The organism is Terrabacter lapilli, assembly GCF_039531305.1.
Taxonomy (GTDB): domain Bacteria; phylum Actinomycetota; class Actinomycetes; order Actinomycetales; family Dermatophilaceae; genus Terrabacter; species Terrabacter lapilli.
In genome coordinates, this window is record NZ_BAAAPU010000009.1 from 1 (window position 1) to 45,556 (window position 45,556).

Sequence of the window (45,556 nt, forward strand, 5' to 3'; positions counted from 1 at the left end):
CAACCAAAGGATAATTCGTCCAAGACCAGCAAAGACCCACCGAACAGTGAGACCACACCAGCCCCGGAACGAGGTAATTGGCATCGATTTTTGACACGCTGTTGAGTTCTCAAGCATCGGACACACACCATCAACCACACCCACCAACGCGGGCCCGGCCTCCGGGGCAACCCTTCAAACTTACCCGCCGGACCCTGCCGAGTCAAACCCGCGAAACGTCCTTCAGGACGACCAGATCCGACCCGCTGCGTCCAGCGGTTCCTGCGAGGCTCAAGCGTACCCGATCACTCGGACCGCCTCAGCCACTCCACTCGAAGTCTCGACACGTCGAGAGCCATGTGGTGCAGCTCGCGAGGACACCGGACAAGCCGGCCACTCTCGAACCACGGGCGCCAACCCCGGGACCGGCCAACTTCGCTCTCGACCGTGTCGATCGCGGTGGCGTCCGTTCCTCCCTGTCGGGCTGACGAAGAGAACAGTAGCCCGGGCCGCCGGGCGAAGACAAATCCGCAGCGTCCCGCTGCTCCCAGGCACGGCAAAGGGCCGAAACCCCTTCTCTGACAAGGAGTTCCGGCCCAGTGAGAGACCTTCAGGCGCGCCGAGCCGCCGCCAGGCTGCGCCGGCCACGCTTGATCACGGCCACTGTTCCGTGCAGGAAGTCACCCTCGTCGAGCACACGCTCGAGGTCCGTGACCTTGACGTTGTTGACCGAGGCGCCGCCCTCCCCGATCGCTCGCCTCGCACCGTTGCGGGAGTCCACGAGCCCGACGGCGACGAGGGCGTCGACGACCGAGGTGCCGATGGGGACGTCCGCACCCGGGAGCTCCGCAGTGGCGTCGCCCAGGGTGCGCGCATCGAGACCCGCGAGGTCGCCCTTGCCGAAGAGAGCCTCCGACGCGGCCTGGACGGCTGCCGTCGCCTCGGCCCCGTGGACCAGCGTCGTCACGTCCGCCGCGAGGGTGCGCTGCGCCGTGCGGCGGAACGGCTCGGTGGACACCTGCTCCTCGAGCTCGGCGATCTCCTCGCGCGAACGGTCCGTGAGCGCCTTGAGCATCGCGACGACCGACGCGTCCTCGACGTTGAGGAAGTACTGGTAGAACGCGTACGGGCTCGTCATGTCGGCGCTGAGCCAGACGGCGTTCCCCTCGGACTTCCCGAACTTTCGCCCCGTCGAGTCGACGAGCAGAGGCGTCGCGAGGGCGTGCACCGTGGCGCCCTCGGCGCGGTGCACCAGGTCGACGCCGGCGGTGATGTTGCCCCACTGGTCGCTGCCACCGATCTGGAGGCTGCACCCCCGGCTGCGGTAGAGCTCGAGGAAGTCGAGCGCCTGCAGCATCTGGTAGCTGAACTCCGTGTAGGAGATGCCGTGCTCGCTCTCCAGGCGACGCGCCACCGCCTCCTTGCGGATCATCTGGTTGACCCGGAAGTGGCGACCGACGTCACGCAGGAAGTCGATCGCGCTGAGCGGCGCGGTCCAGTCGAGGTTGTTGACCAGCAGCGCCGGGTTGTCCCCGTCGAAGTCGAGCAGGGGCCCGACGAGCTGCTGGATGCGCTCCACGGAGGCCGCGATGGTCTCCTTGTCCTGCAGCACGCGCTCGGAGTCGGGCTTGGGGTCGCCGATGAGCCCGGTGGAGCCGCCGACGAGGCAGATGACCCGGTGACCCGCCGCCTGCATCCGGCGTAGCACCGAGAGCTGCACGAAGTTGCCGAAGTGCAGCGACGGAGCGCTCGGGTCGAAGCCGCAATACACGGTGACCGGTCCGTCGGCGAGGGCCTCGCGCAGCGCCGCCTCGTCGGTGGACTGTGCCACCAGGCCGCGCCACTGCAGCTCGTCGAAGATGTCGGTCACGGGTATCGGTGTCCTCTCTGTCCGGCGGGCCCGGTGCCCACCTCGGACACAGCCTGCCGTATGCCGTCCGGGCCGGGCCAGCGAGTACCCCGCGGTCCCGAATGCCGGGCCGCCTGCTGCCGGTCCATCGCCCCGGGCCGTGACCCGGCGCCGCCGGACGACACCCGGTCGGTAGTCGGAGACGAACCGGTCCCCCGCGAGGAAGAACCGCCACGGGTAGGCCGTCCCGTCACCCCCGGGGCCGCTGACGCCGACGCGCGGACCCGTGGCCACCGCCGCCGCGGGCACGGGCTGCGCCGGAGCACTGACGACCAGGTCGATGGGCTCGCCGAGCGTGGGCCGGCAGAAGTCCCGGCCGCTCAGCTCGCCTCCCATGGCGAGCGCCTGTCCCAACCGGCCCGGTCCCCGCGCCCAGTCGCGTTCCGGCACGCTGCCTCGACGTTCGCGGACGATGTCGTGGCCCTCGACCACCTCCCCCGCTCGGACCAGGACGGCCTCGGCCGTCCCCTCGTGTCCCGCGACGAGGTTGAGGCACCAGTGGTGGCCGTAGGTGAAGTAGACGTAGGTGAACCCGGCCGGCCCGAACATGGGGCGGGTGCGAGGGGTGACGCCACGGAACGCGTGGGATCCGGGGTCGCGCTCACCGGCATACGCCTCGAGCTCGGTCAGGCGCAGCGTCACGCCGCCGACGCTCAGGCGACAGCCCAGGAGGTCGCGGGCGACCTCCTGGGAGGAGCGCGCGAAGAAGTCCCGCGGGAGACGGGTGTCGTCGGTGCTCACGGACGACACGCTAGCCGCCCCCTCAGACGGCCTCCGACACCCACCCGCGTGCGCCGGCTAGGCGCTCCCGTGCCGCGGCGAGCTGCTCCGTCACCCGCGCGGGCGCGGTCCCGCCCACCGCGTCACGCGAGGCGAGGGACCCGGCGACGGACAGGACCGAGCGCACCTCCGGCGTGAGGTGCTCGCTGATCCGGGTGAAGTCGTCGTCGGTCAGGTCCCACAGCTCGATGTCGCGCGACTCGCACTCGCGGACGCAGGCGCCGGCGACCTCGTGGGCCACCCGGAAGGGGACGCCCTGCCGCACCAGCCACTCGGCGATGTCGGTGGCGAGCGCGAAACCCTGTGGCGCCAGGGACTCGAGGCGGTCGGTGTTGAACGACAGGGTCGCGACCATGCCGGAGAAGGCCGGGAGGAGGACCTCGAGCGTGTCGACGGCATCGAAAACCGGCTCCTTGTCCTCCTGCAGGTCGCGGTTGTAGGCCAGCGGCAGCGCCTTGAGCGTGGTCAGCAGCCCGGCCAGGTCACCGACGAGCCGGCCGGCCTTGCCCCGAGCGAGCTCTGCGACGTCGGGGTTCTTCTTCTGCGGCATGATGCTCGACCCCGTGGAGTAGGAGTCGTGCAGCGTGACGAAGCTGAACTCCTTCGTCGCCCACAGCACGACCTCCTCGGCGATGCGCGAGACGTCGACGGCGGTCATGGCACACACGAACGCGAACTCGGCGGCGAAGTCGCGCGAGGCGGTGCCGTCGATCGAGTTCTCGACGGCGCGGGCAAAGCCCAGGTCGCGGGCGACGGCCTCGGGGTCGAGACCGAGCGACGACCCGGCGAGCGCGCCCGAGCCGTACGGGGACGCGTCGGCCCGGACGTCCCAGTCCCGCAGCCGGTCGACGTCGCGCAGCAGCGCCCACGCGTGCGCGAGCAGGTGGTGCGAGAGCAGGACGGGCTGGGCGTGCTGCAGGTGCGTGCGACCGGGCATCGCGACGCCGAGGTGCTGATCCGCCTGGGCGACGAGGGCCTCGACGACGTCGAGGACGAGCCCGCCGACGACGCGGGCGTGCTCGCGCAGGTACCTGCGGAAGAGGGTGGCGACCTGGTCGTTCCGGGAGCGCCCGGCTCGCAGTCGTCCGCCGAGGTCGGTGCCCACCCGCTCGATGAGCCCCCGCTCCAGAGCGGTGTGGACGTCCTCGTCGTCCTCAGCGGGGACGAAGGCGCCGGACACCACGTCGGCCTCGAGCCGGTCGATGCCGTCGAGCATGCCGGCGAGGTGCTCGTCGGAGAGCAGCCCCGCAGCGTGCAGCACGCGCGCGTGGGCACGCGAGCCGGCGAGGTCGTGCGGTGCGAGCCGCCAGTCGAAGTGCGTGCTCTTCGACAGGGCCGCGAGCGCCTGGTCGGGGCCGCCGGCGAAGCGGCCGCCCCACAGGCTCACCCGCGCGGCTGGGGCGCCCGCCTCGGCCTCGCTTCCGTCGTCCGAGGTCGTGCCGGTGGCGTCGGTCATGCGAGTCTCCTCGGGGGTGGGGTGTGGGTCATCGGGTGCGTTCGTCGACGCCGTCGCGCAAGAGTCTGCCGGTTCGACGGGGCGGCTCCCGCGCGGGGGTGCAGCTCAGTCGCGGCTTCCGGCAAGCGCGTGGAGCCGCTCGGCGACCGCGCCGGCCTGCTTCGCGCCGGCGGTCACGAGCAGGATCGTGTCGTCGCCGGCGATGGTGCCGACGACGTCGGGGTCGCGCGCCTGGTCGATCGCGGACGCCAGGTAGTTGGCGGCACCGGGCGGGGTGCGCAGCACGACGAGGTTGTCGGCGGCGACCGCGGAGACGAGGAGCTCCTCGCAGGTGCGGCGGAGCCGGGCCGAGGCGGCGTCGCCGATCGAGCCGACGGCGGTCACCTCGCCGCCCTCCCCCGGGACGGCATACACCAGGGCGCGTCCGCGCCTGACCTTGACGGCGCCGAGCTCGACGAGGTCACGCGACAGCGTCGCCTGGGTCACCTCGGTGCCCTCGGCGACGAGCAGGTCGGACAGCTCGCCCTGGCTGTGCACCTCGTGGGCGCCGAGCAGCTCGACGATGCGCCGCTGGCGCTGGGTGCGGCTCACGACGCCGCCCCCGCTGCGGTCCGTGCCGCGTCGAGGATCGCCGGGAGGGCGTCGAGGAAGCCCTGCAGCTCCTCCTCGGAGATCACGAGCGGCGGGGCCAGCCGCAGCGCGGTCGGGGTGACGGCGTTGACGATGAAGCCCGCCTCGCGGGCCGCCGCCATGACGGCCGAGGAGGGTATGCCGTCGAGCTCGACCGCGCGCAGGAGCCCGCGGCCACGGGTGCCGGCCACCCCGGCGACGTGCACGCCGTCGAGGAGCGCGCCGACGCGGCGCACGTGCTCCAGCAGGCGGTCTCGCTCGATGGTGTCGAGGACTGCGAGCCCGGCCGCGCAGGCCAGCGGGTTGCCGCCGAAGGTGGTGCCGTGCTGGCCGGCCGTGAGCAGGGCGGTCGCCTCCGGGCCGAAGGTCACGAGGGCTCCGACGGGCACGCCGCCGCCGAGCCCCTTGGCCAGGGTCATGGCGTCGGGCACGATCCCCGAGGCCTGGTGCGCGAACCAGTCGCCGGTGCGGCCGATGCCGGTCTGGATCTCGTCGACGACGAGCAGGGCACCGTGGGCGGTCGTGAGTCGGCGGGCGAGCCGCAGGTAGTCGGCGGTGAGCTCGCGCACGCCGGCCTCGCCCTGGATCGGCTCGACGAACAGCGCCGCGGTGGTGTCGTCGACGGCAGCCTGCAGGGCGTCGGCGTCGTTCGGCGGGACGAAGACGACCTCGGGGATCAGCGGCTCGAACGGCTCCCGGTAGGCGGCCTTGTGCGTCAGGGCCAGGGCCCCGGTGGTCCGGCCGTGGAAGGAGCCCTCGAGCGCGACGATGCGGGTGCGCCCGGTGCGCCTCGACAGCTTGATCGCGGCCTCGGTGGCCTCGGTGCCGGAGTTGGCGAAGAAGACGCCGGAGCCGGCCGGAGCCGCCGAGATGGCGAGGATCCGCTCTGCGAGGGCGATCGCCGGCTCGGAGGTGAAGAAGTTCGAGACGTGGATCGCCGACTCCGCCTGCTTGGCGACGGCCTGCACGAGCGCCGGGTGGCCGTGGCCGAGGGCGTTGACGGCGATGCCGGAGAGCAGGTCGAGGTAGCGCCTGCCGTCGACGTCGGTGACCCAGCATCCTTGCCCGGAGGCGAGGACGAGCTGCGGCGTGCCGAAGACCTGCACCATGGCTCCGGCGTACCGGCCGAGCAGGTCGCTGCCCGTCGTCATGAGGCCTCCTCCGACGTGGCGGTGGACGGGGACGGCGGGCACGACGGTGCGTCGCCGGACCGAGATGCGGGGGGAGCCGAGCCGGTGATCTCGGGCAGCACCATGGTGCCGATCCCCTCGTCGGTGAAGATCTCGAGCAGGATCGAGTGCGCCTTGCGGCCGTCGACGACGTGCGTCTGCGGCACGCCCCCCTCGACGGCTCGGATGCACGCCTCGAGCTTGGGCACCATGCCGTGGTCGACGCGCGAGAGCAGCTCGCGGGCTGCGCCGACGGTGATCGTCGACAGCAGCGAGCCACGGTCGGGCCAGTCGGCGTAGATGCCCTCGACGTCGGTGAGCACGACGAGCTTCTCGGCCTCGAGCGCGACGGCGATCGCGGCCGCGGCGGTGTCGGCGTTGACGTTGAGCACCTGGCCCTCGACGTCGAGGTCGGGGGCCACGGTGGAGACGACCGGCACGCGTCCGGCGTCGAGGATGTCGAGGATCGCCGACGGGTTGACGCTTTCGACGTCACCGACGAGGCCGAGGTCGACCTCCTCGCCGTCGACGACGGTGCCGCGCCGACGAGCGCCGAGCAGGGCCGCGTCCTCGCCGGAGAGGCCGACGGCGATCGGGCCGTGCTGGTTGAGCAGGCCCACCAGCTCGCGGCCGACCTGCCCGGTCAGCACCATCCGCACCACGTCCATGACCTCGGGCGTGGTGACGCGCAGGCCGCCTCTGAACTCGCTCTCGAGCCCGACCCGCTCGAGCATCGCCTTGATCTGCGGGCCGCCGCCGTGCACGACGACGGGGCGCAGGCCGGCATACCGCAAAAAGGCGATGTCCTGGGCGAAGGCGGCCTTGAGCTCGTCGTCGACCATGGCGTTGCCGCCGTACTTGACGACGACGAGCGCGCCGCGGAAGCGCTCGAGCCACGGCAGCGCCTCGACGAGGGTCGCGGCCTTGCCTGCGGCGACGCGGATCGCGGCGGCGTCGATGAGGCCGCGCACGCTGGTGAGCTGCTCGCCGCCGCCGGTGCCGGCCTTGCCGGCGGTGCCAGCGGTGCCGGCGCCGCTGGTGCTGCTGGTGCTCCGGTGGGCGTTCATGTGCTGTAGGCCGAGTTCTCGTGGACGTAGTCGTGCGTCAGGTCGTTGGTCCAGATCGTGGCGCTCTCGTGGCCGGCGTGCAGGTCGACGAGGACGTGCACCTGCCGCGGGGCGAGGTCGACCAGGCCGCGGTCCTCGCCCGCGCCGCCGGAGCGGCAGACCTGGACGCCGTTCATCGCCACGTCGAGGACGCTCGGGTCGAAGGCCGCCCGGGTCGTGCCCACGGCGGCCAGCACCCGCCCCCAGTTGGGATCGTTGCCGAAGACGGCGCACTTGAAGAGGTTGTTGCGGGCCACGGCGCGGGCCACCTCCAAGGCGTCGTCGACGCTCGCGGCGCCCACCACCTCGATGGCGATGTCGTGGGCCGCGCCCTCGGCGTCCGCGACGAGCTGACGCGCGAGGGACGCGCACACCGCGGTCAGTGCCTCGGAGAGCTGTGCCCGCTCGACGCGGACCCCCGAGGCCCCGGAGGCCAGCACGACGACGGTGTCGTTGGTCGACATGCACGCGTCGGAGTCGATGCGGTCGAACGAGACGGCGGTGGCCGATCGGAGGGCCTCGTCGAGCTCTGCCGGCTCGACGACGGCGTCGGTCGTCAGCACGACGAGCATCGTCGCCAGTGCGGGTGCGAGCATCCCCGCGCCCTTGGCCATGCCGGACACCGACCAGCCCTTCCCCGTGTGGGCCGCGACCTTGTGCACGGTGTCCGTGGTCTTGATGGCGACAGCCGCGTCCTCGTGGCCGGACCGCGAGAGCGCCGCGGCTGCCGCGTCGACGCCCGCCGTGACCTTGTCCATCGGGAGCAGCTCGCCGATGAGCCCCGTGGAGCACACGACGACGTCTCCGGCGGAGATGCCGAGGACCTCCGCGACGTGCTCGGCGGTGCGGTGGGTGTCGAGGAACCCCTGCGCACCAGTGCAGGCGTTGGCGCCGCCGGAGTTGAGCACCACGGCGTCGGCCCTGCGGTCCGCGACCACCTGGCGGGACCACGTCACCGGGGCCGCTTCCACCCGGTTGGTCGTGAAGACGGCAGCGGCGTGGTGGTCGGGGCCGTCGTTGACGACGAGCGCGAGGTCCGGGCTGCCGCTGGCCTTGAGCCCGGCCGTGACGCCGGCTGCCCGGAAGCCCGCCGGCAGCTCGACCCGCGGCACACCGTGACCGGGGCTGGCGGGAGCATTCACGGTGCGACTCCCGCGATCGGCAGGCCGAGGGTCTCGTCGAGGCCCAGGGCGAGGTTGGCGCACTGCACGGCGGCGCCGGCGGTGCCCTTGGTCAGGTTGTCGACGGCCGACACGACCACGACCCGGCGCAGCCGCTCGTCGACGGCGACCTGCAGCAGCACGTGGTTGCTCCCCACCACGGACGCCGTTGCCGGCCAGGAGCCCTCGGGCAGCACGTGGACGAACGGCTCGTCGGCGTAGGCCTTCTCCCACGCCGCGCGCACGGCAGCGGGGTCGGCGCCCTCCCGGAGCCGCGCGGTGGACGTCGCGAGGATGCCGCGCGGCATGGGCGCGAGGGTCGGCGTGAACGACACGGAGACCGGCTCGCCGGCGGCGCGTGAGAGGTTCTGCTCGATCTCGGGCGTGTGCCGGTGCACCCCGCCGACACCGTACGGCGACATCGACCCCATCACCTCGCTGCCGAGCAGGTGCGGCTTGAGCGACCTGCCCGCGCCGGAGGTGCCGGACGCCGCGACCACCACGACGTCGTCGGTCTCGAGCAGGCCCGCGGCGAACCCGGGCGCGAGCGCCAGGGAGATGCCGGTCGGGTAGCAGCCGGGCACGGCAATGCGCCGAGCACCTGCGAGCCGCTCCCGCTGCACCGACCCGGCCGCGCCGGGGAGCTCGGGAAGGCCGTACGGCCAGGACCCGGCATACGCCGTGTCGTAGAAGGACGTCCAGGCATCCTCGGACTCGAGGCGGAAGTCCGCGCCGCAGTCGATGACGACCACCGAGTCGGGCAGCTGCGCCGCGATGCCACCGGAGTGGCCGTGCGGCAGGGCCAGGAAGACGACGTCGTGCCCGGCGAGCGTCTCGGGCGTGGTCGCCTCGAGCACCCGGTCAGCGAGGGGCACGAGGTGCGGGTGGACGCCCCCGAGCCGTTCACCCGCACTGCTGGCCGCCGTCACGGCGCCGACCTCGAACCGCGGGTGGGCGAGCAGCAGCCGGAGGATCTCTCCTCCGGCGTAGCCGCTCGCCCCCGCAACTGCTGCCCTGATCACGATGCATGACTATACACGCGCGTGCATATTCGTGCATCAGCGGATCAGCGCTGGACGGCTCCCGTCGCCTCGGCGGCCGCCGCGACCGCCGCGTCGCGGAAGCCGTTGACCTCGTCGGTGGTCAGTGTCCGGTCCGGCGCCCGGAAGGTGAGGCGGTAGGCGAGGGAACGGTGGCCCGCCTCGATCCGCTCGCCCTCGTAGACGTCGAAGAGCGTCACGGACTCGAGCGACGCCCCTGCACCGCGCCGGAGCGCCGCCTCGACGTCGGCTGCGGGGACCGTCGAGTCGACGAGCAGCGCGATGTCGGTCATGGCCGGTGGGAACGTCGAGAACGGACGCGCCTGCACGGGCTCGGCGCTCGCCGCCACCAGCACGTCGACGTCGAACTCGGCCGCGACGGTGCGTGCCGGCAGGTCGAGCGCCGCGAGCACCTTCGGGTGCAGCTCACCCGCGTGGCCGACGAGTGTGCCGTCGGTCAGCGTGATCCGTGCGCAGCGGCCCGGGTGCCACGGCGCGTGCCCGGAGTCGGCGGCCACGACGACCTGGACCGCGAGCGCCGTGGCGACGGTCTCGACGGCGGCGACGGCGTCGCTCCAGTCCGCGGCCCGGCCCGGGCCCCACCAGCCGGCCGGCTCGACCTGGCCGGTCATGAGCAGAGCGGCGTGGCGCGGCTGGGCGGGCACGGCGGCATACAGCTGCTCGAGCGTCTCGTCGTCGGGACGGCTCAGCACGCTGGGGATCGGCGCCTTCGCGAGGGGACCGCCGGGGCGGAAGACGAGCCCCAGCTCGTAGACCGACACGTCCTTGTGGCCGCGGGCCACGTTGCGGCGCAGCGCGTCGACGAGGCTCGCGAGCACGGAGGTGCGCAGCAGCGGACGCTCCTCGCTGAGCGGGTTGGCGATCCGCACAGCGTGACGACGGTCGTCGTCGGCCGGGAGCATCAGGTCGTCGGCGACCGACTCGGCGACGAACGGGTAGGTGAGCACCTCGGTCAGGCCCGCGCCCGCGAGCGCGTTGGCAACGACCCGGCGGGTCTTCTGGCCGTGGGTCAGGCCCTGGCCCCCCACGGGCGTCGGGGTGATCGACGGGATGTTGTTGTAGCCGTCGATCCGCGCGACCTCCTCCGCGTAGTCGGGGCCGTCCACGAGGTCGGGGCGCCACGACGGCGGCGTCACCAGCACGTGGGTGTCGTCGGTGCCCTCGCCCGTCTCGTCGACCGTGCAGCCGAGGTCGCGCAGGATCTGCACGACGCGCTCCCGCGGGTAGTCGAGACCGACGATGCGGCCGGGCTCCGTGACGTCGAGGAGGTATGCCGACGGCTCGGTCGTGTGGTCGACGTCGGTCACGCCCTCGTCGACGGTGCCGCCCCCGTGCTCGACCAGGAGGTCGACGGCGAGCTGGGCGGCTGCCGGGGCGAGCCTCGGGTCGACCCCGCGCTCGTAGCGCTTGGAGGCCTCCGTCACGAGCTTGTGGCGGCGGGACGTCCGTGCCACCGACGTCGGGTCGAAGTGCGCCGACTCGATGAGGATGTCGGTGGTCGAGTCGTCGACCTCCGAGGACGCACCGCCCATGACGCCGGCGATCGCCAGGACGCGCTCGCCGCCGTCGGTGACGAGCAGGTCCTCGGGCGAGAGCTTGCGCGAGACGTCGTCGAGGGTGGTGAGGCTCTCCCCTGCCCGGGCGCGCCGCACGACGACAGAGCCGGAGAGCTTGTCGAGGTCGAAGGCGTGCAGCGGCTGCCCGACGGCCAGCATGACGTAGTTCGTGACGTCGACGGCCAGCGAGATGGGGCGCATCCCCATGGCCGTGAGCCGCTGCTGCATCCACGCCGGGCTCGGCCGCGTCGGGTCGATGCCGCGGATGACGCGGGCGACGTAGCGGTCACAGCCCGTCATCCCGTCGATGGGCGCGGCGTCGTCGACCCGCACGGGGTAGCCGGAGTCGTTGGCGGCCGGCGTCTCGACCAAGGCCGGGTCGCGGTAGCCGCCGGCGGGGCTGCCCTGCGCGTGCCAGTACTCGCGGGCGAGGCCGCGCACCGAGAAGCAGTAGCCGCGGTCGGGCGTGACGTTGGCCTCGATGGTCTCCTCGCCCAGCCCGAGCAGGGCGATGGCGTCGTCACCGGGCTTGAGACCGGCCGCCGCCTCCTCGCCGAGCAGGCGGGAGAGCACGATGATGCCCTCGTGGTCGCTGCCGAGGCCGATCTCGTCCTCGGCGCAGATCATGCCGTTGGAGACGTGGCCGTACGTCTTGCGCGCGCTGATGTGGAAGCCGCCCGGCAGCGTGGCCCCGGGCAGCACGACGACGACGAGGTCTCCGACCTCGAAGTTCAGGGCGCCGCAGACGATCTCCTGGTGCTTGCCCTCGGTCAGCATCTGGCCGTTCTCGCCGACATCGACGGTGCACCAGCGGATGGTCTTGCCGTTCTTCTGGGGCTCCTCGACGAAGTCGAGGACCCTGCCCACGACGAGAGGACCGGTGATGTCGCCACCGTGGAGGTCCTCCTCCTCGATGCCGACGGAGACGAGCGCGGCGGCGACGTCGGCCCCGGTCGTGCCCGGGGCGACGTCGGCGTACTCGGCGAGCCAGCGCAGCGGCATACGCATGTCAGACCTCCATCCCGAACTGCTGCGAGAAGCGCACGTCGCCCTCGACCATCTCGTGCATGCCCTGCACGCCGTGACGCAGCATGAGCGCCCTTTCGATGCCGAGCCCGAAGGCGAACCCGGAGTAGACGTCGGGGTCGATGCCGCAGGCGCGCAGCACCTTGCGGTTGACCATGCCGGAGCCGCCGAGCTCGATCCAGCCGGAGCCGCCGCAGCTGCGGCACTGGCCGCCGCTGTCGTCGTGGCCCTCGCCGTGGCAGGCGAAGCAGACGAAGTCGGTCTCCATCGACGGCTCGGTGAACGGGAAGTAGGAGGCACGCACGCGGGTGCGGGTGTCCTCGCCGAACATGATGCGCACGAACGCGTCGAGCGCCCCGCGCAGGTGGGCCATCGTGAGGCCCTTGTCGATGGCCAGGCACTCGATCTGGTGGAAGACCGGCGTGTGCGTCGCGTCGAGGTCGTCGGTGCGGAAGACCTTGCCCGGGGCGACGACGTAGATCGGGGGCTCCTTCTCGAGCATGGTCCGGATCTGCACCGGCGAGGTCTGCGTGCGCAGCACGAGGCCGGAGTCGACCGGGTCGAGGAAGAAGGTGTCCTGCATCTGCCGCGCCGGGTGGTCGGGGCCGAGGTTCAGGGCATCGAAGTTGAGCCACTCGCTCTCGAGCTCGGGGCCCTCGGCGACCTCCCAGCCCATGCCGACGAAGGCGTCGGCCAGGCGCTGGGCGACCAGCTCGATGGGGTGCCGGGCGCCCGGCTGCCGACGCAGCGCCGGGAGGGTGACGTCGACGCGCTCCTCGACGAGGATGCGCTCGTCGCGCTCGGCCTCGAGCTCGGCCTGCCGGGACGCGATGGCCTGTCCCACCCGCCCGCGGGCCTGGCCGACCCGCTTGCCGGCCTCGGCCTTGGCGCTGGGCGGCAGGGCGCCGATCTCGCGGTTGGCGAGGGCCAGCGGGCTCTTCTCGCCCTGGTGGGCGATGCGGGCGGCCTTGAGGTCGTCGAGGGACGCTGCGGCTGCGATCGCGGCCAGGGCCTGCTCCACGGCGGCGTCGACGTTGGCCGGGTCGAGCGCGGAGACCTCGACGGGGTCGTAGTTCGTGTTGGGTCCGGACATCGGCGTGCGTTCGCTGCTCTCGCTGGGGTTCACGGGGTCGGCCGCGCGTCGGCGCCGGGTCGCGTCAAGCCGACCTCGTGCCGACGACCCGTCCACACGAGGCGGGCGGGTGCGTGCGTGCGCACCAGTCTAGGGGCGCCGTCGAACGGGTTGTCCGGCCGCCCGCGCGCCGTCAGCCACCCAGGACCGCCGGCAGGCCGGCCGGGAGACGGACGACGAAACGCGCTCCGCCGGCGCTGTTGTCGGTGACCGTCACCGTGCCGCCGTGGGCCTCGACGAGACCCCGCACGACGTAGAGCCCGAGCCCCGTGCTCGCGTTGGAGGGACCGTGCCAGAAGCGCCCGAAGATCTTCTCGCGGTCGCCTGCGGGTATGCCGTCCCCCTCGTCGTCGACGAACACGACGACCGACTCGGGTGAGCCGTCGAGCGCGTCCCCGCGGTCGAGGGTGACCGTGACGCCGCCGCCGCCGTGCGTCAGGGCGTTCTCGATGAGGTTGAAGAAGATCTGCTCCAGGCGGTCGGTGTCGGCCCACATCTGCGGCAGCCCGTCACGAGTCGCTGACTCGCCGAGGCGCAGCTGGACGGCGCCGGCGGTGCGCCCGAGCTCGTAGCGCACCATGTGGGTGCGCAGCAGACCGTGCAGGTCGACGGGACCAAGGCGCAGGTTGAGGCTGTCGGAGTCGAGCCGGGAGATGTCGAGCAGCTCGGTGATCAGGCGCGTGAGCCGCGTCGCGTCGGCCTCGATGGTCTCGATCATCAGTCGCTTCTGCTCGTCGCTGAAGCGGTCCCACCGCCGCAGCAGGCTGCTCGTGAAGCCGGTCACGGAGGTGAGCGGCGCCCGCAGCTCGTGCGCCACCGTCGACAGGACGCTCGCCTGGTCCCGCTCCGCGCGCTGGCGGGCCTCGGCATCGCGCAGGCCGACGAGGACCTGCTCGACGGTGCCGGTCTCGGCAGAGCGCAGGTAGCGGGCGGTGACGAGCACCTCGTGACCCCTGGGTGCCACGAGCAGCGTCTCGAGGTGACCGGTGCGGGTGCGCGGGCCCGTCCACGGGTCGCTGTGCGCCCACCAGTCCCGTCCGTACTTGTCGGTGAGCGGCAGCCCCTCGGCCAGGCTGCGCCCGACGAGGTCCTCGGCCTCGCAGCCCAGGACGCGAAGGGCCTCGGCGTTGGCGAGCGTGACCCGGTGATCGGCGTCGACGACGACCAGGCCGTCGGGCAGCAGCTCGGCCAGGCGGGCCAGCTCCGCGGGGTCGACCGGCTCTGCCACCTGGAGCGTCGCCGGTCCGGAGGGTGCCGCACCGGACGCGTCGACGGAGGTCATGTGCCGACAATAGTCACGAGGCTGCGAGAAGGGGACGGTCAGCGGGCGCTGCGATGCGCCTCGGCCGAGGTGTAGAGGCAGATCGTCGCCGCCATCGCCAGGTTGAGCGACTCGGCGTGGCCGTGGATCGGGACCCGCACGACGTCGTCGCAGGCGTCGCGCACCTCCTGCGGGAGGCCCCAGGCCTCGTTGCCCATGACCCAGGCGTGCGCCCCGGAGAGGTCCGCGTCGTGGAGCAGGGTGGTCCCCGCCCCGTCGGCGGCGAGCAGCCTCACTCCCCGCTCCCTCAGGGCCGCGAGGATCTCGGGGACCGGCGCCCCCACGCTCAGCGGCAGGTGCCACAGCGAGCCGACCGTGGACCGCACGACCTTGCTGTTGTAGACGTCGACGCTCGCGTCGCTGACGAGAACGGCATCCGCGCCGGCCGCGTCGGCGCCCCGGATCACCGTGCCGGCGTTGCCGGGGTCGCGCACGTTGGTCAGGACGCACACGAGGGCGTCGGGCGGCAGGTCCGCGAGGGCCTCGTGCAGGGGGACGTCGAGCACCCGGCATACGGCAGCGATCCCCTGTGGGGACTCCGTGTCGCACATCGCGGCGAGCACGTCCGGGCTCACGTCGTGGACACGGAGGCCGGCCGCCTGAGCGGCCTCGACGATGGCGGTGTGCCGCTGCGCGGCCTCGGGTGTGACGTAGACGTCGCGGACCAGGTCCGGGCGGAAGGCGACCGCCTCACGGACCGCCTGCGGACCCTCGGCGAGGAACTCGCCGGTGCGGGAACGCACCGAGCGCCGGGACAGCGCCCGCACTGCCTTGACCCGATCGGATCGGGGGTTGGTCAGCACGGGGCGTCCCGGCGCTTCGGTGGTCTGTGCGTCGTGTCGGACAGCGCTCAGGCGGCGTCGCCGGCGGCCTTGGCCTCTGCCTGGGCAGGGACGTTGGCGCGCGAGAGCTCCACGAGCGAGGCGAAGGCCGGCGCGTCGTTGACGGCGAGGTCGGCGAGGATCTTGCGGTCGACCTCGACACCGGCGGCCTTGAGGCCCTGCATGAACCGGTTGTAGGTCATGCCGTTGGCGCGGGCGGCGGCGTTGATGCGCTGGATCCAGAGACGACGGAAGTCGCCCTTCTTGGCGCGACGGTCACGGTAGGCGTAGCCCAGCGAGTGGGTGACCTGCTCCTTGGCCTTGCGGTAGAGACGCGACCGCTGACCGCGGTAACCGCTGGCGCGCTCGAGAACGACGCGACGCTTCTTCTGGGCGTTGACCGCCCGCTTCACGCGTGCCACGTGAATACTCCTTCTCTGCTTGACGCAGTGCTTGCTGCTGCTGGCCTACCGGGGACCCGGCTGCTCAGCGAAGTGCTGATGGGTGGGGGTCCCGGCTCACTTGCCGAGGAGCTTCTTGGCCTTCTTGGCGTCCGGCTTGGCGAGCTCGACGTCGTTCGCGATGGAACGCATCTTCTTGCTCGACTTGTGCTCGAGCAGGTGACGGCCGCCGGCCTGCTCGCGCATGACCTTGCCGGTACCGGTCAGGCGGAAACGCTTCTTCGCACCGCTGTGCGTCTTCATCTTCGGCATGGGGGCCGATCTCCTTCGTGTTGCGTGCGTCAGTGGACGCACGTGGTCTGTCGTGCCGGCAGCTCGCGCCACCGGCCGGTCACCGACCGCCGGTCACTCGGCGGCTGCGGTGGCCTCGTCGGTCTGCGGGGCCTGGGCCGCCGGCTGCTCGCCGGGCGTGACCTGCTCGCCGGTCTGCTCGCCGGTCTGCTCGCCGGCAGGTCGCTGCTCGTGCTGCTCACGTGAGCGACGCTGCTCGGCCTTGGCCTCGGCCTTCTTCTTGGTCGGGCCGATCACCATGATCATGTTGCGGCCGTCCTGCTTCGGGGCCGACTCGACGAAGCCGAGCTCGGCGATGTCCTCGGCGAGGCGCTCGAGCAGGCGGCGCCCCAGCTCGGGGCGGCTCTGCTCGCGACCACGGAACATGATCGTCACCTTGACCTTGTCGCCGGCCTTGAGGAACCGCTCGACGTGGCCCTTCTTGGTGCCGTAGTCGTGCGGGTCGATCTTCGGACGGAGCTTGATCTCCTTGATGACGGTGTTGACCTGGTTCTTGCGCGCTTCCCGTGCCTTCATGGCGGCTTCGTACTTGAACTTGCCGAAGTCCATGAGCTTGGCGACCGGCGGCTTGGCCATGGGGGCCACCTCGACGAGGTCGAGGTTCGCCTCCTCGGCCAGACGCAGCGCGTCCTCGACGCGGACGATGCCGACCTGCTCGCCGTTGGGGCCAACCAAGCGCACTTCCGGGACCCGGATGCGCTCGTTGATGCGAGGCTCGCTGATGTGGTGCTCCTTAGATCGTGAAACGTGGTGACCAGACGGGTGTGGTGCCAGTCCTTGCCGCGACCACAACGAGAAAAAGGCTCCCCGTGTGTGCACGAGGAGCCCAAGGGTCGCGTATGCCGGACGAACGACGTCACGTCACACGGCTCGACTCGTGCGCCCCGAGGGACATCCGGTCGAGCAGACCTTGACCCGGCAACCGTGAGGTCGACGCGGGTGGAAGCGAGCTTCTCTTGCACGTCGTCACACGCGCCCGCCGGAGCGGATGCACATGTGACGGCTGGTCAGTCACCCATGCTAGCAGCCGGGAGGCCACGCTCCGAATCGGTCGGCGCAACCCCGACTGGTGGAGCTGCTGGTGCGGCTCCTGGTCCCGGAGCCGTTCGGCTCGCTGCGACGCGGCCCCCGCGGCGCGAGGCGAGCCAGCCGGTCGCCGCGATGAGCACGCCGAGGCCCGAGACGACGGCGAAGCCCCACGGCCACCCGCCGTGGTCGATGGCGAAGCCGGCGACCGGCGCGCCCACGGCCGAGCCGGCCGTCATGGCGGAGCCGTGCCAGCCCATCATCTCGCCGCGGAACCGCTCGGGCACCAGGCGGCTCAGCTGCTCGACCGTGGCCGTGATCGTCGGGGCGCAGAGGAAGCCGGAGACCGTGATGAGCACTGCGAAGCTCGGCACGCCGAGGGCCAGGGCGACCGGCGCGGTGGTGGCGGCCAGGCCGCCGAGCAGCCAGAACACCGACAGGGACCGGTGCCAGGCGCCGTAGACGAGGCCGCCGACGAGGGAGCCGGCGCCCCACAGCGCGAGCACCCAGCCGATGGAGCCGGTGGCGCCGAAGGACCTCAGGGCGGCGACGATCGAGACGTCGGTGCCGCTCAGCACCAGCGTGGAGCAGGCGGCCGCCAGCAGGACGGCCGCGACCGGCACGGTGACCAACCCCCGGACGGACCTTGGTGCCCGTTCCCCGGCGGGGACCGTCGGCGCCGCGACGGCCTCGCCCCGGGCGCCCTCGCCCTGCTCGTCGTGGGGACCTCGCTCGGGCGACGCGTCGGCGGACCCGGAGGTGAGCGGCGGGTTGACGAGCCACAGCACGAACCCCGCGGCCACCGACGTGAGCTCGCAGACGAGCAGCGCCCACCCGGTCTGCCACGACGTCGCGAGCCAGACGCCGATGGCCGGGCCCGCCATGAACGACAGCTCGGTGGCGGAGGAGTCGAGCGACAGGGCCGTGCGCCGCTGCTCGCTCGGGACGGAACGGATGATGACCTGGCGCAGGATCGAGAAGGTCGGGACGACGAAGAGCCCGGCCAGCGCGGCGAAGGCGACGAGCGGGAGGTAGCCCACCCACGGCGCGACCGACCAGCACACGACCTGCACGACGAGCGAGGGCCCCACGGTGCGGCGCAGGCCGATCCGGTCGAGGAGACGTCCGCGCCACGGACCCGAGACCGCCACGGCGACCGTCGAGGCGGCCGTGACGAGGCCCGCCTCGCCGTAGCTGCGCCCGAGGGAGGTCACGACGTGCAGGGTGAGGATGACCGCGCCGGCCCACATCGGCACGCGGATGAGGAAGCCGAGCAGCAGCGCGTTTCGGGTGTCGCGGTCGGCGAGCACCGGCCGGTAGGCCCCGAGGTTCATGCAGCCCAGCCTGTCACTGCCCACCGACGGTGCGCACGCGGGTTTGCGGCGCCGACGGGGACACAGAGAAAGCCGGCGTGACGGACGCGGCAGGGCGGCATACGCGAAAGTCCTTGTGAGGGGTGCGTGAGAGGAGAAAGGTGGTGGTATGGCGCGAGCAACCGGCAGACCAGACCTTCCTGCGGCCCCCAACCCCGCCTCGCCGCAGGACATCCGCAACGTCGTGCTGGTCGGACCCGGCGGGGCCGGCAAGACGGCACTCTTCGAGGCACTCGTCGCGGCGCGGGTGTCCGGTCAGCGCACCGGCACGACGGAGCACGTGCGCACGACCAACCTGACGGTCGCCTCCTTCGAGTCGGGCGGCGTCACCGTCAACCTCCTCGACACCCCCGGCTACCCAGACTTCATCGGTGACCTGCGGGCCGGGCTCCGAGCTGCCGACGCCGCGGTGTTCGTCGTCTCGGGCGCCGACGGCATCGACCGTCCGGTCTCGCTGCTGTGGCGCGAGTGCGCCGCCGTCGGCATGCCCCGCGCCGTGGTGGTGACGCACCTGGACCAGCCGCGGGCCGACTTCGCCGCGACGGTCGAGACCTGCCGGCGCACGTTCGGTGACGCCCGGGCCACGCTGTGGCCGGTCATCGAGGGCGGCGCGGTGACCGACGTCGTCGGTCTGCTCACGGGCGAGACCTCGTCCGAGCACGAGGAGGCCCGCGCGGCCCTCATCGAGTCGGTGATCGAGGAGTCCGAGGACGCGACCCTGCTCGACCGGTACCTCGAAGGGGAGCCGCTCGACACGAACGCCCTGCTCGCCGACCTGCGCACGGCCATCTGCCACGGCACCTTCTTCCCGATCGTGCCGGTCGCCCCCCTCACCGGGGTCGGGGTCGAGGCCCTGCTCGGGATCATCGAGCGCGCGTTCCCCGACCCGACGGTGCACCCGCTGCCGGCGGTCGCCTCGCCGGTCGGCGGCGCCGTCAAGGACGTCACGTGCGACCCGTCGCAGCCGCTCGTCGCGGAGGTCGTGCGCACGACGACCGATCCCTACGTCGGACGACTCTCGCTCGTGCGCGTCTTCTCCGGGACCCTGCGGGTCGACGAGACGGTGCACGTCTCCGGGCACCTCGGCGACTTCGTCGGGCACGAGGTCGCGGGCCACCCTGCCCACGACGACGACGAGCGTGTGGGCCCGCTGGCCTCGCCGTTCCTCGACCAGCACCGGCCGCGGGGCACGGCCGTCGCGGGCGACATCGCGCTCGTCTCGAAGCTGACCCGCGCCGAGACCTCCGACACCCTCTCCTCGCCGGAGCGGCCGGCGGTGGTCGCACCCTGGCTGCTGCCCGAGCCCCAGCTGCCCGTGGCGATCCGCGCCGCGACGAAGTCCGACGAGGACAAGCTGGCCGGCGCCCTGCAGCGCCTCGTGGCCGAGGACGTCACGATGCGGATGGAGCACTCGGGTGAGACCGACCAGGTCGTGCTCTGGGCGATGGGCCAGGCACACGTCGAGCACCTGATCGGCCAGCTGGCAGACCGCTTCGGCGTGACCGTGACGGCCGAGCCCTACCGCACGGCGCTGCGCGAGACGTTCGTGCGCCGCTGCTCGGCGCAGGGCCGGCACGTCAAGCAGTCGGGCGGCCACGGGCAGTACGCCGTCTGCTCGATCGAGATCGAGCCGCTCCCCCGCGGGGCCGGCTTCGAGTTCGTCGACAAGGTGGTCGGCGGGGCGGTGCCGCGACAGTTCATCCCGTCGGTGGAGAAGGGCGCGCGGCTGCAGCTCGAGAAGGGCCTGCTGACCGGGCACCCCGTCGTCGACGTCCGGGTGACGCTGACCGACGGCAAGGCGCACTCGGTCGACTCCTCGGACGTCGCGTTCCAGACGGCGGCCGCCCTCGCCCTCAAGGAGGCGGCCAACGAGACGACGATGGCGCTGCTCGAGCCGATCGACCGCGTCGACATCACGGTGGCCGACGACTACCTCGGCGCCGTCATGTCGGACCTGCGCGGGCGGCGGGGGCAGGTGCTCGGCACCGAGCCCGCCGACGGCATGGGACCGGAGGGCGGCTGGACCGTGGTGCACGCGGAGGTGCCGCAGGTGGAGCTGTCGCGCTACCCCATCGACCTGCGTTCGGTGTCGCACGGCACGGGGTCGTTCGTGCGCGAGCCGCTGCGGCACGACCTCCTGCCTGCGGACAAGGCGAAGGAGCTGCTCCGCAGCTGAGTCGGGCCCCGGACGACGACAGGGCCCGGGACGACGAAGGGGCGGGTGCCGTGGCACCCGCCCCTCCCTGCCCTCTCGCGATGGCGCGACGGCTCAGAGCCGGACGACCATCTTGCCGACGTTCTCGCCACGCAGGACCCCGAGGAAGGCGTCGACCGCGTGGTCGATGCCGTCCGCGAACGTCTCGCGGGAGGTCAGCGTGCCGTCGGCGATCCAGCCGGCCGCGCGCCAGGCGTACTCCCCCGCGAGGTCCCAGTGGTCGCCGACGAGGAAGCCGGTGATGGTGCCGCGCGTCTGGATGAGGCGGGCGAGGTTGCGTGGCCCGGGCGCCGGCTCGGTGTTGTTGTAGACCGAGATGGCCCCGCAGATCGCGATGCGGCCGCCGAGGCGCAGGGAGCCGATGGCGGCCTCGAGGTGGTCGCCGCCGACGTTGTCGAAGTAGACGTCGATGCCGTCGGGCGCGGCCTCGCGCAGCAGGTCGGACACCCGGCCTTCCTTGTAGTTGAAGGCGGCGTCGAAGCCGAGGTCGTTCAGGAGGTGGTCGACCTTCTCCTGCGAGCCGGCGCTGCCGATGACCCGGCTCGCGCCGAGCGCCTTGGCGACCTGGCCGACGACGCTGCCCACCGCGCCGGCCGCTCCGGAGACGAACACGACGTCGCCCTCCTTGAGCCCCGCGACGCGGGTCAGGCCGGCGTATGCCGTCAGCCCGGTCATGCCGAGCACGCCGAGGTAGGCGGAGGCGGGGGCCACCGACGTGTCGACGACGCGCACGCCGGTGGCGTCCAGGACCGCCTCCTCGCGCCAACCGAGGCCGTGGAGCACGTGGGCGCCGACCTCGATGCCGTCGGCTCGCGACTCGGTGACGACGCCGACCGCACCGCCGTTCATGGCCTCGCCGAGCGCGTACGGCTCGGCGTAGGACTTGGCGTCGCTCATGCGCCCGCGCATGTAGGGGTCGACCGACATGACCTCGTTGCGGACGCGGACCTGGCCGTCGGCGAGGTCGACGTGGGCGCTCTCGACGATCTCGAAGTCGTCGTGGGTGGGCCAGCCGACGGGGCGGCTCTTGAGCTGGACCTCACGGGGGTTGGTCATGGTTCTCCTTGTCGTTCTGGGGGGTGCTCGTTCTCAGGGGGTGCCGGGGTCGGCGACGGGCGGCGTCAGTCGACGACGATCTCGACGGGGATGTTGCCGCGGGTCGCGTTGGAGTACGGGCACACCTGGTGCGCGGTGTCGACGAGCTCGCGACCGAGCTCGGGGTCGATGCCGTCGGGGAGCTCGACGTGCAGGACGACACCGAGGCCGAAGCCGCTGCTCGAGGAGCCGGAGAGGCTGACGTCGGCGGTCACGGCCACGTCGAAGTCCTCGACCCGGCGCTTGCGGGCGACGAGGCCCAGGGCGCTCGCGAAGCACGCGGCATACCCGGCGGCGAAGAGCTGCTCGGGGTTGGTGCCCTCGCCGGTGCCGCCGAGCTCGCGCGGGGCGGCCAGCGTGACGTCGAGGCGGCCGTCGGAGGTGACGGCGCGTCCTTCGCGGCCCGACGCGGTCGCGGAGGCGACGTACGAGGCGGTCTGGGTGGCGGTGCTCAAGGGAACTCCTTAGGTTGGCAACAATTCAATTGCGCGCAATTTGATAGTACGCTGGAGCCATGAGCCCGTCCAATGCGCCCTCCGTAGGCACGTCCGCGTCTCCGGCAGACCTGAGCCTCGAGCGCCAGATCTGCTACGCGATGCACACGACGGTGCGGGCGTTCGACGGTGTCTACCGCGAGCTGCTGGCGGAGCACGGGCTCTCCTACCCGCAGTACATCGCCCTCATGACGATCGGCGAGCACGGCCCTGTCACGGTGGGACGGCTCGGCGAGCTCATGCACCTCGACTCCGGCACCCTGTCCCCGCTGCTCAAGCGCATGGAGGCCGCGGGCCTCGTCGGCCGCGCCCGCGACCCCGAGGACGAGCGCCGCGTCGTCGTCTCCCTGACGCCCGTGGGCAGGGAGCGGCTCGGCCAGCTCGGCGACGTCCCGGGGCGCATCGCCGAGCGCAGCGGCCTGTCGCGGCAGCAGCTCGTCGACCTGCACCGAACCCTTCGCGCGATCACCGAGAACCTCGGCGCCCAGGCCTGACCTCAGGGCTCGCGGACAGGGCGGCCGACGGAGCTGCCGACGCCCGCTCGGGCGCCACATCGCCGGCTCCGGTCGGCGGAAGGCTCAGGACGGCAGCAGGATCGAGACGGCGTGGATGAGCATGCCGATCAGGCCGCCGACCAGCGTGCCGTTGATGCGGATGAACTGCAGGTCGCGGCCCACCTGCAGCTCCACGCGCTCGGCGGTCTCCTTGCCGTCCCAGCGGTCGACGGTGTCGCTGATGATGCGGGTCAGCTCGGTGCCGTAGCGCTCCACGGCGTAGACCGTGGCGTCGCAGATGCGGTGGTCGATGCGTTCGCGCAGCGCGGCGTCGGCCAGGAGCCGCTCGGCGAGGGCCGTCACCTCCTTGACCGCACGGGCGCGGACCGGCCCGTGCTCGTCCTCGAGCGCGGAGATGACGACCGCGCGCAACGACGCCCACAGGGACATGGCGGTGTCGGCCACCTGGGGGTGGGATAGGAGCCGCTCCTTGAGGCGCTCGGCCTTGGCCTGGGTGACCGGGTCGTGCTGCAGGTCGTCGGCGAGGTCGACGAGCAGCTTGTCGAGCGCCTGGCGCACGTCGTGGTGCGGGTCGTTGCGGACGTCGGCGAGCCACTTGAGCGCCTCGACGTGGATCTTGCGGGCGACGAGGTCGTTGACGGCGTCGGGCACCCAGGCGGGTGCGCGCTGGGTGATCAGCGACTCGAACAGGTCCTCGTTGTCCACGAGCCAGACGCGCATCTCGTCCAGGGCCAGGTCCACGAGGCCCACGTGCGCCTTGTCGCGCACCACCTGGTCGAGCAGGCCGCCGGCCAGCGAGCTCACCGGCTCCTGGGCCAGTCGGGGCAGGAGGGCGTGCTCGATGACGGCGCGGACGTCCTCGTCGGGGATGCGGTGCAGGGCGTGGACTGTCACCGTGGCGACCTCGTCGACGAGGCGTTTGGCGTGCCCGGGGACGAGGGCCCACTCGGAGGCGCGCCGGGTGGGCTCCGCGTCGAGCACACGCTCACGGATGATGTCCTCGCGCATGAAGTTCTCGCTGACGAACTCCTCGAGGCTGCGCCCGATCATCTCCTTCTTGCGCGGGATCAGCGCGGTGTGCGGGATCGGCAGACCGAGAGGGTGGCGGAAGAGCGCGGTCACGGCGAACCAGTCGGCGCAGGCACCGACCATGGAGGCCTCGGCACCGGCGTTGACGAAGCCGAGCAGGCCGTCGTCGTGCCCGCGGGTCAGGATGTAGACGACGGCGGCGAACACGAGCAGCCCGGTCGCGACCATCCGCATCCGGCGCAGGTCGCGGCGGCGCCGGGCGTCGACGGCGGGGTCGACGATGAACCCGAGCGGACCACTGCCGCGGTTGCCGCGGCCGGTCCTGCCTCCTGCGGAGCCGTCGGGGCCGGACGAGCCCGAGGACCCGGGTGGCAGGGAGGATCCCGAGGGAGCCGAGGGCAACGCCGGCGGGCCGGAGGGACCGGGCGGCGGCGGCTCGGGGTCGCGCTCCTGCGTCGTCGGTGGTGTGGTGTCCACGTGCGGCACCTCCGCGGGTGGTGTGCTCAGCGCGCCGCTTCGAGCGCGAACGTCAGAGCATCGATCCTCGCACGGGTCTCGCCGTCAGTCGCGATCCGCTCGCCGATCCGGGTGGCGATCGCGCCCAGCTGCTCGGCGTCGAGGCCCGGATGGAGCTCCAGGACGACGCGCAGGACGCCCGCGCCGGCCGGCTCCCCCGCCTCGAGACGGTGGGCCGACACCTGGGGCTCCGGCTCGACGGCGCGACGCACGGCGGCCGCCACGTGGGCGTCACGATGGCTGGGCTCCCAGGCGCGCTCCTGCGCGAGCGCCCACAGCATGCTGGGCCGCAGGACGACCGCGTGCGGGGAGGCGACGTCGACGAGGAGCACCTGGCACTCCTCGCTGATCGCGGCCTGGGCGGCGGATGCCGCTGCGACAGGGACGGGCCGCGCGGTCGGGTCCCAGGCGGCCAGGCTCTCGAGCGAGGTGAACATCGGCAGCGCGCGGGAGCCGTCCGGTGAGGTCAGCGTGACGGCTGCCATGTCGCTGCGGGTGTCCACAGCGTGCGCGCCCGAGTCGTCGACCTCGGCCGCCACGGCGACGACCGGCACGAGCCACCGGGCCCTCGCGACCTTCTCCATCACGGCCAGCTCCGCCTCATCCCCCGGCGCCTCGTTCGCGGCGACGAGCGCGCGCACGAGGGTCTGGTCGGCCTCCCCCGTGTCCCCGGAGAACCCGTGGGATGGGATCGACTTGCCCTCCCAGGCCTGACCGGCCGAGTCGGCCGGACGGCCGGACTCGTCGTGGTGGGCGGGTGTCGCGGGCGTCATGCGCCCGGCCGCCCGGCGACGTCGAGGGCCTCCGGAAGCGTGAAGGCGCCCCGGTAGAGGGCCGAGCCGACGATCGCGCCCTCGACGCCCTCGCCGACCAGCTCGCGGATCGTCGCGATGTCGTCCAGCGTCGACACCCCGCCGCTCGCGACCACCGGGCGGTCGGTGCGGGCACAGACCTCGCGCAGCAGCCCGACGTTGGGCCCCTGCAGCATGCCGTCCTTGTTGACGTCGGTCACGACGTAGCGGGCGCACCCCTCCGCGTCGAGCCGCGCGAGGGTCTCCCAGAGGTCGCCGCCCTCCCGGGTCCAGCCACGCGCCGCGAGCGTCGTGCCGCGGACGTCCAGGCCGATCGCGACCCGGTCGCCGTGCGCCGCGACGATCGAGGCCGTCCACTCGGGGTCCTCGAGGGCGGCCGTGCCGATGTTGACCCGGCGGCAGCCCGTGGCGAGCGCCGCCTCGAGGGACTCGGTGTCGCGGATGCCGCCGGAGAGCTCCACCTGCAGGTCGAGCCGACCGACGATCGTGGCGATGAGCTCGCGGTTGCTGCCGCGGCCGAAGGCGGCGTCGAGGTCGACGAGGTGGATCCACTCCGCGCCCTGCTCCTGCCAGCGAGACGCCGCCTCCCACGGGTCGCCGAACTCGCCGCCGCTGCCGGCCACGCCCTGAACCAGCTGGACGGCGCGACCGCCCGAGATGTCGACGGCGGGAAGCAGCTCGAGGCGGGGCTGGTCGGTCGGTGCGGTCATCGCGGGGCGTGCTCCTCGGTGGGGTGGACTGGCCTCCCGAGTATGCCGTGGGCCGCATCCCCGGGTCGGCGCGGGCCCACGGGATGGGCGGCACGACGTGGCCTCTCGACGGGTTCGAGCGGCCGGACGTGGCCTCTCGACGGGTTCGAGCGGCCGGTCGTGGCCTCTCGACGGGATCGCAGGGGTCAGAGGCTGCGGACCCAGTTCTCGAGCAGGTGCAGACCTGCCTCGCCCGACTTCTCGGGGTGGAACTGGGTCGCGGTGAGCGGACCGTTCTCGACCGCTGCGACGAAGTCGGCGCCGTGATGTGCCCACGTGACCCGGGGTGCCACCCGCGCGAACGCGCCGGTGGCCTCGAGCGTCCAGTCCTGGACGGCATACGAGTGGACGAAGTAGAAGCGCTCGTGCTCGACGCCCGCGAAGAGGGTGGACCCCTCGGCCGCGCGCACCTCGGACCAGCCCATGTGGGGCACGACGTCGGCGGGCAGCCGCTCGACGGTGCCCGGCCACTCGGCGAGCCCCTCCAAGGGGTGCTCGGAGGGCTCGGTGGAGCCGTCGAAGAGCACCTGCATCCCGACGCAGATCCCGAGTACCGCACGACCGCCGCTGATGCGCCGGCCGATGATGCGGGGCCCATGGGCGGCGGCGAGCCCGGCCATGCAGGCGTGGAAGTTGCCCACGCCGGGCACGAAGAGGCCCTCGCACTCCAGCGCGCGCACCGGGTCGGAGGTCAGCGTGACACTGGCGCCGACGCGCTCGAGCGCGCGCACGGCCGAGCGGACGTTGCCGCTGCCGTAGTCGAGGACGACGACGTCAGCGCTCATCGGCACACCTGCACGGTCACAGGGCGCCCTTGGCGCTGGGGATGCCCACGACGCGCGGGTCGGGGGCGACGGCGGCGCGCAGCGCCCGCGCGACGGCCTTGAACTGCGCCTCGACGATGTGGTGCGGGTCGCGGCCGGCGAGCACCCGCACGTGCAGGCACAGGCCCGCGTTGTAGGCGAAGGACTCGAGGACGTGGCGGGTCATGGAGCCGGTGAAGTGTCCGCCGATGAGGGCGTACTGCTGCCCCTCCGGCTCCCCCTCGTGCACGACGTAGGGGCGACCGGCGACGTCGACGACGGCGTGGCACAGCGCCTCGTCGAGCGGCACCGTGGCGTCGCCGAAGCGGGAGATGCCGGACTTGTCACCGAGCGCCTCGCGCAGGGCCTGGCCGAGGACGATCGCAGTGTCCTCGACCGTGTGGTGCACGTCGACGTCGACGTCGCCGGTGGCCTTGACGGTGAGGTCGATGAGCGAGTGCTTGCTCAGCGAGTGGAGCATGTGGTCGTAGAACGGCACGCCCGTGGAGATCTCGGACCTGCCGGTGCCGTCGAGGTCGAGCCACAGCTCGACGGACGACTCGGAGGTCGTCCGGGTGATCTTCGCGGTGCGGCTCCGGCCGGTCGGCGTGCCGGCGGGGGTGGTCTGGCTCATGCCTGGTGTTCCTCACGCTCGACGTGGGTGGGGGCGAGGCGCGTCATGGCCTCGAGGAAGGCGGTCGTCTCGTCGGGGTCCCCGGCCGTGACGCGCAGGTGGTGGGCGATGCCCATGTCGCGCACGAGGACGCCCTCGTCGAGCAGCGCCTCCCAGGTGGCCTTCTCGTCACGCAGACCACCGAAGAGCACGAAGTTGCTGTCGCTCGCCACCGGTCGCGCACCGAGCTCGGCCAGGCGCTCGACGATGCGGTCGCGCTGGTGCTTGATGACCTCGACGGTGCCGAGCATGACGTCGGCGTGCTCGAGGGCGACCCGGGCGATCGTCTGGGTCGGGCTGCTCAGGTGGTAGGGCAGACGGACCAGCCGAAGGGCGTCGACGAGCTCCGGCGCGGCCACGAGGTAGCCGAGGCGTCCGCCGGCGAAGGCGAAAGCCTTGCTCATCGTCCGGGTCACCACGAGCCGCGGGTGCCCGGCGAGGAGGGTCAGCGCGGATCGCGTTCCGGGACGGGCGAACTCGGCATACGCCTCGTCGACGACGACGATCGCGTCGGGCGACGCCTCGAGCACCGCACCGATCACCTCGAACGGCAGCGCCGTGCCGGTCGGGTTGTTGGGCGAGCAGAGGAAGACGACCGAGGGGTTGTGCTCGCGGGCCTGCGCGGCAGCCGACTCCGGCGTCAGGTCGAAGGCGTCGGGCTCGGTTGCGGCAGAGCGCAGCCCGTCCACCCACGTCATGCCGTGCGTCTCGCTGATGATCGGGTGCATCGAGTAGCTCGGCGTGAACCCGAGCGCCGTGCGGCCGTGGCCGCCGAACGCCTGGACGACGTGCGAGAGCACCTCGTTGGAGCCGTTGCCCGCCCACACCTGCTCGGGCGTCACCGACACGCCCGACTGCTTCTCGAGGTATGCCGTCAGCGCCTTGCGCAGGTCGGTGAACTCGCGGTCGGGGTAGCGGTTGAGGGAGGCGATGTCCTCGGCAAGGGCCGTGAGGACGGCGTCCACGACCACCTGCGGCACCGGGTAGGAGTTCTCGTTGGTGTTGAGGCGGACGGGGACGTCGAGCTGCGGGGCGCCGTAGGGCGTGCGGCCGCGCAGGTCAGGGCGCAGCAGCCGCTGCACCTCCTGCCCTGCCGACGTCTCCCGGTCGGCCCCGCTCACCGGGGGACCTCGTCGCCGAAGCGCGCCGTCACGGCCTCGCCGTGGGCCGGGAGGTCCTCGGCCTGGGCGAGGGTCACGACGTGACGGGCGATCTCGCGCAGCGCGGGCTCGTCGTAGGTGACGACGTGGATGCCACGCAGGAACGACTGCACCGACAGGCCGCTCGAGTGGGAGGCGCAGCCGGCGGTCGGGAGCACGTGGTTGGAGCCAGCCGCGTAGTCGCCGAGGCTGACCGGGCTGTGCGGGCCGACGAAGACGGCACCGGCGTTGCGCACCCGGGCCGCCACCTCGGCGGCGTCCCTTGTCTGGATCTCGAGGTGCTCGGCGGCATACGCGTTCACGACGTCGAGGCCGGCGTCGACGTCGTCGACGAGGACGATGCGCGACTGCGTGCCCTCGAGCGCCTCGGTGACGCGCTCGGCGTGCTTCGTGGCCGCCACGCGGCGGGCGAGCGCCTGACGGGTGCGCTCGGCGAGCTCCTCGCTGTCGGTGACGAGGACCGACGCGGCCAGCGGGTCGTGCTCGGCCTGGCTGACGAGGTCGGCCGCGACGTGGTCGGGGTCGGCCGAGTCGTCGGCGAGGACGGCGATCTCGGTGGGGCCGGCCTCGGCGTCGATGCCGATGAGCCCCTTGAGCAGGCGCTTGGCGGCGACGACCCAGATGTTGCCCGGGCCCGTCACGAGCGACACGGGGTCGCAGACGACACGCTCGCCGTCGACCTCGCCCCACTGGGGGTCGTCGTCGACGAAGCCGTGCGCGAACATGGCGACCGCCTGGGCGCCGCCGACGGCATACACCTCGTCGACACCGAGCAGCTCGCACGCGGCGAGGATGGTCGGGTTGGGGTAGCCGGCGAACTCGCCGACGTTCTCGCGCTGCGGCGGCGAGGCGACGGCCAGCGAGCCGACCTCGGCCAGCTGGGCCGGGACGACGTTCATGACGACGCTGCTCGGGTAGACGGCCAGACCCCCCGGGACGTAGAGGCCGACGCGGTCGACGGGCACCCAGCGCTCGACGACGGTGCCACCGGGCACGACCTCGGTGGTCGTGTCGGTGCGGCGCTGGTCGGCGTGCACGAGGCGGGCGCGGCGGATCGACTCCTCCAGCGCGGTGCGCAGGTCGGGGTCGAGCTGCTCGAGAGCCGAGCGGAGCACGGCGCGCGGCACCCGCAGGTGCGTGGGCCGGACACCGTCGAAGCGCTCACCGAGGTCGCGCAGCGCCGCGGCACCGCGATGCTCGACGTCCTCGCAGATCGGCCGCACCTGCTCGAGGGCGGCCGTGACGTCGAACTCGGCTCGGGGCAGTTCCCGGCGCAGGAAGCGCACGTCGAGCGTGCGGCCGCGCAGGTCGAGGGAGGACATCATGGGTCACAAGTCTAAGAGGCGCTCGACCTGCCGAGGACCGCGGTCTCAGCCGGCGGAGGCCCGGGCGCGCAGGCTGCCGAATCCTGAACCGGCCGAGACGAAGGTCAGACCAACGACTGACCCGGTGTGCACACGCCGTCCGCCACGCTCGGAGCGCCGCCCGACACACCGGGCGCCGAGCGTCCGGTAACCACCGGACATCCCTTCCGGACAGAAGAACCCGTGCCCGTCGTCATCGCCAGGCGTCGTCTCGCCGCCGTCGTCACCGGACTCACCGTCGCGCTCGTGCCCCCGAGCGTCGCGCTCACCGCAGCCGCCGGCACGCCCGCGTCCGGGCCGCCGCTCCCCCGCGCCGCCGCGCCCGCCCTCGTGGCCGCGGCTCCTCTCACCGTCTCGCAGGCGATCGGCTCGCAGGACGGCCAGAGCGCCACCGTGCGCGGCTACGTCGTCGGCCAGCCCACCGGGACCAGCACCGTCGTGCGGTCGGGCTTCCCCAACGACTACGCCCTCGCCATCGCCGACTCGGCGTCCGAGACGTCGACGAGCCGCATGCTCTACGTCCAGGTCCCGTCGGCCTTCCGGTCGTCATGGGGGCTGCAGAGCAACCCGTCGCTGATGGGCCGGCAGCTCGACGTCACGGGCGCGCTGTCGGCGTACTTCTCGCACCCCGGCATGACCTCCACCACTGCTTTCGCGTTCAGCGGCAGCTCCACCAGCACGAGCCCCACGAGCACGACCAGCCCGACCAGCGCGACGAGCACGACGGCCCCGGCGCCTACGGGCACGACGAGCCCCTATGACTCCACCTACTACGCCTCCGCCATCGGCAAGACCGGCTCCGCCCTGCACACCGAGCTGCACCGGATCATCTCGAGCGGTGCCACGACCCTGACCTACGACCAGGTCTGGACCGCCCTGAAGGACACCGACCAGGACCCGAACAACCCGAACGACGTCATCGAGGTCTACTCGGGCCGCTCGATCGCCAAGTCGGACAACGGCGGCGGTGTCGACCAGTGGAACCGCGAGCACGTCTGGGCCAAGAGCCACGGCGACTTCGGCACCGTCAACGGCCCCGGCACGGACGTGCACCACCTGCGGCCCGAGGACGTGACGGTCAACAGCACCCGCGGGAACCTCGACTTCGACAACGGCGGCTCCGCGGTCGCCCAGTGCACCGGCTGCCGGAGCGACGGCGACTCGTTCGAGCCGCGTGACGCCGTCAAGGGCGACGTGGCGCGGATGATCTTCTACATGGCGGTGCGCTGGGACGGCGGCGACGGCTTCGCCGACCTCGAGCCCGACAACCTCGTCGGCAACGGCACCGCCCCCTACATCGGCAGGATCTCGGTGCTCAAGGCGTGGAACCTGCAGGACCCGCCGGACGCGTTCGAGAAGCGGCGCAACCAGGTCATCTACGACACCTGGCAGCACAACCGGAACCCGTTCATCGACCACCCCGAGTGGGTCACCGCGATCTACGGGTCCTGACCCGCGGACGGCGCCGGGAGGCGGCCGTGCTCACGACGTCTGGTCGATGAGCACGGCCGTCTCCCAGGCCCACTGGCGCCACAGGTCGTAGCGGCCGGACCGCCCGCCGTGGCCGGCGGCCATCTCCGTGCGGAAGAGGATCTGGGCGGGGTCCTCGACCTGCTGGTCGGCGTGCCGCAGTGCGGCGACCCACTTGGCCGGCTCCGTGACGTAGACGCGGGTGTCGTCCAGGCCCGCGGTCACCAGCAGGCTCGGGTGTCGGGCCGGACGCACGTTCTCGTAGGGCGTGTAGGACTTCATGAGGGCGTATGCCGTCGGGTCCTCGAGCGGGTTGCCCCACTCCTCCCACTCGACCACCGTGAGCGGAAGGCTCGGGTCGAGGACGGTCGTGAGGGCGTCGACGAAGGGGACCTGCGCGTGCACGAAGCGGAAGCGCTCCGGGGCGAGGTTGACGACGGCGCCCATGAGCAGGCCACCGGCCGAGCCGCCTTCTGCCGCAAGGCGGTCGGGGGCGACGATCCCGCTGTCGACGAGGTGGTCGGCGGAGGCGACGAAGTCGGTGAAGGTGTTGGGCTTGGCCTCGAGCTTGCCGTCGTCGTACCAGGACCGTCCCATCTCCGAGCCGCCGCGCACGTGGGCGATGGCGAAGACCCAGCCGCGGTCGAGCAGCGAGAGGCGCAGGACCGAGAACCAGGGGTCGCTCGAGATGCCGTACGCACCGTAGGCGTGGAGCAGTCCCGGCGCCGTCCCGTCGGCCTCGACGTCGTGCCGGTGGACGACGGAGATGGGGATGCGCGTGCCGTCGGGGGCGGTGGCCCACTCGCGGCGCTGCCGGTAGCGTCGCACGTCGACGTCGCCGCGCACCGTTTGCTGCTTGAGCAGGGTGAAGGTGCGTGACCGGACGTCGTAGTCCTCGACCGTGCGCGGCGTGACGAGCGACTCGTGCACGACCTGCAGCGTCGGCGTGCTCGCCTCGGGGTTGACGCCGACGTGGAGGGTGCCGATCGGCTCCCCCACCGCTATGTCGTGCGCCTCGCCCAGGCCGTTGGCGGCTGCGGTGTCGCGCAGGATGACGCGGATCCCCGTGCCCCCCTCGCGGCGCAGTGAGACGGCGATGAAGTCGTCGAATCCCTCTGCCCCTGTGACGTACTCGTCCTCGCTCGTGACGTCGAGCGGCACCCAGTCGTCGGCCGAGGTGCTCGTCACCGGCGCGAGCGCCAGCTCGAAGTTGACGCGGCCCGCGTTGTGGGTGACGAGGAGCTGGTCGCCGAAGGGCTCGATGTCGTACTCGACACCGTGGCGCCGCTCGGCCACGATCCGGGGCGTCCCCAGCGGGTCGTCCGCGTCGAGCACGCGGAACTCGCTCGTGGTCTTCGAGCCGATCGCGATGAGGACGAGCCGGTCGTCGCGGGACGTGCCGACGCCGACGAAGAAGCGCTCGTCCGCCTCCTCGTGCACGAGGACGTCGCCCTCCACCGGTGTGCCGACCTCGTGCCGCCACACCTGGAAGGGGCGCCACGCCTCGTCGACGCGGGTGTAGAAGAAGTACCGGGCGTCGAGCGACCAGGCGAGCGAGCCACCGGTGCGCCGGACCACGTCGTCCAGCACGACGCCGTCGTCGATCCGGCGGACACGCACGTCGTAGCGTTCGTCGCCCACGACGTCGACGGCATACGCCAGCAGGTCGCCGGCCGGCGACACCTCGCTCGCGCCGACGGCGAAGAACTCGTGGTCGCGGCCCTCCTCGTTCTGGTCGAGCAGGACCTGCTCGCCGGCCGGAGGACGGCCGGCGTCCAGAGCGGGCCGCTCCGGGTGGTCGGCGACGGCGACCCGGGCCTCGACGGCGTACTGCTCGCCCTCGACGGTGCGGGAGTAGTACCACCACCGGTCGTGGCGCACGGGAACCGACAGGTCGGTCTCCTCGATGCGCGAGCGGAACTCCTCGAACACCTGCTCGGCGAGCGGACGCAGGTGCTCGGTGCGCTCAGTGGCGTAGGCGTTCTCGGCGACGAGCAGCTCACGCAGCTCGGAGGACTCACGGTCGGCCATCCAGGCGTAGGGGTCGTCGAAGCGGTCACCGTGGTGCTCGCGGGCGACAGGGTCGCGCCGGGCGGTCGGGGGTTGCTGCATTCCGCTCACTCTACGGACCCTGAGGCACGACGCGACGGTGCCCGGCGGGGAGATGACCCCGCCGGGCGCCGTTCGTCAGCACTGGCCTGCAAGGTCAGTGCAGCTTGACCTGGCCCTGGACCCGCTGGCTGCCGCTGTCGTAGACGACGGCACCGGAGGCGTCACGGACGACGACGCTCAGCGTGTCGGTCGCCGCGTCGGTGGCTGTCGCCTCGAAGCGGTAGCCGGGCGCGCCGTCGACCGTCGCCGGGCCCGCGAGGCGGGCGGTGTTGCCGGTGACGACGAGCCAGTCGAGCCCCGTCGAGGCGAGCGCCAGGCCCGGCGTCACCAGCGTCAGGGAGCCGTCCGGACGGGCGGCAGCCGTGGCATACCTGGCCGACACGGAGAACTCCGCCTTGCCGCTCGCCGACGGGGACCCAGCCACGGCGCCCTGGGGCGAGGTGAACCAGCCTCCACCGGTGAGGAACCCGGCGGCGGGGTCGTAGACCACGACGGTCGTCGTGCCGGTGCCGGCGTGGCCCCACTGGTCGGTGACGGTCACTGTGACGGTGTAGACACCCGCCGCCGAGTAGACGTGGCGGCCGCTCACGGCGTCACCGCTGACGGTGCCGACCGACGTGGACCCGTCACCCCACTGGACCGAGGCCGTGTGGCTGTCGAGCCGGTCGGCGTCGGCGAAGGTCGCGTCGACGTTCACCGGGGCGCCTACCGACACGGCCGAGGACGGTCCCGTCACCGAACCGATGGTCGGCGCGGCGTTGGTCAGGTCCAGGCCCACGACCACGGGGTCGTGGTCGGAGATGCGGAACTGGTCGGGCGCGTAGAGGCTCGTCACCTGGCCGGGCGTCTTGAACTCGGTGTTGTAGTCGAGGATCGCGGGCTCGTCGGCGTTGACGTGCCAGTCGCCGACCCCGGTGACCTGGCTGCTGAGCGAGGCCGAGCCGAGGGCGTGGTCGAGGTAGCCCCACTGCCCGTCGAAGGCGTAGGAGTACGCCTCCCGACCGTTGCGCTGCTCGATGAGGTTGGCGTAGCCGGCCTTCCCGAGGGTGGTGATCGGGTCCTCCTTGGCGTAGGAGTTCATGTCGCCGAGGATGAGGACGTCGGGGTCACCGGTGCCGGTCGGGTCGCCGGCCAGCCAGTCGGCGAGCAGCTGCGCGGAGCGCACCCGGACGGCGTTGCAGTTGCCCTGGCCGTCGCCGGCGTCGGGAACGCTGCACGCGCTGCCCTTGCTCTTGAGGTGGTCGGCGACCGCCACGAACGTGCCGCCGGTGGTGTTGTCGCGGAACGCCTGCGCGAGCGACGGGCGGTTGCGCGGCGCGGGGTCGCCCCCACCCACGAACTCCACGGAGTTGAGCGCCGCCGTGGTGCCCACCGGGGTCACTGCGGCCGGCTTGTAGAGCATGCCCACCTTGATCGCGTCGTTGCCGAGGGCGTCGGTCTGCCCGGTGCGCGCGTCGGCATCGATGAACGACCAGGTGCCGGCGCCGTCGACGGCGTTGAGCTTGTCGACGAGGAGCTGCTCGGCGCTGTCGGGCCCGTAGCCGTCGTTCTCCATCTCCATGAAGGCGACGACGTCGGCCCCGGTGCCCGAGACGGCGGCGACCGTCTTGTGCCACTGGCGGTCGAACTCGGTGTCGGTGTTGGCGCCGCGGCAGTCCATGACCTCACCGGTGAGGCCGCCCTTGCAGTTGTTGCCGGTGGTGTCGAGCGTGTTGAAGAAGTTGAGCAGGTTCATCCCGACGACACGGACGTGTCCGCCCACTGCCGGCGGGGTCGCCGGCCGCGGGTTGGCCGGCCGGAAGTCCACCGTGGCGGCGGCGCTCGTCGGACGGATGCGGTAGGCGTTGCCGCTCGCCGCGTTGCCACCCCAGGTGTAGGTCAGCACTCCGGTGAGGTCGGTGACGATGTCACCGCCGCGCAGGGTGTTGGCCGCCGAGAGCGGCTGCCCTCCGCGCCCGAAGGCGATGGGGTCGACGTTCTGGGCCTGTGACGTGTCGTCGAGGATGATCTTGCGCAGGTCGTTGGCGGCCTGGAGCGCGGCGGCCGGGGCGCCCGGCGCGACGACGTTGGTCGGCTGCTCGAGGCGGCCACCCTGGGCGAGCGTGACCTGGCCGAAGCGGCCGAGCTGGTAGTGCTCGGTCACGCTCAGGTCCTGCGGCAGCGTGACGAACATGCCCTCGTAGCGCTCGAGCACGGTCGGCGAGGCGACGGGGAAGCGGACCTCCGTCGGGGTGACCGTGCCCTTGCCGCACACCGTGATGGTGGCCGCGCTGACCTGCGTCTGACCCTGGTTCTCGCCGGCGGTGCCCTTGACGGTGACGAGGTCGCCGAGCTGGACGGTGTCGGCGTTGCTGCCCTCGAAGACGAAGATGCCGTCGGAGGTGGCGGGGTCGCCGTCACCCGTGGGGTCCTGGATGAAGAACCCGCGCAGGGCCGGCGACGGGCCTTCGTAGTCACCGACGACGACGCCACGGGTCGTGACGGAGCCGGTGACCGCCGCGGTGGCGCCGCTGCCCTGGATTGCCGGAACCGGCGTCGCACTGGCCTCGCACGGGTTGGCGGCCGGCACCGAGAACCGCACGACGACGTCCGCCGGGAGGGTGTCGGGCGGGTCGATCGCGTCCTGGTCGGTCACCGCGGACGCCGACACGGTCAGGGTGCACGCGTCACCGCGGGCGAAGTCGCTGGAGGGGTCGAGGGTGAAGGTCGTGGGACCGCCGGCGACGGCGAGGGTCTTGGCGCCCGAGAGCGAGCAGGACACCGTGAACGCCCCAGCCGCGGCCGTCACCGGCTCGGAGAAGGTGACCGTCGGACTCGCGTCGACGGCGACGGTCGACGAGCCGTCAGCCGGGGTCGTCGAGGCGACCGAGGGCGCGACGTCGGCGGCAGGACCGCCGTCGACGGCGTGGCTGCCGAGACCGTCGAAGGTGTTGGTGGCGAACCCGTCCCACTGCACGGCCGGGTCGAAGGCGTCGGAGCCGTCGGGGTCGCCGGCGGTGACGGAGGCCTTGCGACGGATCGTGTTGTCGGTCGTGTTGGCGGGGTCGGTCCCCCACCCGGCGGCGCCCGGGTCGTTGCCGATCTGCCCGATGACGTCGATCACGGTGGTGCCCTTGCGCAGCGCCACGGCGTCGTTGCCGTTGTAGGTCACCGAACCGCTCAGCTGGTCGGCCGCCGCCCGCAGCAGCGGGTCGTTGGTGCTGGAGCTGTTGGCCAGGACGAACGCGTCGCCGTTCGCGACGGAGCCGGTCAGGGCGATGGGCGACCCTCCGGTCGTGCTGCCGTTGGTGAAGACCTGCACGTTGTAGCCGGCGGCGCCCAGGTCGACGGGCGCGCCTGTGCCGTTGTAGATCTCGAGCGCCTTGTTGTTGCTCGAGCCCTCGACGTACTCGCTGATGAACAGCTCCGTCGGGGCCGCCGCCGAGGCCGGTGCGGCCAGGGCGAACGGGGTGATGCCCACGGCGAGTGCAGCGGTGGTGACCGCGGCGACCCGGCGCAGGGCAGGACGAGTGTGACGCATGTGCTTCCTCCCTGTGACCGGCTCCTCCGCTCGGTCTGCGCGTCACCCTAGACCGGAGCCCCGACGTCCGCGCGTCGAGACAGGCACGGGGCGCTGAACGCCGCATGAACGCGACCTGGGTGTCGCCGGGGAGGTCAGGAGAGGGGCCACTCCCCCGGCCACGCCGAGAGCCGACGCCTGCTGACGAACCTGCGGGGCGTCCCGTCGACGGGGTCGTCGAAGGCGAGGACGGCCGCCAGCAGCTGCAGCGGAGTGCCGAAGTCGTCGAGGGGCACGTCTCGCTCGACCGGGTAGAGCGGGTCGTCGACGATGGGGATGCCCAGGCCGTACAGCTGGCACCGCAGCTGGTGCGTACGGCCCGTGCGTGGGCTGAGCCGGTAGAGGCCGAGGTCCTCGCCCCCGGCTCCCCGGGCCGTCGCGAGCAGCTCCACGAGCGTCTCGGCGTTGGGCACCGCTCCGTCGACCTCGCGGGCCTGGTGTGTGCCGTGCTCCTTGACGATGTGGGTGCGGCGCACGAGAGGTAGCGCCAGGCCGCGGCGGACCGGCGCCACGGCGAGGTACTCCTTGTGCGCCCGGCCCTCGGCGAAGATGCGCTGGTAGGCCCCGCGCCACCGTTGCTCGGTCGTGAACATCAGCACCCCCGCCGTCGGGCGGTCGAGGCGGTGCGCCGGAGCCAGGCGGGGCTCACCGGTCAGGACCCGGGTGCGGGCCAAGGCGCTCTGCACGACATGTCGCCCGCGGGGCATCGTGGCCATGTCGTGGGGCTTGTCGACGACGACGAGGCGCTCGTCGCCGTGCAGCACGACCGGCTGGTCCGGGTGCGTGACCTCGTCGGGCAGGTCACGGTGCGCCCAGACGGCCGCCTGCGGCACGAACGGCGCCTCCGGAGCCACCGGGACCCCTGACGCGTCGACGAACTCGCCCGCCTCGAGCATGCGGTCGACCTCGTCCGCTGCCAGCCCTGGCGAGAGCCGCTCCACGAGGTGGTCGCGCAGGGTCGGCCACGGCCCGCCCTGCGGCATACGGAAGCGCTGGGCGTCCACGCCGTGACGGGGTGGCAGTGGCGACGGCGGGATCGCCCCCCGGGCCACTCAGCCGCTCCCGGTCCGCGCCGCAGCGTCCGACGAGACCTGCGGTGGTGCCGGCAGTCCCGGCCCGACGCGTACGACCTCGGCCTCGGTCCCGAGGAAGACGCCGTATGCCGCCGCGGCGCGGTCGACCTCGCGCCACCGTCGGGCGGACAGCTGGGTGAAGGGCTGCACCTCCACCCGGACGCGGTCTCGCCTCTGCTCCCGTCGCCAGGTGCCGGCGACCTCTCCGTCGACGACCAGGGTCGGCTTGAACACCATGTTTCGCCCGGGCACGACCTTGGCGAAGTGCTCGGACGGCAGGGTCACGTCGCGTGACTTGTAGCCGAGCAGGAACTCGTCCCACTGGGGCAGCAGGTGCACGCCACCGGGGCCCTCGGGGACGGGGCGAGCGTCGACGTGCGTGAGCCACACCTGCCCGTCGAGGTCCTCGCGCACGAGCCGGTCCTGCACGAGCGCCAGGGCCTCCCGTGTGAACGACAAGGGCTTGAGGAGCCAGCCGGCGAGGTCCTTCTCGGTGACGGGGCCGTGGCCGCGGACGTAGCGCTCCGCCATGATGGCCAGCGCCTCTTCGCGGGATGGCTTGCGCGAGTGGGGGACCCAGGCGTCGATGAGCACGAAGCTCGGCTGCTTGCCGATCAGGGGACCCTGACAGATCAGGCCGGTCATGCAGTGGTAGCCGATGAGGTGGTAGTTGCGCTGGTCGGTCGGGTCGATGCCGTGCTCGACGAGCAGGGCCGCGACGTCGGGCCGGCTCATCGGCCGGCCGAGGTGCTCCTCGAACGCGGCGCCGGACCGCTCCACATCCGCCCGGGTGATCCCGAGCTGCGCGAACCGGGTGGCCAGGCTGGTGCTGCGGGGCGCCGCGAGAAGCTCGCACATCCATCGCGCGTCCTCGGCTGGCACCCAGTGGATGGTCCCGCGCATGGGCCAGGTGCGCACGACCTGACGGTCGACGACCGCCTGCTCGACCTGCCGGAGCGTCAGGCCGGTGCGCACCCCGAGGGACCACGCGCCGCTGGCGTAGTCCTGGGCCTGGAGGGCCCCGAGCTCGCGAGCGACCTCGAGCGCCGACACCGGCACGCCCGGCGAGGTGGTGCCGAGCGGCGGGGTGAGCCCGAGGGCTGCCATCCGCGCCCGGCGCAGGCGCCGGCGGTCGGTCTCGCGCATCGCCGGCCCGTCAGCTGAGGCAGGCCGGACCCAGCAGGGCCTTGAGGTCACCGAACAGGGCCGAGGTCGCGTTGACGCGGAGGGAGTCGTCGAGCGACATCAGCACCGACCGGCCGGGCTGGGTGAGCTTGACCTGCACCTCGGTGGCCCCCGGGTGCTCGCCCAGGACCCGCTTGAGGCTTTCGGCGATGGCCGGGGTGGCCCGCCCGAGGGGCAGCGTCAGCACGACCGGGCCTCGCGGCCCCTCCTTGATGTCGGGGATGGTCAGCTCCTGGGCGAAGATCGAGATCGAGTCGTCACGGGCGCTGACCCGGCCCTTGACCGCGCACACGGTGTCCTGGGCCAGCATCGTGGAGTACGTCATGTAGGCCGACGGGAAGAAGAGGCACTCGACGGCGCCGTCGAGGTCCTCGACCGTCGCGATCGCCCAGAGGTCGCCCTTCTTGGTGCGCTTGAGCTGCAGGCTCGTGATGAGGCCGGCCACGGTGACGGGGGTGCCGTCGGGCTTGGGGTCATCGCCCATGAGTGCGGCGATGGAGGTGTCGGCGTGCGTGGCGAGGATGTGCTCGATGCCGAAGAGCGGGTGGTCGCTGACGTAGAGCCCGAGCATCTCGCGCTCGAAGGAGAGCAGGGTCGCCTTGTCCCACTCGAGGGTCGGCACCGGGGGCAGGCCGTCGAAGGCGCCCGGGCCCGGCTGCCCGTCGGCGGCGCTGTCGTCACCGAAGCTGCCGAAGAGGCTGTCCTGGCCGATCGCCTCCTGCTTCTTGACCTCGATGAGGGCGTCGATGTAGCGCTCGTGGACCTCGACCATGCCGCGGCGGGACTCACCGAGCGAGTCGAAGGCGCCGCCCTTGATGAGGGACTCGATCGTGCGCTTGTTGCACACGACGGCAGGCACCTTGGAGAGGAAGTCCTTGAACGAGGCGAACGCGCCCTTCTCCTCGCGCGCCTTGATGATCGCCTGGACCACCGGGAGGCCGACGTTGCGGATGGCGGCGAGGCCGAAGCGGATGTCGGTGCCCACGGCCGCGAAGTTGGCGATCGACTCGTTGACGTCGGGCGGCAGCACCTTGATGCCCATGTGCCGGCACTCGTTGAGGTAGAGCGCCGACTTGTCCTTGTCGTCGCGCACGCTCGTCAGCAGCGCCGCCATGTACTCGGCCGGGTAGTTGGCCTTGAGGTAGGCGGTCCAGTACGAGACGAGGCCGTATGCCGCCGTGTGCGCCTTGTTGAACGCGTAGTCCGAGAACGGGACGAGGACACCCCAGAGGGCGGCGATCGAGGCCTCGTTGAAGCCGTTGGCCTTCATGCCCTCGGAGAAGGGGACGTACTCGGCGTCGAGCACCTCCTTCTTCTTCTTGCCCATGGCGCGGCGGAGCAGGTCGGCGTTGCCGAGGGTGTAGCCGGCCAGCTTCTGGGCGATCTCCATGACCTGCTCCTGGTAGATGACCAGGCCGTAGGTCATCTTCAGGATCGGGTCGAGGGCCTCGACCATCTCGGGCTGCAGCTTGCCCTTCAGCTGCGGGTCGAGCGGGATGACCTCCTGCTTGCCGTTCTTGCGCAGGGCGAAGTTGGTGTGCGCGTTGACGCCCATCGGCCCCGGTCGGTAGAGCGCGAGAGCAGCGGAGATGTCCTCGAAGTTGTCGGGCTGCATGAGGCGCAGCAGCGCGCGCATGCCGCCGCCGTCGAGCTGGAAGACGCCGAGCGTGTCGCCACGGCCGAGCAGCTCGTAGGTGGCCTTGTCGGTCATGTCCTTGGACAGGGCGTCGAGGTCGATGTCCTCGTCGCGGTTGAGCTTGATGTTCTCGATGGCGTCGTCGAGGATCGTGAGGTTGCGCAGCCCCAGGAAGTCCATCTTGACCAGGCCCAGGTTCTCGCAGCTGGGGTAGTCGAACTGCGTGATGATCTGGCCGTCCTGCAGGCGGCGCATGATCGGGATGACGTCGACGAGCGGCTCGCTGCTCATGATGACGCCGGCCGCGTGGACCCCCCACTGGCGCTTCAGGCCCTCGAGGCCGAGGGCGGTCGCCACGACCTCCTGCGCCTGCGGGTCCTCGTCGTGGACGGCCCGGAAGTCGACCGCCTCGTTGTAGCGCTTGGAGTCGGGCTTGAAGACGTCGGCGAGCGGCATGCCCTTGCCCATGACGTCGGGCGGCATGGCCTTGGTGAGCTTCTCGCCCATCGAGAAGGGGTGGCCGAGCACGCGGCTCGCGTCCTTGAGGGCCTGCTTGGCCTTGATGGTGCCGTAGGTGACGATCTGGGCGACGCGCTCCTCGCCGTACTTCTCCGTCACGTAGCGGATGACCTCACCGCGCCGGCGCTCGTCGAAGTCGACGTCGAAGTCGGGCATCGACATGCGCTCGGGGTTGAGGAAGCGCTCGAAGATCAGGCCGTGCGGGATGGGGTCGAGGTCGGTGATGCCCATCGCGTAGGCGCACATGGACCCGGCACCCGAGCCACGGCCCGGCCCGACGCGGATGCCGTTGCGCTTGGCCCAGTTGATGAAGTCCGCGACGACGAGGAAGTAGCCGGGGTAGCCCTTGGAGACGATGACGTCCTCCTCGAAGGCCGCCTGCTTGCGGGCGTAGTCGGGCACCCCCTCGGGGAAGCGGCGCTGCAGGCCGGTCTCGACCTCCTTGATGAACCACGACGTCTCGTCCTCCCCCGGCGGGCAGGGGAAGCGCGGCATGTAGCGCCCTTCCCCCTCCTCGAAGGAGACCTCGCAGCGCTCGGCGATCAGCAGCGTGTTGTCGCACGCCTCGGGCAGCTCGCGCCACAGGTGTCGCATCTCCTGCGCGGACTTGAGGTAGAAGTCGTCGGCGTCGAACTTGAACCGGTTGGGGTCCATCAGGGTCGAGCCGGACTGCACGCAGAGCAGGGCCGCGTGCGCCTTGGCGTCCTCGGCCCGGGTGTAGTGCAGGTCGTTGGTGGCCACGAGCGGCAGCTTGAGGTCGCGGGCCAGGCGGATGAGGTCCTTCTGGGTGCGCCGCTCGATGTCGAGGCCGTGGTCCATCAGCTCGACGAAGACGTTCTCGTTGCCGAAGATGTCGCGAAGCTCGGCGGCCACCTCACGCGCCTCGTCGTACATCCCGAAGCGCAGCTTGGTCTGGATCTCGCTCGAGGGGCACCCGGTGGTGACGATCAGGCCCTTGCCGTAGGTCGACAGCAGGTCGCGGTCGATGCGCGGCCACTTCGTGTAGACCTGGTCGAGGCTCGCGATGGAGCTCATCCGGAACAGGTTGTGCATGCCCTCGTTGTTGCTCGCGAGCATCGTCATGTGCGTGTAGGCGCCGCTGCCCGAGACGTCGTCGCGGCCGCCGTCGCCCCAGCTGACCTTGGTGCGGTCGCTGCGGTGGGTGCCGGGCGTGATGTAGGCCTCCACGCCGATGATCGGCTTGACGCCGGTGCCCTGCGCCTTCTTCCAGAACTCGTAGGCGCCGAACACGTAGCCGTGGTCGGTGGTGGCCAGGGCCGGCATCCCCATGCGGGCCGCCTCGCTGAAGAGGTCGCCGATGCGGGCCGCCCCGTCGAGCATGGAGTACTCCGTGTGCACGTGGAGGTGCACGAAGTTCTGGTCGTTTCTCGGGGCGGCTTCGGTCGACATCGTGGATGAGTCTAAGCCTCGCCGGGGACACTCCTGGCGTGTCGCAGTCGGTGTCGGAGCCGGTGTCGCAGTCGGTGTCGCCGCGGGTGTCGCGGCGGGGGTCTCGGGCCCGTCGTCGGCCCGGGCACGACGAGACCGTCCGGGCCCACGGACGGGGCCCGGACGGCATACCGAGCGTCTCTCGACCTCAGCTGGAGGGTGAGGGTCCTAGAACGTCGCGACGACGTCCAGGGCCCGCTGCAGGTCCTCGGGGTACGGGCTCTCGAAGTGGACGTAGTCGCCCGTGCCCGGGTGCTCGAAGCCGAGCCCGACGGCGTGCAGCCACTGGCGCTCGAGGCCGAGGCGGGCGGCCAGCTTCGGGTCCGCGCCGTAGGTGAGGTCGCCGCAGCACGGGTGGTGCAGGGCCGCGAAGTGCACGCGGATCTGGTGCGTGCGGCCCGTCTCGAGGTGGATGTCGAGCAGGCTGGCGTGCCGGAAGGCCTCGATGACCTCGTAGTGGGTCACCGACGGCTTGCCGCTCCTCATCACCGCGAACTTGTAGTCGTGGCCCGGGTGCCGCCCGATCGGTGCGTCGACGGTGCCGACCACCGGGTCGGGCAGGCCCTGCACGAGCGCGTGGTACGTCTTGTCGACCGTGCGGCTGCGGAAGGCGTGCTTGAGCCGGGAGTACGCGTACTCGCTCTTCGCGACGACCATGAGTCCGGAGGTGCCCACGTCGAGCCGGCTGACGATCCCCTGGCGCTCTGGCGCTCCCGAGGTGGAGATGCGGTAGCCCGCGGCGGCGAGTCCCGAGACGACGTCCGGACCCGTCCATCCGACGCTCGGGTGGGCGGCGACCCCCACCGGCTTGTCGACCACGACGATGTCGTCGTCGTCGTGGATGATCTTCATGCCGGGCACCGGCTGGGCGATGACCTGCAGGCTGGGGCTCTCCTGGGCGCTGGGCAGTGACACCTCGAGCATCGAGCCTGCCGAGAGCCGCTCGGACTTGGCCACGGCCTTGCCGTCGAGCACGACGTGGCCGTCGGCGGCCAGGTCGGCGGCCTTGGTGCGGGAGACGCCGAAGAGCCTGGCGACCCCGGCATCGACGCGTTCGCCCTCCAGGCCGTCGGGCACGAGGACGGTGCGCAGCTCAGGCATCGTCGTCGCCCCCGCGGCTGCGGTGGTCGCGTCGGCCGTCGACGCCGATGCCGAGCATCGCCAGGAGGACGATGAGGACCGCGGCCGAGACGATCCAGATGTCGGCCACGTTGCCGATGAACCACCGGTTGTAGTCGATGAAGTCGACGACGTGTCCCTGGCCACCGCCGGGTGGCCGGACGAAGCGGTCGGTGAGGTTGCCCAGCGCGGCCCCGAGCAGCATGCCGAGGGCGATGGCCCAGGCGCGCGAGCCCAGCTGGCGGGCGACCACGACGATCGCCACGAGGACGGCGATGGCGATACCGGTCATGACCCAGGTGTTGCCGGCGCCGAGCGAGAGCGCCGCGCCGGGGTTGCCGATGAGCTTGAAGCGGATGAGCTGCCCGAAGAAGGGGCGGGGCTCCCCGTCGGCGAGCACGTCGAGCGCGACCACCTTGCTGAGCTGGTCGGTGACGTAGGCGACGACCGCTACGACCCCGAGCACCACGAAGAGCCGCTTGCGCCGGCCGGGTGCGGGGCGACTGTCGTCAGCGGGGTCGGGTGAGGTCACGGTCGGGGCGTGGGGTGAGGCGTTGGTCGAGGCGTCGGTCGGTCTCTCACGCGAGGTCTCCGTCGAGGTCTCGGTGTCGGCCGGGTCGGTCGTCGGGGCGGCGGACACGCCGTCGACCCCCGCTCGGGGGGTCGACGTGGCGTGCTCGGGGGTCAGTGGCGGTCCTGCTTCTCCTGGCATGTCATGCACAGGGTCGCACGAGGACGGGCCTGAAGTCGAAGCTTGCCGATGGGGTTGCCGCACTCCTCGCACATTCCGTAGGTGCCGGCGTCGAGCTGCTCGAGCGCGTGCTCCGCCTGGCGCAGGCTGGCTCGGGCGTTCGCCGCCACGGAGATCTCGTGCTCCCGCTCGGCGGTCTTGGCGCCGGCGTCGGCCTGGTCGTCGCCCGCGCCGTCGCCGGAGGCGCGCATCATCTGGTCGAGCTCCTCCTCGGCGAGCCGCAGCTCGACCCGGTGCTGTTCGATCTCCTCGAGCAGGATCCCGCGGACCTCGGTGATCTCCTCCTCGCTCCAGGGGCTCTCGTCCTCCTTGACCTGCAGCTGCTCGGTGAGCTTCGCAGCGTCGACGGAGGGGCGGGTGGTCTTGGCTGCGCTCTTCGCAGCGGACTTCTTGGCTGTCGCCCTCGGGGCGGTTGAACTCGTCGTCACTGCTGCCTTCTTGGTTCGGGGTGCAGGAGCCGTCGCGGCGGTCTTCGCGCCGGCGGCACCTGCTCGGGATGAGGGTGTGGCGGTCGGCTTCTTCGCCGCCGTGGACCGGCTGGTGGCCGAGCTGGCCGCCGTGCCGGTGCGGTTGTGCGTCGCGCTGTCCTTCGCGCTGGTCCTCGGGGTCGTCTTCGCGGTGCTCTTGGGGGCGGTCTTCGTGGCGGCCTTCGTGGCGGTCCTCGGGGCGGCCGTGGCCTTCTTCTGCTCGGTGCTTGCCGGAGTCTTCTTCTCGGTGGCCTTCGACGTGCTCGCCGGAGCCTTGGCGCGGGCTTTCGTGGTTGTCGTGCTTGCGGCCTTCGCCGTCCTCGTCGTCGTCGCGGGTGCCTTCTTGGCCGGCGCCTTCTTCGCCGGCGCCGGAGTCGTCTGCCGCGCAGCGGCGTCCGCTGCTGCCGTCTTCCTAGCCGCCATCAGACCCTCCGTCGTCACACCGTCGACGCTGACAAGTGGGGCCGACAATAAGCCCCGTTCGGGTCGCGCACAAACGCGAAACGCAATTTGGTGCACCCGGGTTCATCCCTC

The 45,556-nt window shown here is 72.1% G+C and carries 36 protein-coding genes and 1 pseudogene; 4 read left to right on the forward strand and 33 right to left on the reverse strand.

Annotated features, from left to right (window positions below):
- Nucleotides 1-589: 589 nt before the first annotated feature.
- The 16 genes and pseudogenes from tyrS to ABD241_RS15040 all read right to left on the reverse strand — a co-directional run bounded on the left by tyrS (nt 590) and on the right by ABD241_RS15040 (nt 18,218).
- The gene (tyrS, locus tag ABD241_RS14965; RefSeq protein ID WP_344065307.1) at nt 590-1,849 is read right to left on the reverse strand and encodes a tyrosine--tRNA ligase; all 1,260 of its coding nucleotides are present in this window, start codon (nt 1,847-1,849) and stop codon (nt 590-592) included.
- 168 nt (nt 1,850-2,017) lie between these two features.
- A pseudogene (locus ABD241_RS14970) lies at nt 2,018-2,638 on the reverse strand (DNA-3-methyladenine glycosylase); the annotation flags it as partial.
- A gap of 13 nt (nt 2,639-2,651) precedes the next feature.
- Entirely contained in the window at nt 2,652-4,124 is a 1,473-nt protein-coding gene (gene argH / locus ABD241_RS14975; RefSeq protein ID WP_344064234.1) for an argininosuccinate lyase, read from the reverse strand.
- A 105-nt stretch (nt 4,125-4,229) separates the two neighbouring features.
- Nucleotides 4,230-4,715: an arginine repressor gene (gene argR, locus ABD241_RS14980; RefSeq protein ID WP_344064237.1), complete on the reverse strand. Its 486-nt coding sequence runs from the start codon at nt 4,713-4,715 to the stop codon at nt 4,230-4,232.
- On the reverse strand, nt 4,712-5,905 hold the full coding sequence (locus tag ABD241_RS14985) for an acetylornithine transaminase (protein ID WP_344064239.1): 1,194 nt from the start codon (nt 5,903-5,905) through the stop codon (nt 4,712-4,714). The genes argR and ABD241_RS14985 overlap by 4 nt, the downstream gene beginning before the upstream one ends.
- Nucleotides 5,902-6,990, reverse strand: a complete 1,089-nt coding sequence (argB, locus tag ABD241_RS14990) for an acetylglutamate kinase (protein WP_344064241.1) — start codon at nt 6,988-6,990, stop codon at nt 5,902-5,904. Before argB ends, ABD241_RS14985 begins: the two co-directional genes overlap by 4 nt.
- Nucleotides 6,987-8,171, reverse strand: a complete 1,185-nt coding sequence (gene argJ, locus ABD241_RS14995) for a bifunctional glutamate N-acetyltransferase/amino-acid acetyltransferase ArgJ (protein WP_344064244.1) — start codon at nt 8,169-8,171, stop codon at nt 6,987-6,989. Before argJ ends, argB begins: the two co-directional genes overlap by 4 nt.
- Entirely contained in the window at nt 8,168-9,211 is a 1,044-nt protein-coding gene (argC, locus tag ABD241_RS15000; RefSeq protein WP_344064247.1) for an N-acetyl-gamma-glutamyl-phosphate reductase, read from the reverse strand. Before argC ends, argJ begins: the two co-directional genes overlap by 4 nt.
- Nucleotides 9,212-9,255: 44 nt before the next feature.
- A complete protein-coding gene (gene pheT / locus ABD241_RS15005) occupies nt 9,256-11,814 on the reverse strand; it encodes a phenylalanine--tRNA ligase subunit beta (protein WP_344064250.1) in 2,559 nt (852 codons plus the stop codon).
- Nucleotide 11,815: 1 nt separating this feature from the next.
- Nucleotides 11,816-12,925 carry a phenylalanine--tRNA ligase subunit alpha gene (gene pheS, locus ABD241_RS15010; protein ID WP_344064253.1) on the reverse strand — a complete coding sequence of 370 codons (1,110 nt, stop codon included), beginning with the start codon at nt 12,923-12,925 and terminating at the stop codon, nt 11,816-11,818.
- 172 nt (nt 12,926-13,097) lie between these two features.
- Nucleotides 13,098-14,246, reverse strand: coding sequence for an ATP-binding protein (locus ABD241_RS15015; protein WP_344064256.1), 1,149 nt, complete (start codon nt 14,244-14,246; stop codon nt 13,098-13,100).
- Nucleotides 14,247-14,284: 38 nt separating this feature from the next.
- Complete coding sequence (locus ABD241_RS15020; protein ID WP_344064259.1) at nt 14,285-15,088, reverse strand: TrmH family RNA methyltransferase; 804 nt, start codon at nt 15,086-15,088, stop codon at nt 14,285-14,287.
- A gap of 47 nt (nt 15,089-15,135) precedes the next feature.
- A complete protein-coding gene (gene rplT, locus ABD241_RS15025; protein ID WP_142205529.1) occupies nt 15,136-15,528 on the reverse strand; it encodes a 50S ribosomal protein L20 in 393 nt (130 codons plus the stop codon).
- A gap of 96 nt (nt 15,529-15,624) precedes the next feature.
- Entirely contained in the window at nt 15,625-15,819 is a 195-nt protein-coding gene (rpmI, locus tag ABD241_RS15030) for a 50S ribosomal protein L35 (RefSeq protein WP_020144695.1), read from the reverse strand.
- Between the two features lie 93 nt (nt 15,820-15,912).
- Complete coding sequence (gene infC, locus ABD241_RS15035) at nt 15,913-16,581, reverse strand: translation initiation factor IF-3 (protein ID WP_344065310.1); 669 nt, start codon at nt 16,579-16,581, stop codon at nt 15,913-15,915.
- Nucleotides 16,582-16,865: 284 nt separating this feature from the next.
- Nucleotides 16,866-18,218 (reverse strand): MFS transporter, encoded by a 1,353-nt coding sequence (locus ABD241_RS15040; RefSeq protein WP_344064265.1) that lies wholly within the window; start codon nt 18,216-18,218, stop codon nt 16,866-16,868.
- A gap of 148 nt (nt 18,219-18,366) precedes the next feature.
- Here ABD241_RS15040 and ABD241_RS15045 point away from each other — a divergent pair, with 148 nt between their 5' ends.
- The gene (locus tag ABD241_RS15045; protein WP_344064268.1) at nt 18,367-20,433 is read left to right on the forward strand and encodes an elongation factor G-like protein EF-G2; all 2,067 of its coding nucleotides are present in this window, start codon (nt 18,367-18,369) and stop codon (nt 20,431-20,433) included.
- Nucleotides 20,434-20,526: 93 nt separating this feature from the next.
- Here ABD241_RS15045 and ABD241_RS15050 read toward each other — a convergent pair whose 3' ends face one another.
- Nucleotides 20,527-21,528, reverse strand: coding sequence for an NADP-dependent oxidoreductase (locus ABD241_RS15050; RefSeq protein ID WP_344064271.1), 1,002 nt, complete (start codon nt 21,526-21,528; stop codon nt 20,527-20,529).
- A gap of 65 nt (nt 21,529-21,593) precedes the next feature.
- On the reverse strand, nt 21,594-22,022 hold the full coding sequence (locus ABD241_RS15055) for an organic hydroperoxide resistance protein (RefSeq protein WP_344064274.1): 429 nt from the start codon (nt 22,020-22,022) through the stop codon (nt 21,594-21,596).
- A gap of 59 nt (nt 22,023-22,081) precedes the next feature.
- Here ABD241_RS15055 and ABD241_RS15060 point away from each other — a divergent pair, with 59 nt between their 5' ends.
- Complete coding sequence (locus tag ABD241_RS15060; RefSeq protein WP_344064277.1) at nt 22,082-22,555, forward strand: MarR family winged helix-turn-helix transcriptional regulator; 474 nt, start codon at nt 22,082-22,084, stop codon at nt 22,553-22,555.
- An 84-nt stretch (nt 22,556-22,639) separates the two neighbouring features.
- On the opposite strand, the gene ABD241_RS15065 is transcribed toward ABD241_RS15060, so the two are convergent.
- The 7 genes from ABD241_RS15065 to hisD form a co-directional block, all read right to left on the reverse strand.
- On the reverse strand, nt 22,640-24,082 hold the full coding sequence (locus ABD241_RS15065) for a DUF445 domain-containing protein (protein ID WP_344064280.1): 1,443 nt from the start codon (nt 24,080-24,082) through the stop codon (nt 22,640-22,642).
- Nucleotides 24,083-24,108: 26 nt separating this feature from the next.
- Nucleotides 24,109-24,894: an SseB family protein gene (locus tag ABD241_RS15070; protein ID WP_344064284.1), complete on the reverse strand. Its 786-nt coding sequence runs from the start codon at nt 24,892-24,894 to the stop codon at nt 24,109-24,111.
- Nucleotides 24,891-25,643: a bifunctional 1-(5-phosphoribosyl)-5-((5-phosphoribosylamino)methylideneamino)imidazole-4-carboxamide isomerase/phosphoribosylanthranilate isomerase PriA gene (priA, locus tag ABD241_RS15075; RefSeq protein WP_344064287.1), complete on the reverse strand. Its 753-nt coding sequence runs from the start codon at nt 25,641-25,643 to the stop codon at nt 24,891-24,893. Before priA ends, ABD241_RS15070 begins: the two co-directional genes overlap by 4 nt.
- A 185-nt stretch (nt 25,644-25,828) precedes the next feature.
- Nucleotides 25,829-26,467 (reverse strand): imidazole glycerol phosphate synthase subunit HisH, encoded by a 639-nt coding sequence (gene hisH / locus ABD241_RS15080; protein WP_344064290.1) that lies wholly within the window; start codon nt 26,465-26,467, stop codon nt 25,829-25,831.
- A 16-nt stretch (nt 26,468-26,483) separates the two neighbouring features.
- Nucleotides 26,484-27,119 carry an imidazoleglycerol-phosphate dehydratase HisB gene (gene hisB, locus ABD241_RS15085; protein WP_344064293.1) on the reverse strand — a complete coding sequence of 212 codons (636 nt, stop codon included), beginning with the start codon at nt 27,117-27,119 and terminating at the stop codon, nt 26,484-26,486.
- Nucleotides 27,116-28,279, reverse strand: coding sequence for a histidinol-phosphate transaminase (locus ABD241_RS15090; protein WP_344064296.1), 1,164 nt, complete (start codon nt 28,277-28,279; stop codon nt 27,116-27,118). Before ABD241_RS15090 ends, hisB begins: the two co-directional genes overlap by 4 nt.
- Nucleotides 28,276-29,643, reverse strand: coding sequence for a histidinol dehydrogenase (hisD, locus tag ABD241_RS15095; protein ID WP_344064299.1), 1,368 nt, complete (start codon nt 29,641-29,643; stop codon nt 28,276-28,278). The genes ABD241_RS15090 and hisD overlap by 4 nt, the downstream gene beginning before the upstream one ends.
- 222 nt (nt 29,644-29,865) lie before the next feature.
- Here hisD and ABD241_RS15100 point away from each other — a divergent pair, with 222 nt between their 5' ends.
- Nucleotides 29,866-31,134, forward strand: a complete 1,269-nt coding sequence (locus tag ABD241_RS15100) for an endonuclease (protein WP_344064303.1) — start codon at nt 29,866-29,868, stop codon at nt 31,132-31,134.
- A 30-nt stretch (nt 31,135-31,164) separates the two neighbouring features.
- Here ABD241_RS15100 and ABD241_RS15105 read toward each other — a convergent pair whose 3' ends face one another.
- The 8 genes from ABD241_RS15105 to ABD241_RS15140 form a co-directional block, all read right to left on the reverse strand.
- Nucleotides 31,165-33,264, reverse strand: a complete 2,100-nt coding sequence (locus ABD241_RS15105; RefSeq protein ID WP_344064307.1) for a S9 family peptidase — start codon at nt 33,262-33,264, stop codon at nt 31,165-31,167.
- 94 nt (nt 33,265-33,358) lie between these two features.
- Nucleotides 33,359-36,784 carry an ExeM/NucH family extracellular endonuclease gene (locus tag ABD241_RS15110; RefSeq protein ID WP_344064311.1) on the reverse strand — a complete coding sequence of 1,142 codons (3,426 nt, stop codon included), beginning with the start codon at nt 36,782-36,784 and terminating at the stop codon, nt 33,359-33,361.
- 134 nt (nt 36,785-36,918) lie between these two features.
- Complete coding sequence (locus ABD241_RS15115) at nt 36,919-37,827, reverse strand: pseudouridine synthase (RefSeq protein WP_344064315.1); 909 nt, start codon at nt 37,825-37,827, stop codon at nt 36,919-36,921.
- Between the two features lie 48 nt (nt 37,828-37,875).
- Nucleotides 37,876-39,042, reverse strand: a complete 1,167-nt coding sequence (locus ABD241_RS15120; RefSeq protein WP_344064318.1) for a winged helix DNA-binding domain-containing protein — start codon at nt 39,040-39,042, stop codon at nt 37,876-37,878.
- A 10-nt stretch (nt 39,043-39,052) separates the two neighbouring features.
- Nucleotides 39,053-42,646: a DNA polymerase III subunit alpha gene (gene dnaE, locus ABD241_RS15125; protein ID WP_142186403.1), complete on the reverse strand. Its 3,594-nt coding sequence runs from the start codon at nt 42,644-42,646 to the stop codon at nt 39,053-39,055.
- A 207-nt stretch (nt 42,647-42,853) separates the two neighbouring features.
- A complete protein-coding gene (locus tag ABD241_RS15130) occupies nt 42,854-43,786 on the reverse strand; it encodes an RluA family pseudouridine synthase (protein ID WP_344064324.1) in 933 nt (310 codons plus the stop codon).
- The gene (gene lspA / locus ABD241_RS15135; RefSeq protein ID WP_344064327.1) at nt 43,779-44,444 is read right to left on the reverse strand and encodes a signal peptidase II; all 666 of its coding nucleotides are present in this window, start codon (nt 44,442-44,444) and stop codon (nt 43,779-43,781) included. Before lspA ends, ABD241_RS15130 begins: the two co-directional genes overlap by 8 nt.
- A 44-nt stretch (nt 44,445-44,488) precedes the next feature.
- Complete coding sequence (locus tag ABD241_RS15140; protein ID WP_142186399.1) at nt 44,489-44,983, reverse strand: TraR/DksA C4-type zinc finger protein; 495 nt, start codon at nt 44,981-44,983, stop codon at nt 44,489-44,491.
- A 76-nt stretch (nt 44,984-45,059) separates the two neighbouring features.
- Here ABD241_RS15140 and ABD241_RS15145 point away from each other — a divergent pair.
- Nucleotides 45,060-45,556, forward strand: a 497-nt coding sequence (locus ABD241_RS15145; protein WP_344064332.1) for a hypothetical protein, incomplete at its 3' end; no start/stop codon positions are given.

What these genes read in the sequence shown, in the direction of transcription:
- argH (WP_344064234.1), bottom strand. Translation starts at nt 4,124, where the DNA reads ATGACCGACGCCACCGGCACGACCTCGGACGACGGAAGCGAGGCCGAG.
- ABD241_RS14985 (WP_344064239.1), bottom strand. Translation starts at nt 5,905, where the DNA reads ATGACGACGGGCAGCGACCTGCTCGGCCGGTACGCCGGAGCCATGGTG.
- argB (WP_344064241.1), bottom strand. Translation starts at nt 6,990, where the DNA reads ATGAACGCCCACCGGAGCACCAGCAGCACCAGCGGCGCCGGCACCGCT.
- pheT (WP_344064250.1), bottom strand. Translation starts at nt 11,814, where the DNA reads ATGCGTATGCCGCTGCGCTGGCTCGCCGAGTACGCCGACGTCGCCCCG.
- pheS (WP_344064253.1), bottom strand. Translation starts at nt 12,925, where the DNA reads ATGTCCGGACCCAACACGAACTACGACCCCGTCGAGGTCTCCGCGCTC.
- ABD241_RS15015 (WP_344064256.1), bottom strand. Translation starts at nt 14,246, where the DNA reads ATGACCTCCGTCGACGCGTCCGGTGCGGCACCCTCCGGACCGGCGACG.
- rpmI (WP_020144695.1), bottom strand. Translation starts at nt 15,819, where the DNA reads ATGCCGAAGATGAAGACGCACAGCGGTGCGAAGAAGCGTTTCCGCCTG.
- ABD241_RS15040 (WP_344064265.1), bottom strand. Translation starts at nt 18,218, where the DNA reads ATGAACCTCGGGGCCTACCGGCCGGTGCTCGCCGACCGCGACACCCGA.
- ABD241_RS15045 (WP_344064268.1), top strand. Translation starts at nt 18,367, where the DNA reads ATGGCGCGAGCAACCGGCAGACCAGACCTTCCTGCGGCCCCCAACCCC.
- ABD241_RS15050 (WP_344064271.1), bottom strand. Translation starts at nt 21,528, where the DNA reads ATGACCAACCCCCGTGAGGTCCAGCTCAAGAGCCGCCCCGTCGGCTGG.
- ABD241_RS15060 (WP_344064277.1), top strand. Translation starts at nt 22,082, where the DNA reads ATGAGCCCGTCCAATGCGCCCTCCGTAGGCACGTCCGCGTCTCCGGCA.
- ABD241_RS15070 (WP_344064284.1), bottom strand. Translation starts at nt 24,894, where the DNA reads ATGACGCCCGCGACACCCGCCCACCACGACGAGTCCGGCCGTCCGGCC.
- priA (WP_344064287.1), bottom strand. Translation starts at nt 25,643, where the DNA reads ATGACCGCACCGACCGACCAGCCCCGCCTCGAGCTGCTTCCCGCCGTC.
- hisH (WP_344064290.1), bottom strand. Translation starts at nt 26,467, where the DNA reads ATGAGCGCTGACGTCGTCGTCCTCGACTACGGCAGCGGCAACGTCCGC.
- hisB (WP_344064293.1), bottom strand. Translation starts at nt 27,119, where the DNA reads ATGAGCCAGACCACCCCCGCCGGCACGCCGACCGGCCGGAGCCGCACC.
- hisD (WP_344064299.1), bottom strand. Translation starts at nt 29,643, where the DNA reads ATGATGTCCTCCCTCGACCTGCGCGGCCGCACGCTCGACGTGCGCTTC.
- ABD241_RS15105 (WP_344064307.1), bottom strand. Translation starts at nt 33,264, where the DNA reads ATGCAGCAACCCCCGACCGCCCGGCGCGACCCTGTCGCCCGCGAGCAC.
- ABD241_RS15110 (WP_344064311.1), bottom strand. Translation starts at nt 36,784, where the DNA reads ATGCGTCACACTCGTCCTGCCCTGCGCCGGGTCGCCGCGGTCACCACC.
- ABD241_RS15120 (WP_344064318.1), bottom strand. Translation starts at nt 39,042, where the DNA reads ATGCGCGAGACCGACCGCCGGCGCCTGCGCCGGGCGCGGATGGCAGCC.
- dnaE (WP_142186403.1), bottom strand. Translation starts at nt 42,646, where the DNA reads ATGTCGACCGAAGCCGCCCCGAGAAACGACCAGAACTTCGTGCACCTC.
- ABD241_RS15130 (WP_344064324.1), bottom strand. Translation starts at nt 43,786, where the DNA reads ATGCCTGAGCTGCGCACCGTCCTCGTGCCCGACGGCCTGGAGGGCGAA.